Raw genomic sequence first — 45119 nt, 5'->3', positions numbered from 1 at the left:
AGATGCTTATGAAGAGGCAGTAAATTGTTAAAATAGGAGTTAAGATGTTAGAATCAGTAATTGCAAGCCCAGAGGTTGTGCATTATATATGTAAGCGCTTTGATATTAAAATGAGCAAAAAGCTAGGACAAAACTTCCTTATTAAGCGAGGTATAGTCGATGAAATTGTACATGCTGCGGAATTAACCGTGGGAGAACCTGTTCTAGAGGTCGGCCCTGGTATTGGTACGTTGACACAAGGTTTAGCTCAAAGTGGGGCAGATGTAACGGCTATCGAGCTAGATCGTCGCTTATTGGAGGTACTAGATACGACATTGGCATCTTATGACAATGTACGTATCATTCATGGTGATGTGTTAAAGCTTGATGTGCCAACGATTATGAATCATAAACCATTTAAAGTGGTTGCCAATTTGCCATACTATATTACAACACCTATTATTATGTCTTTGTTGGAAAGTAAACTACCTATTGAACGTCTAGTTGTGATGGTGCAAAAAGAGGTGGCCTTACGGATGATAGCAAAGCCCGGTACAAAGGACTATGGCGCATTATCTGTTGCTGTTCAGTATTATACGGAACCAGATATTGTTCTTGATGTACCGCCTAAATCTTTTTTGCCAGCTCCAGCGGTGACAAGTTCTGTTATCCGTTGCGTATTGCGTGATAAACCACCTGTAGATGTGATTGATGAGAAACTATTTTTTCGCGTTGTGAAAGCTGGTTTTGCGCAACGCCGTAAAACATTCTCTAATACGATGAAGACAACGGGTTTAACAAGAGATAGAATTGAAGAGTTATTAGCAAAAGCAAATATTGATGGTCAACGAAGAGGTGAGACCTTTACACTTCAAGAATTTGCTGATGTAGCCAACGCATGGGCAGCATTAATCAAATAGTATAATACATAAAGAGCTTATTGGACTGATAAAATATCATTCCAGTAAGCTCTTTTTCATGAAAAAAGGACCCGAATGGGTCCTTTTTAGTTAGTAAAGAATGCCAGCCATGGTTGTAATGAGGAAAGCATTCGCAAAGTCAATTAAGAATGCACCTACTAAGGAAACTACGAGCCAAGCACGAGGAGATGGGCCGTGTTTACTTGCTAAGGATAACATGTTAACTAATGCGTTTGGTGTAGCACCCAATCCGAAACCGATAGCTCCGGCACCAAGCATAACTGCATCGTAGTTGCGACCAAAGAGGAAGTAAATAAGGTATGCAAATACACAGATAAGTGCCATTTGTACAACTAAGATTGTAATAAGCGGTAAAGCAAGATCAATTAATTGAACTAATTTCAAGCTGTTGATAGCCATTGTTACGAATAAGGATAATGCTACATTAGATACTGCATCAAGAGCTGCATCGTTGATTTTGTATGCTTTAGTAAAGTCACCAAAGTTACGAATTACTGCTGCACAAATCATAGCGCCAATATATGCAGGTAGTGGAGTAAGAACAGACAATCCAGCACTTACGATGGTACCGATACCTAATGCAAGGCCAATCCACATACAGATTGTTAAAAGATCTTGAGAGTTAAATTGTTTGCCGCCGCTCTCAACGTGATCTTCGATCATATCGATGCCTTCATCCTCCATTAATTCAGGATTTTCATAAGGTGTTTTAACTTTATGCATTTTAATAATGCGTTCACCTACAGGCGCGCCGAGGATTGTACCAGCTACCATGCCAAATGTTGCAGCTGCAACTGCAGCGGAAGCGGTACCAGGGATACCAAGTAATTGCTCGTAATATGGACCAAAGGCACCAGCTGTACCAAGGCCGCCAATCATAGATACAGAACCTGCCATGATGCCGATAATCGGCTCAATCCCTAATGCTTTGGCAATCATAATACCTGCAGTATTTTGTACTACAATCCACACTGCACATGCTAAGAAGAAGAAAATAATAAAGATACCGCCCTTTTTGAGGACTTTTAAGGATGCCATTAAACCGATCGTGGTAAAGAAGGCAAGCATTAAAAATGTTTGTAAGGAACCTTCAAAGGTAATGTTTAAAATTTTATAATAAGACAAAATAGCAGTTAAAAATGCAAATGGAAGAGCACCTACAGCTGGTGCAGGCATACACATACGTTGTAAGAACTTGGAATGCTTATTGATCCAAGTACCGATGAATAAGGTAATTACGGCAAGACCTACAGTTTGAATCATGGACAGTTTTAAGGTCCATACATTGTTGACTAAGGCTAAGTCAATAAGTGGCATAAAATCACTCCTTTAAAATAAAAAATAAATCTGAGTTTTATGGTATCATGAATGGTCAAAAAATACTATAGAATATATAACGTATAAAAAGTTTATATTTTTATCTTTAAACACTCATAACAACACAAAAAACAATAATATTAATAAAACTAATTTTATGATTATACATATAAATATAGAAAAGTAATAATATATATTACTTATGTACATAATCATACTATATGTATTCGACTCAAATCTGTGATTTTCCTTCTTGTTATAAAAAAATAAACTGGAATATATTTTTTATATTTATAATCATATAAAATATACTCCAGTTCTAAAACTTAATATTTTTATGTTGATTTAGTAAGACTCTAAATTATATATGGCGATAAATTCGCTCTATAAATGCATGTTAAGATATAACTAAAATGTATAGACCTAGCAATAAGTTAATTAGAAGTTATAACTCATGGTGTAATTTAGGGGTCGTTAAGAATGTTACATCCGGATTACGCTCTTGAACCCAACCCATTTGCCATTCATTAGAGATAAGAACTACGGTGCGATCGCGATTATCTTTTACAATCATCGCATTATCTATACCTTTCAAGGATGCAATATCAACTTCGCCGTCAATCCAACGAGCAACACCATATGGCAAAGTATGATTTAATAAATCTACACCATATTCATTTTTGAGGCGGTACTCAAGAACTTCAAATTGAAGCATACCTACGGCACCGACCACGAAGGAATCAAGGGCACCTGGTTGTTCAAAGATTTGAACAGCCCCTTCTTGAGCCAATTGAGTCATACCCTTTTGGAATTGCTTACGTTTCATAGTATCTTTTGGGGATACACGAGCAAAAAACTCAGGAGGGAAGACAGGGAAGTCGCCAAAGGTTACTTTATGCTTTTGTGCACAAAGCGTATCTCCTACGCCCATAGTACCGGCATCAAAGACACCAATAATATCGCCAGGGTATGCATCTTCTACGATGGTACGTTCCGTAGCCAAAAATTGTTGAGGCTGAGATAGGCGGATTGTTTTATTAGATTGGCGATGTAATACAGACATACCTTTTTCGAATTTACCAGAGCAGATACGCATAAATACGATACGGTCATGATGATTAGGATCCATATTTGCTTGAATTTTGAATACTAGAGCAGAGAAGTCTTCGCTAGTAGGCTGTACCATTTCCTCTACCGCTTGTCGTGGAGCAGGGGATGGAGCTAGTTCTAAGAATTTTTCTAAGAATGGTTTTACCCCAAAGTTCGTCATAGCAGAACCGAAAAACATAGGCGTTAATTCACCAGCACGAACCTTATCAAAATCGAATGGATCGCCAGCAACATCGAGCAACTCAATATCGTCAAGCAATGCTTGGTATACATCGTCACCTAATAACTCTTTCATACGAGGATCCGTTAACGCCCCTTTTTCGGAAGCTAACTTTTCTTGACCATGTGTTTCGTCTTTTGCAAAGAGCTCTATAGTTTCGTGTTCTCTATCGTATACGCCTTTGTATTCGCCATTAATACCGATAGGCCAGTTCATAGGACACGTACGAATACCGAGAACATTTTCGATTTCTTCCATTAGATCGAATGGGCTGCGACCGAAATGGTCAATTTTGTTTACAAATGTAAAAATAGGAATACCGCGTTCTTTTGATACAGCAAATAGCTTCTTTGTTTGGGCCTCTACGCCTTTTGCTACGTCAATAAGCATGACAGCACTATCAGCAGCCATCAATGTACGGTATGTATCTTCAGAGAAGTCTTGGTGACCAGGAGTATCAAGGATGTTTACGCGACAACCATCGTAGTCAAATTGCAATACGGAACTCGTTACAGAGATACCACGTTGTTTCTCGATTTCCATCCAGTCGGATACGGCGTGTTTTGCAGTTTTACGAGACTTTACGGAGCCTGCTAAGTGAATAGCACCACCATATAATAGTAATTTTTCCGTTAATGTTGTTTTACCCGCATCCGGGTGAGATATGATTGCAAACGTACGACGACGTTGTACCTCTTCTAAAAATGTCATGATTCACCTCTATTAATATGTTGTGAAAGCAGATAAATCTTTAGGCTCTACTTTCACAGTCTATATATCGTAAAAATTATACATGATTTTTCTAGTTATGACCACTAAATTGTAGTATAATGAGATTTCATAGAACGGCTTGGGGTTAGCCGTTATCTTCAGGTTAAGGAGGGGATCCATGCGGTTATTTATTGCAGAAAAGCCATCCATGGCTCGCGAAATCAGTAAATGCTTACCAGAAAATAAGAATATCCAAAAACGGAATGGTTATTTTATCCAAGGGGATGATGTGGTGACTTGGGTAGTAGGTCATGTACTGCATCAGGCTGAGCCCGGAGATTACGATGATAAATATATCCGTTGGCGCCCTCAAGATCTTCCTATCGTGCCTGATGAGTGGAAATTGCTTGTCACAGATAGCAGCCGTCAACAGTTTGAAATTGTAAAAGACCTTATTAGTAAAGCAGATGTCATTGTCAATGCAGGTGACCCGGATCGAGAAGGTCAACTTTTAGTTGACGAAGTTTTGTACTATGTAGGTAATACAAAACCAGTGCAGCGTATTCTATTAAATGCCCTCGATGAAAAATCTATTCGTTCTGCTCTTGATGATTTGAGAGATAACAAGGACTTTCACAATCTATATCAATCTGCATTGGCAAGAGCGCGAGCAGACTGGCTCATTGGGATGAATTTATCTCGGGCCTATACATTATCTGAACGTTATAAAGGTCATAAGGTAACATTGCCAATTGGTCGTGTAAAGACGCCAACGTTAGCTCTTGTTGTACGTAGAGAACGAGAGTTAGCTGCATTTAAACCAGTAGACTATTTTACTGTAAAGGTATTATATAACCATCCTAATGGGGTGTTTTGGGCGACTTGGCAGCCTACAGACGAACAAAAGGGGCTTGACCCAGATGGACGACTCATTAATAAAGCTATTGCTGATGAATTAGTAGAATGTTTACAAGCTGGACCAGACGGTTTTATTAAAGGTGTTACAAAGTCTAAGAAAAAAGATGTACAACGATTGCCTTTATCCTTATCATCCTTACAAGTATTGGCAGGTAAAGCCTTTTCTTATGATCCACAGACTGTACTTGATACAGCGCAAAAATTATACGAAAAGAAATTAACTACCTATCCACGTTCTGATTGTGAATATTTACCACCCAATCAATATGATGATCGCAATGCAATCCTCAACAATCTACAAAATGCAGGTGATGAGAGATTAGCACAGTGGGCTGCCGATGCAGATCGTTCTATTAAGAGCCGTGCTTGGAATGAAAAGAAAATTACCGCCCATCATGCTATTATTCCTACAACGGTGGCTTGCAATATAAATAGTTTGTCCCAAGAGGAGCGAAATATTTATTTCCTCATCAGTCAAGCTTATATTGCGCAATTTTATGGGGAGCATATTTACGAGCAAACTAAAATTGTAGTAGAACAAAGTAAGGAAGAGTTTGTAGCTAATGGTCGTGTAGTTATCGAAGAAGGATGGAAATTGCTTTATAAACGACATAAGTCTAAATCTACGACGGACAATGACGAGCCCGATCTAACCGATGAGCGTGGGGCTGAATCAGACCCTAAAAAAGAGGTTATTGAAGAAACGGACCACTTGCCAGCGGTTAAAAAGAACGATACTGTTTTATATACGGATTCTTCTATAGAGTCTAAACAAACGAAACCACCATCCCGTTTTACGCCGTCCACATTACTACAAGCGATGAAGGAAATTCATAAATTCGTAAAAAATGAAGACTTGAAAAAGCAATTAAAGGCTGTATCTGGTATTGGTACAGAAGCAACTCGGGCAAACATTATTGATGAGCTTATCAGTCGAGACTTTATGAAAACGTCAGGGAAGAAGCAAGTCTTATCTCCAACGGAAACGGGCTATCTCTTAGTAGATGCTCTGCCAGAAGAGCTGCTTTATCCTGATGAAACAGCTGTTTGGGAAGAACGCTTAGCACTTATGAGCGAAGGAGAGGATACATTAGATTCCTTCTTAGCGGATCAAATTAAGTTTTTAAAATTATTAATTGATAAACTTGGTTTTGATAAAGTAGTAAGCTCTGATCAAATGATGCCCAATGTGGTGCGAACTATAACGAGTCAAAATCGTAAGCGCCCTATGGATAGTGAAAGCGTAGACTTGTCTTCCTTACCTGTATGTCCTAAATGTAAAAAAGGACGTTTGCAACAGCGGAATGGTAAATTTGGTGCCTTTTTAGGGTGCACGAATTATCCTACGTGTAAACATACTCAGCCAGTAGAAGGGGATACTTCTAGTGTTGAAGGTAATATTGAAGTATCTGATGAAGATAAACAATATAAATGCCCTAGATGTAACGTAGGTTACTTTGTGAAACAAGAGGTGAGAGGTCGAACAAACTGGATTTGTAGCAATCGATCTCAATGTAAGACCCAATGTTCTGATGTAGATGGGGTACCGAGCATTTATGCCAACAAATAAAGTAACCAATAAAAGGTAACTTATTATCGGTAAATATATATAATCGAATATAGATTATTGTAAAGTTTTTAGTTATCTAAGATTACCAAGAAACAACTATTTTTACAGTGATAATAAAAAGACGCGTACAGCTTAGCTGTGCGCGTCTTTTTTTGAAACTGTTCTTGTAGAAGAAAAATTGCTTCATTTAGTTTAGGATATTAAGCTGAATTTTATCTGCGTTTGCCACGACGACCAGTTTTGGAGGTAGAAGCACGGCGTTGGCGTGTATTGGAGCCTTTATGGCCTCGTGCTTTGTGAGCTTTAGCCTTAGTGGATTGGTAAGTGCTTGTAATCTTAGGTTTACTAGCTAATTTTGTGCGTTTTGGAGCAGTGCTAGCATTGCCCTTAGTTTTGATCTGACCATCCTTAGTATATTTTGTAAGTGTAGCTTGGATAGCTCGTTCGATGCGTCGTAACCATGATTCGTCTTGTGGTGTCGCAAAGGTTACAGCCACGCCAGAGTTACCAGCACGACCTGTACGGCCAATGCGGTGGATGTAGTAATCTACATCGCGAGGTACGTCGTAATTATATACATGTGTGATACCTTCGATGTCGATACCGCGAGCCGCAATATCGGTAGCCACTAAGATTTGTGTTTTAGCTTTTGCAAAGTCTCGCAGAATTTGTGTGCGACGACCTTGTGTCAAGTCACCGTGCATTTCTGCTATATTGAGCCCCGCTGCAGTTAATTCGTAGGATAAACGAATGGCACCTTCCCGTTTATTACAGAAAACTATAGCTAAAAACGGATTATCATCTTCAATCATTTTGATGAGCCGTTGTGTTTTTTCTTCAGGATTCATCATATACACTCGTTGATCAATTGATTCGAGAGTGATGTGTTTTCCTTCTGCCGTTACTGAAACGGGTTTAGACATATATGCCTTTGCGAGATTTCGGATTTTATCTGGAATTGTAGCGGAGAATAGTAATAGTTGTCTATTGGCATCTGTTTGGCCGATGAGATTTTCGATATCTGGTAAGAAGCCCATGTGAAGCATTTGGTCTGCTTCATCTAGTACAACACGACGAATACAGTCTAGATGGAGAGAACCGCGCTTTGCATGATCCAATAGACGACCAGGTGTACCTAAGATGACTTGAGGTCGGCGGCCTAACTGTTGTAACTGTGCCTCGATTGTTTTGCCGCCGATAAGAGGGAGGATATCTACATTTAAAATAGAACCTATTTCCTTCGCTTCATCGGAAATTTGTTTAATTAGTTCTCGTGTAGGCGCAATGATAAGCACTTGTTCTTGATGAACATCAGTATGTACACGTTGTAGAATTGGCAGTAAGAATGCTAGTGTTTTCCCCGTGCCGGTTTGAGCTTTGGCTATGACATCATTCCCTTTAAAGACGACAGGAATGGATTGTTCTTGAATTGGCGTAGGCTCCTTTATACCTTGTTTTTGTAGGGCTTGGATAAGTTCATCACAAACACCTAAAGATTTAAAAGATTTCATGAATCGTCCTTTCTATAATACATATTATATTAATTATAACGTATGCACATATTAGGGGCAAATGAATTGAACTTGGAAGATGTATAGTCTTAACATACTCTAGGCTCAATAAATATTATAGTATTTTGGGTATATTTTTTTGATAATATATGGAAAAATACTGATATAACTAAGTAAAATGAGAAATGAAAATATTAAAATAGCTACATTTAAACTGTTTATAAACTATTAATTGAGAATGTGAGAGTATTTGTAAATGATAATCTTAATAGAGTTTATTGATTACAGTATCTAAATATATAGCTATGAAATATTAAATTTCAGCTAGTATTCAGTATTTTATTAGATAATTATATAGATAATCTCATATTAAATATGATAATAAAATATAGATATGAGATAAAAAATAACCATAAAAATGATAATAATTGTTGAAATTAATGCTTGATTTGATATAATAATTTAAGATATTAATACGCATTATTATTTTGTGTGGTTAATATGAGGTTGTTAGGTACAATAATTAGGAGGTGTCGTATGGCTATCAAAAAGTTGAAAGACATGAAGCCAGGTGAGTCTGGTCTTATTGTTGCACTACATGGCAGTGGCAATGTTAAGCATCGTCTAATCGACATGGGTCTCGTACATGGTACAAAAATCCATGTTATGAAGTTTGCCCCTTTGGGTAATCCGGTGGAGATCAAAGTAAAAAACTTTGAATTAGCACTTCGTACAAGCGAAGCTGGCATGATTGATGTAGATGTTCAATAGGAGGTTCACATGGCAGAAAATGGGCAAATTCGCATTGCCTTAGCAGGTAACCCAAACTGTGGTAAGACTACAATGTTTAACAATATCACAGGGGCGAAGCAACACGTTGGTAACTATGCCGGCGTTACAGTAGAAAAAAAGGAAGGCCATACGAAATTTGATGGCCATGAGTTATTGTTTATTGACTTACCAGGTACATATAGCTTAACTGCACGTTCCTTGGATGAGTTAGTAGCGCGTAATGTTATCGTAAATGATAACCCAGATGTAATTGTTAATGTTCTTGATGCATCTAACTTGGAACGTAACTTATATTTAGCTGCACAATTATTGGAACTTGAAAAGCCAATGGTTATTGCTCTAAACATGGCTGACGTTGCTGAAGAAATGGGCATCAAATACGACCTAAAAAAAATGGCAGAAATGACAGGGGCTACCATTGTTAGTACTGTAGGTCGTACAAATATTGGTACAAAAGACTTGTTAGAAGCAACAATTAGTGTAGCTGCTTCTCAAAAAGCTCCTGGTGTAACAATTAATTATGGTGATTTGTTAGAAGGCAAAATTAGTGAGCTTGTAGAAGAACTAAAACAAGCTGGCACTGTTACATATCCACTTCGTTGGATTGCTGTTAAGTTGTTAGAAAAAGATGCTGACGTTATTGGCAAAGTTATGCGCTTTGATAATACGGAAGCTGTTATTCAAAAGGCTGAAGCTATTCGTGAAGAAATTAAGGATCAAGTTGATCTTGATATTGTATTCCAAGAATATCGTCACCGCTTTGCTGTAGAAGTATACAATGCATGTTTAACACAAGCGCCAACTCAATTGGAAACACGCTCTGACCGTTATGACAAAATCTTAACGCATCGAATTTGGGGCTTACCAATCTTCATGGTTGTTATGTACTTATTATTCGCGTTTGTTAACTTTGTAGGTGGGATACCTCAAGGTTGGATTGAAGATGGTTTCGCTGCATTACAGGCTTATGTGGTTCAGACTATTCCAGAGGGCCAATTACAGTCACTCGTATCTGATGGTATTATTGCCGGCGTAGGTGCAGTACTTTCATTCTTGCCATTAATTTTATTACTCTTCCTTGGCATTTCTTTCTTGGAAGATACAGGGTATATGGCTCGTGCAGCCTTCGTAATTGACCGTGTAATGCGCGCATGTGGCTTGCATGGTAAATCCTTTATTCCTTTGTTATTGGGATTTGGTTGTTCCGTGCCATCTGTAATGGGTGCTCGTATCCTTGATAACTATAAGGATCGAATGGTTACTATTTTGATTACACCATTCATGAGTTGTTCTGCTCGTTTACCGGTATATATCTTATTTGCAAATGCATTTTTCCCAAATGGTTGGGATAGTACATTTGTTGTATTTTCTGTATATTTCTTGGGCATTATTTTCGGTATTATCTTTGCAAAGATCTTCCGTAAGTTCTTATTTGCAGGTGAAGCTGAACCATTTGTAATGGAACTACCTCCATATCATTTACCTACATTGAAAGCTACTTGGATGCACATGTACGAACGTGCTAAATTGTACATCATTAAAGCTGGTACATTCATCATGGCCGCATCTATTTTGATTTGGTTCATTACAGCGTACCCAATGGATGTAGAATACTCTAAAGACTATGATGCAATGAAAGAACAAGTTGCTCAAGAGTATGAAGTAAAAGATGCAGCTACATTAGCTCAATTCGGTATCGCTACAGATGACCAAAAAGATGCAGTTGATAAAATTGTTGAAGATATGAAATCTACTGTACAAGATGCTACTAATGCTGCTAAGGACGCAGGAGAAGATGAACCTGAAGTAGCAGTAGAAGAAGATTCTGAAGCACCTGAATTATTCAATGATATTAAAGATGAAAATAAAGACTTGTTCCCAGCAGCATGGGCAATGTATAAAAACAGTGCTAACTTAGATGCTGAAAATGACAAACTTGATAAAGAACAAGCTTCTGAAAAAATTGAACAATCCTATGCAGCATCTTTTGGTAAAGCTATTAACCCAGTGCTAGAACCATTGGGGTTTGATTGGAAAATGGGCCTATCATTAGTAGCTGGTTTAGCGGCTAAAGAAGTAGTAATTTCTACATTGGGTACTATCTATGCTGTAGGTGGTGATGATCAAAATCCAGCACCGTTGACTGAGTACCTACAAAACGACTCTCACTTTACACCATTAATTGGTTTGACAATGATGTTGTTTATCTTAATTTACCCACCTTGTTTGGCAACATTAGCTGTTATCAAACGTGAAACAGGTTCTTGGAAATGGGTTGCTTTCATGTTCTTCTATGAAAATACATTTGCTTGGATTGCATGTTTCATCTTCTATAACATAGGTCGCGCATTAGGTTTCTAATCTAAAATCGCTAAATAGGAGAGTTTAGCCACTTTTAGATACTTTGAACAAAAATGAATTAAAACATTGCGATTTTGTTATAAGTAATTTAAAAATAATACTTGATAATTATCAATATTCGTGGTTAAATGATAATGAGAAAAGGGAAATATCCTTTAGATATTGCTTTTATCTTGTTTATCACTAAGACAGATATTGTAATTTAGTAGATATTGAGAAAGAGGCATAGTAATGGATAATCTTGTTATAGGACTCATAGTTGTATTAGCATTAGCTTATATCGGTAATAAATTTTACAAACAAATGTCTGGTAAAGGTGGCTGCGGCTGTAGTGGCGGTGGCTCCGATTCTGGCTCTAAAAAATCTTCTGGTTGTGGTGGTAGCTGCAGCTGTGATGGTTCCAATAAGGCATTAGGCATTAAACGTACCGCTAAGTAAGCTAATACGAATTCTGAATTTGAAAGAGGGGTCTCTATAATAGGCTCCTCTTTTCAAATATAGTAAGTAATTTTTATATATATTCAGTAGAAAGGAATATTATTATGTTCAACTTCAACCAAAACAATCTTAAAAACGCTAATTTATTCGCAGCAGGTCTTGCATTGGGTACTGTAGGTCTTAAAGTGTTAACTTCTAAAGACGCTAAAAAAGTATATGCTGGTATCGTAGCAGCTGGTCTTCGCGCTAAAGAAACTGTATTAGAAACAGCTGAAAAAGTACAAGCATCCGCATCTGATGTATTGGCAGAAGCTCAAGAAATCAACGAAGCACGCAACGAAGAAATCTTTGAAGAAAACAAATAATTGAGGATTTAACTATGTTACAATTTTCTGTTGTACGAAAACTCAGAAATCGCTTACACGTTAAGGTGTCTGGGCATCGCTTTACAGAAGCAGAAGCTGCTTATGTAGAGGATACATTGCTCCTTAATGATGCAATTGTAGATGTAACCTTCTACACTCGTAGCAGTCAAATCGCCATTAAACATAATGGTGATTCTGATGCTGTGCGTGATGCAGTACTTGGTCTACGCGATTTAGATTTGTCCGAAGCACCAGCTTTGAACGAATACTCTCCACGCTTGGTAAATAAAAAATACCGTGAAATGATGATTAACCGCACAGCAGTTTACTTAGGTAAAAAAGCAGTGTTACCTGCACCAATTGCGGCTGCATGGGCATGGTTTGATGGGATTAAATTTATCGGTAAAGCGATTAAAACATTGTGGCAACGTAAGTTAACTGTAGAAGTACTTGATGGTGTAGCTATTGGTGCTGCATTACTTCAAAAAGATTATCCTACAGCTGGAGCCGTTATGTACCTATTGGGTATTGGTGATATCTTAGAAGAATGGACTCACCGTAAATCCGTATTGAATCTCGCTCAAAGCATGTCCTTGAACGTAGATAAAGTATGGGTATTGGTGGATGATATTGAAGTAAGCAAACCTGTTAATGAGGTTGTAGCTGGTGATCAAATTATCATTCGTCAAGGCGAAGTTATTCCTTTGGATGGCGTTGTTATAGATGGTGTTGTTCTCGTTAATGAAAGCTCCATGACAGGGGAACCAGAAGCGGTTCGTCGCGATCAAGACAGTTCTGTATATGCAGGTACTGTTGTTGAAGACGGTAAAGCTATTGTAGAAGTACGTAGCACATCCAAAACATCTCGTTACGAAAAAATCGTTAACCTCATTGAAGAGTCTGAACAAATGAAATCCGGTATGGAACAACAAGCATACCGCATGGCTGATAAATTAGTTCCAATAAGCTTTATTGGTGCTGGTTTAACATACTTGTTGACTCGTAATGTGATGAAAGCATTGTCTTTCGTAATGGTTGACTTCTCTTGTGCTCTTAAATTATCCATTCCATTAGCAGTACTTTCCGCTATGCAAGAAGCATCTAAACGCGGTATCACTGTTAAAGGTGGTAAGTTCCTAGAACAAATTGCACAAGCAGATATGATTGTGTTCGATAAAACAGGCACTCTTACTAAAGCTGAACCTGAGTTTGAACAAATTATTCCATTTAACGGTCATGATGCAGATGAAATGTTGAAATTAGCTGCATGTATTGAGGAGCATTTCCCTCATTCCATGGCAAAAGCAATTGTACGTGCTGCTAAGGATCATGCATTACCTCATAAGGAAATGCACTCTGACGTAGAATACGTTGTGGCTCATGGTATTGCATCTAAGGTTGGTCGCTATCGTGTACGCATTGGTAGTGCTCATTATATCTTTGATGATGAAAAAACAAAGATTCCTGCTGATGAACAAGAAAAATTCAATAATTTACCAAATACATCTTCACATATTTACCTCGCTATTGGTGGTACATTAGCAGCGGTTATTTGCATTAAAGACCCTGTACGTGAAGAGGCAAAACAAGTTATAGCTGATTTGCATGCATTAGGCATTAAAAAGGTTGTCATGATGACTGGTGACTCTAAGCGTAATGCACAACGCGTAGCTGATGAACTTGGTATTGATGAAGTGCATGCAGAAGTATTGCCAGAAGATAAGGCAAGTTATGTAAAACAAGCCAAAGCTGAAGGCTATACTGTTATGATGGTAGGGGACGGTATCAATGACTCCCCAGCAATTTCTGAGGCTCATGTTGGTATCGCTATGAATGAAGGCGCTCCAATTGCTCAAAAGATTGCGAATGTTACTATTTCTTCCGATAATCTACAAGCTCTTGTAGATTTGCGCCGCATTTCTATTGCATTGATGAAACGTATCAAAGCAAATTACAATGGTATCGTTGGTTTCAATGGTGCTCTTGTTGGTGGCGGTGTACTTGGCTTTATGCCACCAAGTCAAACTGCTTGGTTGCATAATCTATTCACATTGGGGATCGGGCTTGAAAGCATGACACCATTGTTGAAAAAAGAAGAACCAAAGGAAACTGTTCCTACAATTGATGTAACAGCTGATTCTGTAGTAGCTTAATCAAAGGAACCTCCATATAGGTATTGATTTACCTATATGGAGGTTTTTCTTTTTTGATGACATTTATCTATGATTATTGTAAAATACAAGGAGATTACATATCGTAGGAGATTTATATGAACATTTTGATAGATATTTGCAGACGCTCCTTCTATTTGAATCTATTTATTGTGGTAATTCCCATTATTGCATATATGATTCATAATGGATCGAGTGCGACAGTAGCACTAGTATGGTATTTGTTGTTATCCTTGTGTATGCCTTGGGCCTATTTATCATTTAAAAGCAGTACCTTTGGTGAGGGTAAATCTATAAGTCGTATCGCTTATGTAGTGAGTTGGGTTGTCGTTCACGGTATCAGCTATAAAGGAATTTTCTTAGGTATTGATTTATCCATGTTGTGGGGATGGCCAACAGTAGGTCGTGATATAGCCTTTTTATTAGCTATGTATTTTAGTGTCACATTTAGCTTGATTATAGCTTATGGCTTAACTCGATTGGTGGGAGACCGTAATGAATAAAAGTTTTTGGTTATTTACGTTAATTTGTTCACTTTTTGTAAGTGCTATTACGACAGTACTTTCATTAAGTGGGGCACTATCATTACCCATTTTAGTGTTCCCCGTTTTGTCGCTAGTCATACCAATTATGGTGCGACGACTAAAGAATGCCAAGTTTAACGATGATTTACCGCTAAGCATGGGCTATCATGCTTATAGTTGGGCGTGGTGGGCGGTATTTTCGTTTCTTCATACACCATTTAGCTTTAATGTAGATAATGGATTAGCAAAAGTACTACTTTTATTTGTAGTATATTTTATCGTTCAAGTTCTTATTGAGCTATGTGGCTTATTAGCTACAAAGTTTTTCAATCGTACTCATCGATGGGGTATGATTGATGAAGCATTAGATATAATTGTCTATACTATACCGATTCCATTCTTGTATATTGGCTCAATCCTATATATAGATTTACAGGATCCGATGGTATATTTTATGTATGCATCATCTATGAATGTAAATATATTATTTGCTGAACTTGTATTATTACTAGTTTCTTTATTGGTCTTTGTATTCTATTTGTATCCAAGAGATTTAGCATATAAGGGTGTACGTTTGTTGCGTATCATTATTACTGCAGGTATATGGCTTGCTATGAACGCTCATATTTTGTATGGTGGTTATATTCCAGAATTTATTTTATCTTTAGTTCCCACCGTTTTTCCAACGTACCAAGGTAATCCACTAGTGTTTGTAACTCCAGCTTTATTAGAAGCTGGTGTGACAGGTGTAGCAGTGATTATAGGTGCATTGGTAGAGCGTGGTATTATTTCACGATGCCGTGAACGTATTTAATTTCTAGTTTCGACTTATATCCGTAAGGAATGAGAGCGAAGGAGGATCTATGAACAACATTGAACGTCCATTGGATGATAACTCAACTGTATCAATCCACGACAATGAAAAACTGAAGCAAGTTGAACGTAAAGAAGCCAAAAAAGAGAAGAAAAGTGGCATTACGATTCGAGAGTTGACGATTATTGGTTTACTAGCCGGTATCACTATTGCATTAGGCCTTTCTGGATATGGTATTATTCCATTAGGTCCGCTAAATGTAACAACTTTACACGTACCAACTCTAATTGGTGCTATTGTAGAAGGACCAAAAGTGGGGGCCTTTGTAGGATTTATCTTTGGTTGCTATAGTTTGTGGCAAAATATTACAGCTCCTAATATTTTATCCCCACTATTTATTAATCCAATTATTTCCGTATTACCCCGTATACTTTTCCCAGTATTAGCATATTTGGTATATCTATTATTGTGGAAAGCACCGCAAGGTCCACGTATTATTGTTTCTGCTTTTATGGGGACCGTATTCCATACAATCATGGTTATGGGATTAATCTTCTTACTCTATGCAGATATGTTTGCTCTTAAAATGAATCTTAATTCAGATCAAGTATTAGGCTCTATCGTATTCTTGTCTGTTACACATGGTATTCCAGAAGCCGTTTTTGCTGCTGTAATTGTAACACCAGTGGCAATGGCTTTACGAAAAGTATTGCGTAAGGATGCTCCTAAGAAAACTAAAGGTGAATCTATGCGAGACGCAAAAGTTACAGACCATCAATTAGGAGAAACTGAAGTGGTAGAAACCAAATAAGCTGAAGTTGTAGACGAAAATATAACGAAATAGTATTTTACAGGCTTTTTATAAATATGATAAAATAAATATCATTCGATAAGTATTGAGGAGGATAATCATGGCTAAACGTATTCGTACTATCAACACTGAATCCTTACAAAAAACTGCTAAAACTGGCGGTTGTGGGGAATGTCAAACATCTTGCCAATCCGCTTGTAAAACAAGCTGCACAGTTGGTAACCAAGTTTGCAAACAAAAATAATGAAGAGGCTCGCTTAGCGGGCCTTTTTTATTTATGTTTTAAAGACATACATTGTATAGTATATCTTTATGACTCTTTTTATAACGTTTAGTGTGGAAATGTGGTACAATTATCTAGAAAGTTCTATATACTAGAGCTTTTACCATACAAATCAATTGGAGGTACCATGTTAGAATTAAAACCAATGATCCATAAGTTTCGGATGAAGGATAACTATTACTGCTTAGACGTAAATAGCGGTATTATCCATGTTATCGACGAACTCATCGATAGAGTTCTTGACATATATGATGGCACTAATCGCGATGCTGTACATGCTGCGTTAGATGCTAAAGAAGATGCAGTAGAACTAGATGAGATTATGGACGAGTTAGATGAGCTCATCAAAGCGGAGCAATTATTTGCACCGATGAGTAAAGAGTTTAAACTTGTAGTAGGTGAGAAACCTATTGTTAAGGCATTATGCTTAAATATTGCTCATGATTGTAATTTAGCATGTAAATATTGCTTTGCTAGTCAAGGGGATTACGGCGGTGTTAAACGAGAATTGATGAGCTTTGATGTAGCAAAACGTGCTGTGGACTTTCTTATTAAAATGAGTGGACCTCGCCAACATTGCGAAATTGACTTTTTCGGTGGTGAGCCATTGTTGAATTGGGATGTTGTTAAGCAAACGGTTGAATACATTGAATCCATTCAAGAAAAGCACAATAAGATATTTAAGCTTACGTTGACTACGAATGGTATGCTTTTAACACAAGATAAAATCGACTATGTAAACAAACACAAGATGAGTTTAGTTTTGTCTTTGGATGGTCGTGAATCCGTACATAATGCAATGCGTCCAGTAGCAGGTAGTGGTGCAGAGTCTTATAAATATATTGCTAAAAATCTTATCAATGCAGTAAAACAACGTCACGGTCTTGAATATTATGTACGTGGTACATATACTCATAAAAACTTAGACTTTACTAAAGACGTTATGGCAATGTCTGATCTTGGCTTTGAGCATTTGTCCATGGAGCCTGTTGTCGGTGAAGAAGGGGATTATGTGCTTCGTGAAGAAGATTGGCCAGCTCTAGAGAAAGAATATGAAAAATTAGCAGATATTTATTTACAACGCCAGTTAGAAGGCTGGGGTGAGAAGTTTAACTTCTTCCACTTCCGCATGGATTTATATCGTGGGCCATGTATGGCGAAACGCCTTCGCGGTTGTGGGGCAGGTCATGAATATATGGCGATTGTACCAAATGGTGATATTTATCCATGCCATCAATTTGTAGGCAAAGATGGATACGTGCTTGGTAATGTGTATGATGGTTTACAAAATACAGAGATTCCTAAAGATTTCCGCAATACACATGTATTCTCTAAGCCAATTTGTGCTGAATGTTGGGCGAAATTCTTCTGTTCCGGTGGCTGTCATGCTAACAACATTACATTAGGTGGCGATCTAGAGACACCTTATGAATTTGGTTGTCGTTTACAGAAGAAACGTATTGAATGTGCTATCATGATTCAAGCCGAATTAGAACAAGCTGGTATTGATGGCAGTATTCCTGTTGCATTAGGTTAATTACATTTGATTCTCCGAGTATAGTAGGAGTTTATATGAAACAAAATAGTAATCAAACTACAGAACGCTGGGGAATTCGCTATACCGGTATAGTTCAAGGGGTCGGATTCCGACCCCTTGTTTCTATGTTGGCCCATTCTCTAGGATTAACAGGTTTTGTATATAATGATAGTCAAGGCGTGTATGTTGAAGTTCAAGGTTTTCTAGGTGAATTGCAGTTATTTTTAGATGCTGTTCAAGAGGAGCAACCTCCTTTATGTCGTATTACTAGTCAAACTGTACAGCATCTTACACTTAATATGCATGAAAGTGATTTTGTTGTGCAGGCATCCCCTTTAGGTGAATCCGTGAGTACCTTTATTAGTGCTGATACTGCGCCTTGTAATGATTGCCTTAAAGAGTTACAACAAGATAAACGTAGAAAGGAATATCCTTTCATCAATTGTACAAATTGCGGACCAAGGTATACGATAATTAAATCTTTGCCCTATGATCGAGAACGGACGACGATGAATGAGTTCCCCATGTGTGAAGATTGTAAGGCTGAATATGAAGATATAGAGGGGCGTCGTTATAGAGCTGAACCAAATGCATGCTCTTATTGTGGGCCTCGTTATACTTTATACAAGCCAAATCGCACGGCTGTAGATATGGTAAATGTATGGAATACTACGCGGGAATTGATCAATGAAGGTAATATTATCGCTATAAAAGGTGTAGGAGGGTATCATCTTGTTTGCGATGCTAGAAATGATGCTGCTGTACAACGATTACGTAAGCGGAAGAATAGACCGCATAAACCATTAGCAATAATGGTGGGATCTCTAGATATGGCGATTGAGTTAGCACATATTAACGATGTAGAACTAGATGTATTAACGGGGATGGAACGTCCTATTGTGTTATTAGAAAGAAATCATAATAGTTCTGTTCGGTTAAGTCCTCACGTTGCACCTGACAATCATATGTTGGGTGTGATGTTGCCTTATTCACCGATGCATGAGGTGTTATTGCCCTCTGATGCAGCTTGGGTTATGACCAGTGGTAACAGAAGTGGTGATTCCGTATTATATAACGACGACCAAGCGTTTAATGAACTAGGTGAGGTAGCAGACTATTTCCTCGTTCATAATCGTGAAATCTATGCTCCTCTTGATGATTCTGTGGTGGTGGTCATCAATAATAAACCTCGATTTATTCGTCGCAGTCGTGGCTATGTACCTGAGCCAATTCATTGTGACGGTTTAGAACAAACTTCGATATTAGCTATGGGCAGTGATTTGAAAAATGCGTTTGCTGTGAATAAAGGTAGTGAAGTTCTTGTAGGACCCCATATTGGAGATTTAGAGAATGCATCTACTCATAAAACCTTAGAATGGACCATTGAACGATATAAAAATTTATTTTCTATACAACCAGAAAAGATTATTATAGATAGTCATCCCCAGTTTTTCTCTTCTCGGTTAGGTGAAAGAATAGGTGAAAGTCTCCATCTTTCTGTTGTACCTGTTCAGCATCATCATGCTCATATAGCCTCTGTTATGGCAGAACACAATTTAAGGGGGCTGGTACTAGGAATTGCTATGGATGGTACTGGCTATGGACCAGATGGGACTATATGGGGGGGAGAATTCCTCCTTTGTAAAGGCAATCAATATCAGAGATTGGCACATATTCATGCGGCTCCATTGCCTGGTGGAGAAAAGGCTGTTTCTGAACCTTGGCGACAAGCCTTATGGTATATTCGTAATTATTATGGCGATGATATCCCTTTTGTATATCAAGAATGGATGAAAGAACTTCCAAAGGGATGGGAAATTTTAGATAAAGCATTACAATCTACGATGCCCATGATTCAAGCTACAAGCTGTGGGCGATTATTTGATACTGTAGGTGCTTTATTAGGTCTTGGTATGGTGCATAGTTATGATGCACAAATTGCCATTTCCTTAGAAACTCTATGTGGTGATGAAAAAGGATCACTACTTGCTTACAATTATGACGGACATATTCTTGATTTTACACCTACAATTCAATCTATTATGGATGGCGTTGTTCGTGGTGAATGTCGAGCTCATTTAGCCGCTTCATTTCATAAAACAATGGCAATCGCACTATGCGAAACGGCTGCAGACTTGATGGAGCGATATAATATTAGTGATGTGGCTATGTCTGGTGGTGTATTTCAAAATCGTAAACTATTAGAATTTATATATAAGACGTGGCATATAGGTAATTTATATATGAATGAAGCGGTTCCCTCTAATGATGGTGGACTTGCTTTAGGACAACTGTGGTTAGGAAATCAATTATAAATTGTCATATAGCTCTTATTCTTAGATAAATTTATTTAGTAATGTCCTGAATATTGTTTAATCTATGTGAGTGCCATAGCTAGTTTAAGTTCTAGTTGTTTGTGCACACTATCACTAAATAATGAGTGTAACTGTGATACAATAATATTAATTTTATTCATATATTTCGGAGCTGTTTTATTGAAGTAAATGTATATAAAACTTGTTATAAATGATATAGATAAGGAGATAATATGTGCTTAGCTGTACCAGCGCAATTGATTGCTGTGAATGATGCTATTGGTACCGTTGAATTGACAGGTGCTACCCGTGACTGCAGCTTGCTCCTCGTACCAGATGCAAAGGTCGGGGACTGGTTGTTAGTTCATGCAGGTTTTGCTGTACAAATTGTTGATGAAGAAGAGGCTCAAAAAACATTAGAGGCCTTTAAGGAGTTAGAAGAACTTGAAGAAGCTTACTTTGCAGGAAAAGCAGCACACAGCTGATGCTTTGTTAAGGCGCATCAATGCGCTTCATAATCCCGGTGAAACTGTGCGGCTTATGGAGGTCTGTGGTACGCATACAGTATCGATTTTCCGAGAAGGTCTTCGTCAATTATTGCCAAGTGGCATAGAACTTGTTAGTGGACCAGGATGTCCAGTATGTGTAACTGATCAAACCTATATGGATAAGGCTTTAGTCTATGCAGAACGTGAGGATGTTATTATTGCTACTTTTGGGGATATGTTGAAGGTCCCTGGGAGTTATAGTAGCCTCAGCGAAGCTCAAACAAAGGGCGCTCACATCCATGTTATCTATACACCTTTAGAGGTGATAGAACTAAGCAAAAAATACCCAGAAAAGAAAATCGTATTTTTAGCTATTGGCTTTGAGACGACTATAGCCGTAATTTGTGCTACTGTAAAAGTCGTTCATGCTGCGGGATTAAAGAACGTATTCTTTCTTGTATCTCATAAGTTAGTACCACCAGCATTGCGTGCATTACTAGATAAACAAGAAGGACATATCGATGGATTTATTCTACCTGGTCATGTTAGCGTTATTATTGGGGAAGAACCATACCGATTTTTGCCCAAAGAATACGGTATCCCATCTTGTATCGCTGGCTTTGATGGCTTAGAAATATTGTCTGCCATAGCTAATATTTTAGAGCAACGTAAGTCTGGTAATATTGTGGTGGGCAATACGTATCATTCTGTAGTTATGCAGAAGGGAAATCCTGTAGCCCAAGCTATGATCGAGGAAGTGTATGAAGTATGCGATGATGTATGGCGCGGTATTGGTGTTATTCCTAACTCTGGTTTAGCATTAAAGGGTGAGTATGCAGCTTACGATGTAGAACTTCTCCTACCTATTAACTTAGATAAACCATCTCTTGATCCTAAAGGCTGTCAATGTGGACGTGTTTTGCAAGGCCTTATTAAACCGAGTGAATGTCCGTTATTTGGTAAAAGCTGTACCGCAGATCATCCGGTGGGTGCCTGTATGGTATCTGTAGAGGGTAGCTGTGCTGCATGGTATAAATATGGTTATTCTAGTGGTGGATCGACGTGGGAGGATTAATATGGAACGAGTTCGCTTAGTCCATGGTAATGGTGGACGATTTAGTCATGAGTTGACGGACCGTTTTATTTTGAAATATTTTACAAATGATTTATTGGCGCCCCTACACGATGGTGCCCAGTTTCCTGTTACAGCCGGGCGCATGGCCTTCTCTACAGATTCTTATGTGGTGCAACCTGCGTTCTTTTCTGGTGGTAATATTGGCAAGTTGGCTGTTTGTGGAACTGTGAATGATTTAGCCATGAATGGCGCGATACCTCAATATTTAAGTTGTGGTCTTATTTTAGAAGAAGGTTTGGCCTTTGAAGAGCTAGATGAAATTCTTCGCACTATGTCAGAAATGGCAAAAGCCGCAAATGTTCAAATTGTTACAGGTGATACAAAGGTCGTTAAAAAGGGCGAAGTAGATAAAATCTACATTAATACTGCTGGTATTGGCATGATTCCAGATGGAATAGATATTGGTCCACATCGTGTGAAAGCAGGGCTAGATATCATTTTGTCAGGTGCTATTGGAGATCACTCCATTGCCGTTATGGGGCAACGGTTTGGGTTAGATTTATCTGACTCCTTAACAACTGACTGTGCACCACTAAATAAGATGGTTCAAGCAGTATTAGATAAAGTAGGAACTCAAGTTGCTTTGTTGAGAGATCCCACTCGTGGTGGCCTAGGTACCGTTTTAAAAGAGATCGCTGATCAGAGTCAAGTAGGCATTAAAGTTGAAGAAACGGCCATACCTATTCATGAAGAAGTGCAGTCAGTATGTAATATATTGGGGTATGACCCTTTATATTTAGCGAATGAAGGGAAAGTAGTTCTTATCGTTGAACCATCTGTTACGGACGAAGTTCTCAAGATTCTTCATAGTTTTGAAGAGGGAAGCGAAGCAGTTTTAATTGGTAAAACTTTAGATAAAAATATTGGTAAGGTTGGTCTACAAACGGCTATTGGAGGTGTTCGTTTGATTGATTTATTAGGCGAAGATCAGGTTCCACGAATTTGTTAAATTTATAATTAATAAAAGTAATTAAACTATATCATTTTGTTAATCTTTTTATTTCAATTTTTGAGCTTTCTAGATGTAGCTCGTATTAGATATTGACACGATTTATCGTTGATGATAGCATTAAATTAAGTTGCGTAAAATTCATTAAGAATTCATCGAAAATCTATATTATGTTAGTATCTTTATGTGTAAGTTCTTATACTTTCACTAGAATCTATGTATAGAATTTGTTAAAATATAAGTATCTATAGGAGGCTTATTATGAAAAAGAAGATTATTACAGCTGTTCTAGGGATTTGTTTAACTACAACTGCATTTGGTGGCATCTTGACAACTCAAGCTGGTGGACTTAGCAGCATTCTTGGTGGTGCAGCTAAAATTGGTGGTATCGGCATTGTTGTTAACAAATTTGGTCCACAAATTGACTCTTTCCTAAATAAATTATTGAAACAAAATAACTTGAGTACTGAATATACAACTAAAGTAGTTCCTATTATCAGTATTGGTACAAAAGGTTATATCGGTGCTGCTCAAGTTACTGGGCCTGCTTCTAGCATTGAAGAAGTTAAAGCTGTTGCTCAAGTAGAAGGTAGCTTTAATGGTATGGTTCGTGTAAAAGGCTTAGTTCCTGTTGATAGCACAAACCCAGTTGGTGCATCTCGTGTTCAAGGCGTAGGTGTATCTGCGATTATTGATTTGAAAATTTAATGGCCACTGAGCATATAAATTGATAGACTCAGGGAATAAGCACGGTCTTAGGCCCGTGCTTATTCTGTTGTATAACAGTTATACATTAGATACATTGTGGAGGAATTTATGAAGAAACAAGTACTTACACTTTTAATGGCATCCCTAATTTCAGGCACTGCATTTGCCGCTCCTGGTACAGTAACTGAAAAAACAAATGTTTTAGAAACTACTGTATATGGAACTGTACAAGATGGTGCTGTTGTGGACCGCATTAATCAACTTGATGAAACCGTGTATGGTACTGGTTTCAATGGTAATTCCGCAACATTGAGCAAACGTGTTGACTCCCTCTACAATTCTGTAGAAGGCAGTGGTACTAATATTTCTTTGCGCGAAGAAATGGATGCATTGGAATATACATATCAAAATAGCATTAACGCAGGATCTCTTGTAGACCGTGTAGAAAAGATGGAACGTAGCGTTAATGGTCGCATTGGTAGTGGTTCCTTACAAAAACGTATTATTTCTTTGAAGACAAAGGTATATGGTAGCAATGTGTCTCTTACTAACCAAGTAGGCACATTGTCTGGTAACCAAGTGTTCAAAGTGACTTTAAATGAAGCGGTTTCTTCTAAAACTAGTCGTGAAGGTGATACTGTATCCTTTACTGTTGCAGAAAATGTAATGGATGGCAATGTCTTATTAGTACCTGCGGGCACTGTAGGTTCCGGAACAATTACTTCTTTGAAAAAGGCTCGTTCCTTTGGTCGTAATGGTGCGTTAGATATTACATTTGATACAATCCCAGCTATTGATGGTACAGAATTTACTGCTGTACAAGGTAAAGAGGCTAAGGATAAAACTCGTAGTGAAGTTAAAGCAGCAGGTGCATCTGTGGCGGGCGCAGTTCTACTCGGTCCTGTTGGGCTTGTAGGGGGCGCTTTCATCAAAGGTAAAAATATTGAGTACCCAGCTGGTGCTACTGTATATGTACAACCTCAAGATTCCGTAACAATTCAAGGTCTTGTTATTGGTGGTGATGGTTTAGCTCATAGTGATGATGAATTAGCTGATGCTGTAACTGTACCTAATACAACAGGTGAATCTGAAGAATATGTAGAAAATAATGATACTGATGAAAATGCAGCTGTAGCTGAAGATGCTACAGCAGTTGAGGAGCCAGAAGAACCTGTAGAAAATGTTTCTCAACCTATCGTTGTTGTAAAGCGTAATCAATAATTAACAAATTCTTAAAGTAATAGGAGTTCTAGTAACCATGAGGAAACGTAAAGTACAATGGCTGGCAGCGGCATGTGTTGTTTGTTTAGCACAACCTGTATGGGCCGCTACTGAGTCAACTATTGTATATCAAGATACATTGGATAGCGTAGGTCAATCCTATGCAGGAGAAATTTCTAAAGCATCTACACCTGAATATAGTAATATCCGTGTTGTACGTCGTGGTGAAAAAGCGAAATCTGCTACTCCTGCTGAACAGTTGCCTACACGTATCGATGCTAACAAAATGTCTTATACTGGCTCTACAGGTGATGTATATGCTCAAGGCGATGTTGTGGTGTCTCAAGGTAATCAAACTTTGATGGCTCCACGTATTGAAGGTAATACTAAAACTACAGAGTATCGTACTGTTGGGGGCTATCGCTATTTGGAAGATGGCGGTAAAACAAAAGATATTACAGGTCAAAATATGACGTATCGCACTAGCGATCGTCACTTTGAGGCGGACCAAGCCATGGGATGGAGCGATCCCTATTATGTAAAAGGCAATAACGCTACTTTTGATGGACAAATAGGCCATATGGAAAAGGGCATGGTAACTACAAAACATGCAATGGCTTTTGTTCATACTCCAGATTATCGTGTGGAGGGTCAAGATATTCAGGTGTATCCTGGTGATAAAGTCGTTATTAAAAAACCATCCTTTTATATTAAAAACTTTAAAGTATTATCCTTGCCATCTTATACGACTTCATTGCGTCATGACAAAGAAGGCAAATTTAGTATTTTTTCCTTAATACCAAAACCTACGTATAGTAACGATGATGGTATTGGCTTACATGGTAGTACAGAATATCCTATCGGTAAAAACGGTGAAGCTTATATTGACTATCGTTGGTATTCTAAATCTGGTTTTAAACCTCAGGTGGGATATCGTCATTATTTACCTTGGGGGACTGCTTCTGTTGGGTATAGCAAGGAGTCTAATGAATATAATGATGAAACAGTATGGGTAGAAAAAATAGGTGAAGCTCGTTTGGATACTCATACATATCATGTAGGGGATTCTCCAATTACTGTACGTGGTGGTATTAATGCTGGTTATTGGAAAGAGGGTTCTGTAAAAGGTTCTCATAAAGAATATTATGCAGAAGTTTCTCATGATCCTATTAAGCTTGGCAAAAATGCTGATTTGCGCTTCTTAGGTGGTTACCAACGTGACTACTATGGCTATGATGGTAGTATCCGTAGCATGCCTTATTGGGGGGCTAGATTCCAATCTAAAGTTGGTGATCGTGCTAATGTATGGGTTAGCTATAATCAACGAAATATTACCTACAATAATTCACCTTATCGTTTTGATACGACAGAGCTTCCAAAAGAGCTTATTTATGGTGGTACTTATAAATTGACTCGCCTTGATGATATTTCTGTAAGTGTTAAGAATAACATGATGAGTGGGGATATTGATTCTGTCTATTATACATGGCATCGTGATTTACACTCCTTCGATATGTACTTAACATATAAAGATGGACATAAAAATAAAAATGATCAATGGAAAATTAAATTTGTAGGTAAAGACTTTTAGTTAGGAGAATACTATGCAACGCATTAGAAAAGCTGTAATTCCAGCAGCTGGTTTTGGTACACGTTTTTTACCAGCTACCAAGGCACAACCAAAAGAAATGCTTCCTATTGTCGATACACCTGCTATCCAATACATTGTAAAAGAAGCTTTAGATTCTGGGATTGAAGAAATTCTAATTATTACAGGTCGTAATAAACGTGCTATTGAGGACCATTTTGATAGTAGTGTTGAATTAGAATTGTTATTACAAAGTCAAGGTAAAAATAAACCATTGGCTATGATCAAGGATTTGGCGGACATTAAAGTTCACTTTATTCGTCAAAAAGCACCTCGTGGACTTGGTGATGCTGTATTGTGTGCAAAAGCATTTATTGGTGATGAGCCATTTGCAGTATTACTTGGTGATGATATTGTTTACAATCCAGAAAATCCATGCTTAAAACAGTTGATTGATTGCTATAATGAGCATCCTGGTATTATTTTAGGCGCTCAATTTGTACCAGAAGATAAAGTTAGTTCTTATGGTATTGTATCTGGTGAAGCATTGGCTGATAATTTATATCGCGTTGATAACTTGGTGGAAAAACCTAAGAAAGAGGATGCTCCATCTCAACTCGCTGTATTAGGTCGTTATATTTTAACACCAGATATTTTTAATATCTTAGAAGCTACTAAGCCTGGTGTAGGTAATGAAGTTCAATTAACTGATGCATTGGCAGCCTCTAAAACGGATACGTATGCATTAGCATATGAAGGTATTCGCTACGATACAGGGGATAAATTGGGCTATTTAAAAGCCACTGTTGAGTATGCATTGCGCAACGAAGAATTGGGTGAAAGCTTTAAAGCTTACCTAAAGGAATTGGATCTAAAATAGATAATCTATGAGACTTCCACGTGAAGGGCCTATGATTTGTGTCATAGGCTCTTTTTGTTTATAGTTTCAAACTCATTTGATATTTGTTAACATATGAATAATGCCTTTTGTTGACGAATGAAATAATGTTGATTATAATCAAGATATTGAATAAATAAAAGGACTGTGATTATATGAGAACATTATTTAAAGCATTATGTAATAATGATTTGAACCTACCGGGACATAGCGTTATTAAACATATGCATTATGATTCCTCAGGTAGTGATAGAACCGTATGTGAAATTGTATCGAAAGTAGCAAAAACTACCACAATTGGTATTATGGATACGTCTGGCTTCTTAATGGTCGATTTACGACCAGTGTCAAAACAATTTAACATTCGTTCTACTATAAACCAACAGGGAGCAGATGGTGCTATATCTTTCTCTAAGAAAGAGGTCATACGATTTGTAAATGATATTAATGATACGAATCCTATCCATCGTGAGAATCCTTATGTTGTTCCTGGCTGCATGATTTTAGAAACGATGTGGGATTTTTGGAATATTAGTAAATCTGCTTTGCAAATGGCGATTTATTTTCATGCACCAGTTATTGCAGATGACAAGGTAACTTTGGTGGAATATCCTGAAGATGCTCATGTAGAAGGTTACATTGGTGATACATTGGCATTTTCGGCTACGTTTTTCGGTGAAAATGAAGATTCATCATCTTTGAAACAAAGATGTATTAGTTAGAGGTAATTATGGAAACAAGACGTTTAACAAAAATGGCTTTATTAACAGCCTTATTATGTATTTCAGCATATATTTCTTTCCCATTGCCATTTAGTCCCGCTATGGTAACGGCTTTGACTTTGGTAGCCACATTAATCGGCTTATTGTTACAGCCTAAGGATGCACTTATCGTATTTATCATTTATATTTTGCTTGGTGCAGTTGGGTTACCAGTATTTGTTGGCGGTACGGCTGGTCTTGGCAAATTGTTGGGACCAACAGGTGGCTTTATTTTTTCTTGGCCAGTTGCATATACATTACTAAGTATATTTAAAGGTTCTAAAAAAAGCTTTTTCTCTTATGCCTGGCGATCTCTTGTGATTACCATTCCTGTAGTGTACCTCTTTGGTGTAGCAGGTTTTATGATTGTTACAAAAACAGAACTTTGGGCGGCCTTGCCTGTAGTCATGTTCCCATTTATTCCTGGAGATATCGTAAAATGTCTGGTTGCTTCTTGGTTAGCAACTAAAGTTAAAATTTAGAATACAATTAAAGTGGCATTCTGCGGGATGCCTCTTTTTTGCTTTTAATAGAAGGAGTATATATGTCAGTATATATTCATGGTGGGCTTAGAAGTCCTATCGGCGTTTTAAATGGACAATATAAACATATGAGACCCGAGATTTTGGGCTCTCAAGTAATTGATGAAATAATTAATCGTTATACTATTTCACATATAGATGGAATCTTCTGTGGTAATGCAGTTGGTACTGGTGGTAACCTTGGCCGTCTCATGGGTCTTATGTGTAATTTACCAAATTCTGTGCCTGCTATCACCGTTGATATGCAATGTGCCTCAGCTTTGATGAGTATTGAGATAGCATATGCACATATTGTGTCTGGTATTATGGATTCTGCTATTGCAGGCGGTATTGAAAGTTCGTCGTTACAGCCAGAGCGGGTGTATGCATCTGGGGATGACCGAGAAGGTGCCTATAAGGTAGCTCAATTTACGCCCCAAGATCAATCGCATTTAGCCATGCTCGAAGGGGCCGAGCGGACTATTCATAAACACAATGTAACAAAGGAAGATTTATATCCACATATTATTGGCAGTCATCAAAGAGCATCAGCTGCTTTAGATAACCCATATTTACAGTCATATATTATACCTATTACTATAGATGGTAAAAGATGTATAGATGAATGTATTCGACCTACGATGAACGAGAAACTCTTGTCTAGGATGAAACCTTTGTTGGGAGCTGACTCTATTACAAATGCAGGCAATGCGTGTTTAACTCATGATGGAGCGGCCTTTGTATATTTATCTAATAAAAAAGGTCCTTTTAAAATTCATAGCGTTAAACCTTGGGCAGGAAATCCTCAGTTTAGTCCGGAGGGCGCTCTTGAAAGTACAGAAGGCATTTTAAAACGTACAGGTTTAACTATGGATGATATTGATGTGGTGGAATGGAATGAAGCTTTTGCCATCATTGATGTTCTTTTTAACAAGGCGTACCCTAATCACATTAAAAAATATAACATGCTTGGAGGTGCCTTAGCTTATGGACATCCCTATGGATGTTCTGGTGCCATATTAGTGCTTCACTGTATGGCTGCTTTAGAATCTTGTGGTGGTCGCTATGGTTTATGTGCTATTGCTGGTGCAGGGGGCACAGGTACGGCTTTAATTATGGAACGCATGTAATATGACAATTATTGAACGCTTACAACAGTATAAAGATTTAGAGCCCCATAAAATGGCTTTAATCGTAGATGACATACAATATACATATGGTGAACTATATGATGCTATTCTATCGGTCGGTATTAATAATACAAGTCGCATTGTAAATCTTACTCAGTCTAAAAAGACATTAAATACTAAGATTCTTTTAATTCAGGAACTGTCGTTTGTTGAACAACTTACACAGTGGCTTGGGGCATTACATAAAGGTAATATTCCTATGGTATGTCACAATGAGATGGATACGGCTTATGTAGATGAGCTAGCTCGTGTTATAGCCTATGAAGGTGTACCGCCATTAGCTGATTTTGGGGTACTTACATCGGGGACTACGGGACAACCAAAACCTTTGTGGAGACGAGAAATATCTTGGCGCGATTTTTTGATATTCAAAATGATATTTTTCATATAAACAAAGATACTAAAATCTTTTTACAGGGAAGCTTTAGTTTCACAGGTGTTAGCAATATGGTCATTGCCTCTTTATGGGCTGGAGGGACTGTTGTTACAACGAGTTCCTTGCGTCCTAGTAGATGGATGCAGCTTATAGAGGAATACAATGTAGACCATATATATGCATTACCAACGAAACTACGATTATTGGTTCGACATTGTAAAAGTAAATTATCATCCATTAAATACATCATTGCAGGATCTCAAGTTCTGGATCGACAATTAATGGAACAGTTACAACATATATGCCCTGATATGGAGTTTATCTTGGACTATGGTGCATCAGAGCTTAACTATATAACGTATTGCACTGGTAAAGAATGGTTAGCGCGAGAAGGTACGGTAGGGAGACCATTTCCAACCGTGAAAATCGCAGAGAATGATAATGTCATTTATGTGACAACAAATTATCGTATTGAAGGGATTCCCAATACGTATACTGTAAATGATTGTGGATACATTGATAGTGACGGGTATCTTATGTTTAATGGGAGAGCAGGTGACGTAATCAATAAAGGGGGATATAAAATTTCTATCCCAGAGATGGAATTGTATTTACAATCCTTACAAGGGGTTTCCGAGGTTGCTATTATCGATATTGCTGATGAGATACGAGGGGAAGACTATGTAGTTTATATGGTGCTAGATGGTGAGGTTAGATTGAGTGAAGTTATAGAACTTATTCATAATAAAAGACCTCCTGTAGAGTGGCCAAAAGCTATAATAGAAGTTCCTATGTTACCCCTTACGGAATGCTCAAAAGTAGATAAACGAAAGCTAAAAGAGTGGTATAATAAAAGGTAAACATTTTTTGTACTACAAGGAGGCATCATGCAGATTAATAAGGCGGCGCTAGAGATTTTCGACTTTACATCCTCGTTAGCTGTATATTCTGAACATGAATTAAAGGTTGGGGATCAAGCTATACAAGATTATATAGCAAATCATGTAGTTAAGGCTTTTAAAGATCCAGGGGCTAGAACCGGAACCTTACATGATGCGAGCCCTGTGGGCAAACAATTATTAGATTATAAAAATGGAGAGCTTAAGTTTATTGATTTATGTAAGAATTTAGGTGAAAGCTTATTTTCATACATGAAACAAGCTACTGATTCTGTTGTTATTGATACAATTATCTGTGAAGCCGTTACGGATACGCCTTATGTTTGTATTCTTTTGTGTCAAGCTCATGATGCTTTTACCCATCAATTATTCAGTGAAGATGATGGTACATTGGCTACAGAACTCGTTTCTCATAAGGCTGTGTTGCCGATGCCGTCACAGAAGTTACGTGCCTTTGCATCCATTAATTTGCATGATTTTAGCGTTCGAATTTTTGAACCTAAAGGGGAATTTGATGGTGAGGTATCCTATATCCTAGCAGATAAGGTTTTGCAATTAGGGACTAATCAATCCTCGCGAGATACGGTGAGAAAGGTAAAGACTATCGTAGATAAGGTGGCTCAAGCTCATGAGTCTGATGGCGTTGTTGAGTTGACAACCGCTAAATCTATGATTGCTAAAAATGCAGAAGTATCAGATACCGTTGATCCTGTTCGTATTGTAGAAGAGGTATTTAAAGCGAATCCTATTCAACAAGAGGCGGCAAAAAAAGAATTAGCTGATGCGGATATGCTGCGTCCTTTGCCAGTCAATCGTGAGTTTGCCACGAAGGTTGGAGAGCATCATAAGATTAAAACAGATACAGGTATTGAGATTTCATTTCCTGTAGAATATATGAAAAATCGTGAGTTTATTGAGATAAAAACTAATGATGATGGTACCTTGCGTATTGAATTAAAAAATATTAATAAAATCGTAAATAAATAGTAATGAAAAATTATATTTGTCTATAGAAATATATTATGTAATGATTAAATTTATTTGCTATGCTAGTATATGGAGGTTATGATGAGTAAAGAGAAACATAAAAAAACAAACGCATTACGTATTTTAGATACTCATAAGATACTTTATAGTATTAGCGAATATGAGTGGTCTGAAGAGCGTGCTGCTGGCCTTCATGTAGTAGAAGCATTAAAACTCGATGAGAAACAAGTCTTTAAAACATTAGTTGGCAAAGGTGACAAAACTGGATATGTAGTATTCTGTATTCCTGTGGCTGAAGAGTTAGATATGAAACAGGCAGCACGTGTTAGTCATAATAAGTCTGTAGAGCTTGTTCATGTTAAGGATTTGTTAGGTATTACAGGTTATTTGCGCGGTGGATGTTCTCCAGTAGGCATGAAAAAAGCATTTCCTACCTATTTTGATGCTACTATGGAACCCCAAAAGTTTGTATATGTAAGCGCAGGTTTACGCGGTATGCAAATGAAGGTAAATCCAAAGGATTTGGCATCTGTTGTAAATGCTGAATTTGTTGAACTGACAATGGACCATTAAGGGGGGGCGTATGGCAAAAAAGTTTTATGCTGTTCGTCAGGGTCGTGTACCAGGAGTTTACACTACATGGTCTGACTGTGAAAAACAAGTAAAGGGCTATGGTGGTGCTATCTACAAATCATTTTCGACAGAAGCCGAAGCACGTGCTTTTGTAGAGGATTCAGGTTTGTCTTTAAGTGATTTTATGAGCGCTAAAAAGAGTGAACTTAAATCGCCACAAGAAGTGAAGTTTAAATCTAAAAATTCTAGGCCTATAGTTTCTAGTTCTAGTATTCAAAGTAAAGTATCAGCAAATGTTGTGAAACCAGATTTTACTACTCCAAACTATATGGTTGCGTATATCGATGGTAGTTATAATAAAGAGACCAATACTGTTGGGGCAGGTGGGGTTATCTTTTTGAATGGCAAGAGGAAAACTTTTTCTTTTTCCTCTACTGATAAACGATATACATCGTTTTGGAATGTAGCTGGCGAGTTGTTGGCTGCTATGCATGTTATGAAATACGCCGTTGATAATGGGATTTCTGAATGTTCACTTTACTATGATTATATGGGCATAGAAATGTGGGCTACTAAGGGATGGAAACGTAATAATGAGCTAACCCAAGAGTACTCAGCATTTTATGATTCTATAAAAAATCGTGTGCGAGTTTACTTTCACAAGGTGGCTGCTCATACGGGCGATACATATAATGAAATGGCTGATGCACTAGCAAAACAAGGTGCAGGTATTTAAAGATGTTAGAAGGGAGGGCGCTATGAATATATGTGTTACTGGTGGGGCCGGATTTATTGGTTCCCATTTAGTTGATAGATTAATTGAATTAGGTCATGATGTACTCGTTATAGATAATTTATCTACAGGTATGCGCTCCTTTGTACATGAAGATGCTCAATTTATTGAGATGGATGTACGAGATCCAAAATTACTATCTGTATTTGAAGAGTTTAAGCCGTCTATTGTTTTCCATGAAGCGGCGCAAACAATGGTACAATCCTCCATGGAGAACCCAAGTTATGACTGTGATGTAAATCTAATAGGGCTTATTAATGTTCTCGATGCTTGTCGTAAAGTGAATGTTGAACAATTTTTAATGCCTTCATCAGCTGCTGTATATGGCGACTTGGCAGTATTGCCATTGACTGAAGACTTGAGTGGTATGCCTTCGTCTTTTTACGGCTTAACAAAGCTTACTGCAGAAGGCTACTTGCGAATTTATCATGAAGCTTTTGGATTAAATACAGTATGCTTTAGATATGCTAATGTATATGGACCACGTCAAGGTGATGGTGGTGAAGGTGGTGTTATCAGTATTTTCAACCGCTTGATTGTCGAAGGGCAACCATTAACTGTATTTGGTGATGGTGAGCAAACTAGAGATTTCATTTATGTAGATGATGTGGTAGATGCTAACATTAAGGCTATGGGGAATGGTCAATGCACAGGTATTTATAATATATCTACCAATAAGGGAACATCTGTGAATGAGTTGATTACGCGATTCCGGACTATTAGCGGGACAGATTTTATGGTTTATTATGAAGATGAGCGTATAGGAGATATTAAACATTCGCGCTTAAGTAATGTGAAAGCTGAACGTGATTTTGGCTTTACTGCTACTACAACATTAGAGGACGGCTTACAAAAGACATTAGAATACTTTAAAGCTCATCATAAGTAAGGGGTATAAGGTTTGGGGATATGAGTGATACGCAATTTTGGGTGACCGTAGGTATATGGAATTTTATCGTATTTAGCCTGTATGGATATGATAAATTATGTGCCATTAATGGATATGATCGGATTTCAGAGTTCACATTACTATTTTTAGCGTTTGCCTTTGGTGGTGTTGGTGCTTTATTAGGTATGGTCCTATGGCGTCATAAGACATTAAAAATTAAATTTAAATTAGCCATCCCTTTTGCATTACTTTGGTCTGTATATGCAGTCGGATTCGGTTATGGCTTGTGGGTAAAATGATTGTATAAACTAATATTTTATTCATTCTTTTATGGTATAATAAAAGAATATTGTACATAAAATGTCAGTGAAGGAGATATTTGATGTTGCGATTACAATCAGGTTTTGAGTTAGATTATGCTAATATATATAATGAAAGTTGCATACAAGAACGCGATGTGAATAATTTTGAACGAGCTATACAAAATGTATGGCGTCATACAAATATTTTGCGTTCTACAGGCTTCGAAGAAGGTCATGTTTCTAAAGATGGTTTACCTGAACCTGTGTTGTTTTACCAACTTCCATATATTTCAGAAGATGGTATCAATACACCAGATATGTTAGAGCGGCTCTACGAATTACGTGACTATGCACGCCATAATATTGATACGGTTGTATCTCTAGGTATTGGGGGCTCCTATTTGGGAAGCAAAGTTATTTTTGATGTGCAATGTGGAGCATTTTGGAATAACTACAGTGCAGAGGAACGCGACGGCTATCCTAGAATGTACTTTGCAGGCTTTAATGTGGATGGTGATTACTTAGTAGGGCTAATTCGTACGTTAGAGTGTCAAGCTCAGAAAAAAGGTCCTGATTATAAGGTGATGCTCGTTATTAATTCTAAGTCTGGATCTACCATTGAACCTATGGCTAACTTCATGATTTTGGAGAAGGCTTTACAAGATCGTAATATTAACTACGAAGTGATAGCTGTTACAGATGTATCTGATGATGAACATCCTACGATTTTACGATCTATGGCGATAGAAAATAATTGGAAGACCTATAGTATTCCTTATGGCGTAGGTGGTCGTTTCTCTGTATTTACAGAAGTTGGTTTTGTAACGGCCGCTCTTGTAGGATTTGATATTGAAGGATTTTTAGCTGGTGCTGCATCTATGGATGTAGCATGTCAAGAAGAAGACATTTTTAAAAATCCAGGCCTTTTAAGTGCATTATTGAAATATATTGCATCTGAACGATATGGTCGTATTATAGAGGTGTTTATGCCTTATAGTGAAGCACTCCACTCATTATCTGATTGGTATGTACAGCTCCTATCCGAATCTCTTGGAAAAATGAGTAATACTTGTCTACCATATGGCCGTACGCCAGTAGCTGCAGTAGGTACTATGGATATGCATGCTCAAGTTCAAGAGCATCAAGAGGGGCGCCTAAATAAGGTAGTTCAATTTATTAAGGTTAAGGACTGGAAACATAATCTCATTGTTCCAGATTCTTATAGTCAATATGAACGTTTACACTCTCTATCTGATGTAGGCATTTGTGATATTTTAAACATTGCTTTAGATGCTAATAGAGAAGCCTTGTCTAGTGACAATCGTTTTAACATGACTATAACTGTACCAACATTAAACGCATTCCATTTAGGGGAAATTATGTTTATGCATTGTTGGGCCGTTTATTTTGAGTCCATTTTTGCGGGCGTTGATGCTTTTGATCAACCAGGGGTAGAGGTTTATAAGCGTCTCATTGGGCCCAAATTGGCTCGAGCAAAGGATGTACATAATTCATGAGGGGGAACTATGAATATTTTAGTAACAGGTGGTGCTGGTTATATTGGGAGTCATACTGTACGTGCTTTACAACAAGCAGGATATACACCAATCATTGTAGATAATTTATCTCGAGGGCATGTAGAATCTATTCCTGAAGGGGTAAAGTTCTACAATATGGATATTGCAGATCCTAAACTAGTAGGCATTATGAAAGAACATAACATCCTAGGTGTAATGCATTTTGCTGCTCACTCACAAGTTGGTGAATCCATGCAAAATCCAGCTATTTATTATGAAAATAATGTAGTTGGTTCCTATCACCTTATTGAGTCTGGTCGTACCGCAGGTATAAAGCATTTTGTATTTTCTAGTACGGCTGCTGTGTATGGTGAGCCAAAGGTAGTGCCTATTCGTGAGGATGCTCAACTGCAACCAACAAATGTATATGGTCGCACTAAATTGATGATAGAAGAAATGTTGTCTGATTATAGTTCTATCTATGGTTCTACATATGTTGCGTTGCGTTATTTCAATGCGGCCGGTGCAGATCCGTCTGGTATGATTGGAGAAGACCATCATCCTGAAACTCATTTGATTCCACTTGTGTTAGATGCGGCTCGCGGTAAAAGAGAGCATATAACTGTATTTGGTACTGATTATGATACGGCTGATGGCACATGTGTACGCGACTATATTCATGTCAATGATTTAGCAACTGCTCACGTATTAGCTATGGACTACTTACGTAAAGGCGGAGAATCTCAAGTATTTAATCTTGGTAGTGGCAATGGATTCTCTGTAAAGGAAATCATCGAGACTGCAAAAGAGGTTACAGGTATCGATATTCCTGTTCAATATGGTGATCGCCGTGCTGGTGATCCAGGAACATTAATTGCGTCCTCTGAAAAAATTAAAAATTTACTTGGTTGGGATCCTAAATTTAGTAATGTTGCTGATGTTATCAAAGATGCATGGCATTGGCATACATCTCATCCAGATGGGTTTAATAGTAAATAAAGAACAAATAGTTTTGATTTGTCAATATAATGAATGACTCTATTAGTCACCGTGGTGACTGGTAGAGTCATTTTTTTGTAGGATTTTAAAAGAGCCTCCTAGAATATGTCAGCAGGAGGTGGATTATGATTTTACGAGACTATATAGAACGTATGAAAATATGGATTGATAAGCAGCATTTTATTATGCGCCACTATAAGTTTGCACTTGGTATTTTCCTTATCATCACGGTGGCCCTTTTAGGTATTGGTATTTTTTATCCTCATGAGGAGGAAAATGTTCATATTAGTTTAGATCAATCTAATGGTAGAGATGGTAATCAAAATGAACGAGGCTCAGAGAAATTATCAAAAGAAACAACACATGGTAATAGAACAGGGAAAGGAAAGAACTATTTTAAAGATGAAAGTGATATAAAAAATGTAAAGGATAGAGAGGTAAAAAGCAATGTTCATGGACGATTATTATATGATATTACCGGTGTTGAACGAGCAAATCCTTGGCGAGAGGTTTTTAAAGATATTCCTATAGATGATTTACTTGGTCAGAATAAGATAACTAAAGATAGTAATGGCAATTTCGTTGATATAAATAATGATTTATATGAGTCCGATGATGAAATAAGTACTTTTGGAAAAACGGAAGATAAAAGTCGTAGAAATGGAAAATATCAACAAATAAGAAATAATAAAAAGCATAGTGGTAATTATATTGAATTAAAATCTAAAGATACTAGTGCTAGACGAGTTGAATCTAGTATACAACCTACTATAAGTAATCCTATCAAACAACATCCCATAGAGCTTATAGGTATTATTGAGGGCCAACAGAATATTGCCATTTTACGAAAAGGTACAGAGGAACAAATGGTTAGTATAGGAAGTGTGTGGAAAGAAATATCAGTATCTAAGATAACTGCAAGTGGTGTAGAAATTATTGAAGGAGGTTCATCACGGTGGCTAAGAATCGAGTAAACTTTCTAGGTCTAAAATATATAGATAAGATTATAGTGATAGTTATATTGCGAATAAGCTTATGGATGGTCGTCATGCTTGTAACTCCGTTCATGGTATTTGCTAATAGTACTGATAGGATAGGTACTAATAGAAATGATAGAATAACTGCTAGTAGTTCTGAAACTATCGTAAATAGTAGTGAAGTAGATAAAAATGAAAAAAAGGTTGGGAACGAACTCATAACGATTTCTGTACGCAATGCATCCTTAAAGGAGACCGTCTTAGGCATTTGTCGTAGTTATGGTATATCCGTAATTGGTGTAGAGTCGTTAAAAGGGAGTATTACGGCCACTGTAAAGGGAGAATCACCAGAAGCAATTATTAATGAATTAGGTAAGTTATATCATTTTTCCGTATCGAAGGAGCATAATACCCTTCTTATTGATTCTGATGATGAAACACTTGAAAAAAGAGAGCTATATGTTATATCACCTGAACATTTGCCGGCTGAGTCTTTGAAAAATGTGGTAGGCACAGTGGTAAAAAACGATAAAATGGCAGTGCTTTCAGAACAAAACGAAGTAATTATGCATTTGACGAGTGGAGAAAAGCGACGTGTAGAAACCTTAGTACGTGCTATCGACAAGGAACCAAAACAAGTGCAATTAGAAGCTACCATCATTGCTATGGAACAATCCTATGCTAAGGAACAAGGATTTAGATGGTCTTGGCTTAGCTTGACCGGCCATGGAGAAGATAAAACACATTCCTATGGTGCCGTTACCTTTGGCAAAACTCCGACTGGAGAGGCCTATAAGTTTTTTGTAAAACCAGAGCTAAGTCTTATGGAAAGCTCAGGTAAAGCCGTTCTAATTGCAAAGCCATCTATCATGGCTCTCAATGGTGAGACTGCACATATCTTGATAGGTGAAAGAATACCAGTTATAGAAGAATCGGAAGTGAATGGAGAACGAAAGCGTTCTACTCGTTATGAAGAGGTGGGCATTAAGTTGAATTATACTCCTATTATTACTGCTGATGATGGTGTAGATGCTAAAATACATGCAGAGGTGAGTACACCTATTATGGTATCTGAAATGAAAGCCTATAAAATAAGCACACGTCAAGCACATACAAGAGTACGATTACAACCAGGAGAAGTGCTGGTTATTGGTGGACTCATGGACAATCGAGATCAACATCAAATACAAAAGATACCTATTTTAGGAGATATCCCTTTGTTAGGAAAATTATTCCGTCATAGTCGAAAAACAAAAGATTCTATAGAAATGCTAATGTTAGTGAGGGCAACTGTGGTATAATGAAGAGTAAATGATTAGGAGGTTGTGAATGGAACGCATTCGAATGATAGGCCTTGGAAAATCGTTTGGAGTGCGCCAAGTATTTTCCAATGTGTCCTTTGAGTTAAAAGAAGGTGATCGACTCGCCTTGGTAGGCCCTAATGGGGCTGGAAAATCTACCTTGTTAAAGTGCATATTAGGCTATGAAGAGCTGGATGAAGGTAATGTAGTCAAGTCGCCTGTTGCTAGTATTGGCTATTTACAACAAGATGTAAATCTGGGGGATGATAGCCTTGCTACGGAAATAGAAAAGGCTTGGGCCGATGTTCATGCATTGGAAAAACAATTAAAAGAACTCACTAGTCGATTGGAATCTGAAGAGGCTAGCGAATCGGATTTACAACGCTTAGATTATTTACAGAATCGTCTAGAATGGTTAGGCGGGTATGACTACGAGCAAAAGACAAAGCGCATAGTCTATGGTCTTGGTTTTACTGACGATGACTTAGATAAGCCGGCTAATGCATTTTCAGGTGGTCAAAAAACACGTATTAACTTAGCTAAAGCATTAGTACGTAGTCCCGATTTTTTATTCTTAGACGAACCAACTAACCATTTAGATATGGATATGCTGGAGTGGTTAGAGGGGTACCTATCTGCCTATCAGGGTGGAATTCTCATTGTAAGTCATGACCGGTATTTTTTAGACCGTATTGTCACAGGTGTTGTAGAGTTAGATAATCATAAGGCTACAACCTATCGCGGTAACTATAGTCGGTATATTCAACAACGGGATGAACGCTTAAAGGCAGATATGGTGGCTTATGAAAAACAACAGGAGTACATTAAGAAAACAGAGGCTTATATAGATAAATACCGTGCTGGTATCAAGTCTAAAATGGCTCGTGGTCGTCAGTCCCAACTTAATCGATTAGAACGTCTAGAGGCACCTGTTACTTCACATCATTTACAATTTTCGTTCCCTCCTGCAGCAATGAGTGCCGATAAGGTTTTAGTACTAGATCGCTTATCTGTAGGATATGGTGAAAGTCGTATTATTAATGATATCTCTCTTGTTGTTCGACGTGGTGAATCCGTAGCACTTATCGGGCCTAATGGAGCTGGTAAGTCTACACTGGTGAAAACTATTGTAGGAGAATTATTCCCTGAAAATGGTCATGTAGATATTGGCAATCGGGTACAAGTGGGTTACTTCTCACAAGAGCACGAAGAGCTGCACGATTCTTGGCAGGTAGTAGAAGAGATTATGAATCACTTTAACTATAGTGAGGATAAGGCGCGTAATGTGCTTGGGTCGTTCTTATTTAAGGGGGATGATGTATTTAAGTTAGTAGGTGAATTATCGGGTGGTGAGCGCGCTCGTTTAGCTTTGCTTAAGTTATTTCTTCAAGGCGATAATTTCCTAATTTTAGATGAACCGACAAACCATTTAGATATTCCTACACGAGAAATCGTAGAAAGAGCATTACAACAATTTGAAGGGACTTGCTTTATTATTTCTCATGATAGATACTTCTTAGATCAAGTTTCTACAAAAACAGTAATTCTAGATGAAGGTAAATTTACAGAGTACCTCGGTAATTATTCATACTATAAGGAAAAGCTGAAAGAGAAAGAAGACTTATTAGCATTAGCTAATGAGAAAAACTCTGAGAGCAGTAAGCGTGATAGTAAAGCTACTCCTACTAATGAGTCAATGCTTTCAGCATCAGAAACTATAGAGGAAAATCAGAAGAAGCCAAATGCTTATATGGTAGAAAAACAATTAGCTGAGGTAGAAGCTGAAATTGCTCGTTTAGAGGCGACGATGAAGATGTATGAAGTGCAATTAGCGAATCCTGTAGTACAACAAGATTTAGATGAAATGTCTAAAATTTCCATACAAATTGAAGAGACTCAAACTGAGTTGGATTCATTATATGAGAAGTGGGAACGGCTATGTGAATAGCTTTTTAATGTATATATTATTAAGGAATTAAAATCATTTTCTTTTAATTGACAAAAGATTGAAATTTCTCATAATATAGGTATAGAATCAAAGTTTTATGTTTTAAAGGAAGGGTGTAACATGAATAAATCCATGTTAAAAAAAGCAGTCATTTTTGGCCTTGCTGGTGTAATGGCAGTTGCTGCTGGTTGTGGCAGTAATAAAGATGCAGGTAATGCAAATAGCAATGAAGCTAAAATCGCATTGTTGACAACAACAACTGGTGGTGCAGCCGCATATGGTGAGTCCATTAAAGCTGGTGCAGAATTGGCAGTAAGCGAAATTAACGCTGATGCAAATGCTGTAAAAATTAACTTATTAGTAGAAGATACTAAAGGTGATAAAAACGAAGCAATTAATGCAATGAATAAAGTAATTTCTAAGGATAAAGTTGTAGCTGTTATCGGCCCAATGTTATCTGGTGAAATGATGGCAGCTGGTCCTGTAGCAAACAAAAGTAAAATCGTAGCTCTTGGTACATCTACAACTGCTGAAGGTATTACAGATATCGGCGATTACATTTTCCGTAATGCTGTACCTGAATCCTTGGCAGTAGATACTGCAATTAAAGAAGCACATAAAACTTTAGGCTTCAAAACTGCAGCTATTATGTACTCCAACAATAATGACCAAATGGTATCTGTAAATAATACAGCTCGTAAAGCATTGGAAGCTGTAGGCGTACAAATCGTTGATACTGAAACATTTGCAGATAAAGATACTGATTTCTCTGCACAATTAACTAAGATTCAACAAGCAAAACCTGATGTTATCGTAGTTGCTTCTCTTTACCAAGAAGGCGCATTAATCATGAAAAAAATGCGTGAAATGGGTATGAATCAACCTGTAGTTGGTTCCAATGGCTTTAACAGCCCTGAATTCATTAAAATTGCAGGTGCTGCAGCTGATGGCGTTATCGTAGGTACACCTTGGTTCCCTAACAAAGACGATCAAAAGGTAAAAGATTTCCGTAAAGCTTATAAAGATAAATACGGTAAAGAACCAGACCAATTCGCAGCTCAAGCTTATGATGCGGTATACCTCTATGAAGCAGCTTTGAAAAAAGCAGGTTCCACTACAGATCGTGAAAAATTCCGAGAAGCTTTGAAAAATATTGCTGACTTTGTTGGTGTAACTGGTCAATTCAAGTTCAACGAAAAACGCGACCCTTCCATGGAAGTTCAAGTTTTACAAATTAAAAACGGTCAATTTGACGCATTAAAAAAATAAAAGTTGAGGTAGTATAGTGTTTTTACAACAATTAGTTAACGGGTTAACCCTCGGTAGCTTATATGCTGTACTCGCTATTGGCTTAACACTTGTGTTTGGCGTTTTAAATATCATCAACATGGCACACGGAGGCATCTTTATGATAGGTGCCTTCGTTGGTCTTTTTATGGTAACTGTTTTTGACGTTAACATTTTTGTAGCCCTTATCGTAGCTATGGCTGTCGGTGCTATCCTTGGTTATATTTTAGAATTTGTGGCGCTTCGTCCACTACGCAAGAAAAAGGTGTCTCACTTGGCACCACTTATTAGTACCATTGGTGTTTCTATTTTCCTTGAAAGTTTGGCATTATTGCTTTGGGGCCCTCAAACTAGATCATTCCCACCAGACTATATTGGTGGCCTAATCGACTTTGGAGCTTTCAAAATTTCTATGGTACAAATTATTGGTTTAGGCGTTTCTGTTGTGCTAATGCTGATTTTAAATGTAGTTATTAAGAAAACTAAGATTGGTAAGGCTATTCGCGCTGTATCCATGAGTACGGAAACAGCAGCTCTCTTGGGTATCAATCCAACAATGATTATATCTATTACTGTTATGATTGCATCTGCTTTAGGTGCAGCGGCAGGTGTATTGGTAGGCTTGTCCTTTAATGCTATTGAGCCTACTATGGGTGTTATTATAGGCTTTAAAGGTCTGGCAGTACTTATCTTAGGTGGTCTTGGTAATATTACAGGCGCCATGGTTGGCGGCTTTATTTTAGGTGTAGCAGAAATCTTCTCTGTTGCTTATGGTGCATCTACATTCCGTGATGCTGTTGCCTTTGGTCTCATTATCCTATTATTATTCTGGCGCCCACAAGGCTTGTTTGGATCTAAAGATAAAGGGGGTAGACCGTAATGGAATTATTAAACCCGTATTATCTACAGATCGTGATGTTTTTCATCATTAATGCCATCATGGGTATTTCAATTTATTTCACACTGGCAAGTGGACAGCTTTCTTTAGGGGCTGCTGGCTTTATGAGTGTTGGTGCATACGTAGGCGCTATTCTTTCTTTGAAAGCTGATTTGCCTATCGTTGTAGGCATTATTATTGGTGGCTTAGTTGCTAGTCTTGTGGCTGTTATTATCGGTTTGCCAACAACACGTCTTAAAGGTTTGTATCTTGCCATTGCTACACTTGGATTTGGCGAAGTTGTGCGTGTTATTTTCTTGAATTTGGATATTACAAATGGTGCATTAGGCCTTTCTGGTATTCCATCCATTCCTCAAGAATTGACAAATTATGCCTATGAATTTGATCTCGATGGTTTAATGGGCATTGATGCTGTTGCATGGGGCAATCTAATGGCTATTATTATTTTGTTAGCTATTTTAGTATTGATTATCGCCTTTTGTGTACGGATTAATAATAGCCGTGTGGGTCGTGCCTTTGCAGCGATTAAGGCTGATGATCATGCAGCTGAATTGATGGGAATCAACGTTGTATACTACAAGATGATGGCCTTTATTATCGGCGCTTTCATCGCTGGTATTGGTGGTGGTTTGTATGCGCATATTACAAACTTTATTAATCCTACAGATTTCAGCTACCATAAAGTAGTACAAATTTTGTTATTCCCTGTATTTGGTGGTTCCAATGTAGTATGGGGTTCCGTACTAGGTTCCTTTATTCTTACATTACTACCAGAAGTATTGCGTTTCTTATCCGACTATCGCGATATTATTTATGGTGCTTTGCTAGTAATCTTGATGGCTGTTCGTCCAGATGGTATTTTAACAGAATCCATGGTGGATAAAATTAGCCGTAAATTAGGCTTTAAGAAAGCTCCATATATTCCAGAATCACAAGTATTAACAGAACGCTTTGAAGCATATAAGCGTAAACAACAGGAAAAACAAGGATAGGAGGGAACTGAATGCTATTAGAATTAAATGAAGTAAGTAAAAGCTTTGGTGGCGTTGCAGCTCTCACAGGTGTATCCTTTGGTGTTAAACAAGGTGAGGTATTTGGTGTTATCGGCCCAAATGGTGCTGGTAAGACTACACTCTTCAACTTGATTACTGGTGTATTCCCTGCAAGTTCTGGTGAAATTGTATTTGATGGTATGTCTGTTGTAGGCATCAAGCCTCATAGAACTG

Annotated in this window: 42 protein-coding genes (1 of these 42 only partly in view); 39 read left to right on the top strand and 3 right to left on the bottom strand. The window is 37.7% G+C overall.

Annotation, left to right across the window (positions count from 1 at the left end; genetic code table 11):
* Window positions 1-44 precede the first annotated feature (44 nt).
* Window positions 45-899, top strand: coding sequence for a 16S rRNA (adenine(1518)-N(6)/adenine(1519)-N(6))-dimethyltransferase RsmA (gene rsmA / locus HMPREF1865_RS01855; protein WP_004697159.1), 855 nt, complete (start codon window positions 45-47; stop codon window positions 897-899).
* A 90-nt stretch (window positions 900-989) separates the two neighbouring features.
* Here the strand turns inward: rsmA and HMPREF1865_RS01850 are convergent, their stop codons facing one another.
* Entirely contained in the window at window positions 990-2237 is a 1248-nt protein-coding gene (locus HMPREF1865_RS01850) for a sodium/glutamate symporter (protein WP_058948409.1), read from the bottom strand.
* Between the two features lie 445 nt (window positions 2238-2682).
* Window positions 2683-4278, bottom strand: a complete 1596-nt coding sequence (locus HMPREF1865_RS01845) for a peptide chain release factor 3 (RefSeq protein WP_060918997.1) — start codon at window positions 4276-4278, stop codon at window positions 2683-2685.
* Window positions 4279-4456: 178 nt separating this feature from the next.
* Here HMPREF1865_RS01845 and HMPREF1865_RS01840 point away from each other — a divergent pair, with 178 nt between their 5' ends.
* Entirely contained in the window at window positions 4457-6766 is a 2310-nt protein-coding gene (locus HMPREF1865_RS01840; RefSeq protein ID WP_008600558.1) for a DNA topoisomerase 3, read from the top strand.
* A gap of 212 nt (window positions 6767-6978) precedes the next feature.
* Here the strand turns inward: HMPREF1865_RS01840 and HMPREF1865_RS01835 are convergent, their stop codons facing one another.
* Complete coding sequence (locus HMPREF1865_RS01835) at window positions 6979-8277, bottom strand: DEAD/DEAH box helicase (protein WP_060918996.1); 1299 nt, start codon at window positions 8275-8277, stop codon at window positions 6979-6981.
* Between the two features lie 537 nt (window positions 8278-8814).
* Here HMPREF1865_RS01835 and HMPREF1865_RS01830 point away from each other — a divergent pair.
* The 37 genes from HMPREF1865_RS01830 to HMPREF1865_RS01655 form a co-directional block, all read left to right on the top strand.
* Complete coding sequence (locus HMPREF1865_RS01830; protein WP_060918995.1) at window positions 8815-9048, top strand: FeoA family protein; 234 nt, start codon at window positions 8815-8817, stop codon at window positions 9046-9048.
* Between the two features lie 9 nt (window positions 9049-9057).
* On the top strand, window positions 9058-11430 hold the full coding sequence (gene feoB / locus HMPREF1865_RS01825; protein ID WP_060918994.1) for a ferrous iron transport protein B: 2373 nt from the start codon (window positions 9058-9060) through the stop codon (window positions 11428-11430).
* A 231-nt stretch (window positions 11431-11661) separates the two neighbouring features.
* Entirely contained in the window at window positions 11662-11868 is a 207-nt protein-coding gene (locus HMPREF1865_RS01820) for a FeoB-associated Cys-rich membrane protein (protein ID WP_060918993.1), read from the top strand.
* A 104-nt stretch (window positions 11869-11972) separates the two neighbouring features.
* Entirely contained in the window at window positions 11973-12233 is a 261-nt protein-coding gene (locus tag HMPREF1865_RS01815) for a DUF6110 family protein (RefSeq protein ID WP_005376730.1), read from the top strand.
* A 14-nt stretch (window positions 12234-12247) separates the two neighbouring features.
* Window positions 12248-14386, top strand: coding sequence for a heavy metal translocating P-type ATPase (locus HMPREF1865_RS01810; RefSeq protein ID WP_008600575.1), 2139 nt, complete (start codon window positions 12248-12250; stop codon window positions 14384-14386).
* 116 nt (window positions 14387-14502) lie between these two features.
* A complete protein-coding gene (locus HMPREF1865_RS01805) occupies window positions 14503-14907 on the top strand; it encodes a hypothetical protein (RefSeq protein WP_008600576.1) in 405 nt (134 codons plus the stop codon).
* Window positions 14900-15742, top strand: coding sequence for a hypothetical protein (locus HMPREF1865_RS01800; protein WP_060918992.1), 843 nt, complete (start codon window positions 14900-14902; stop codon window positions 15740-15742). The genes HMPREF1865_RS01805 and HMPREF1865_RS01800 overlap by 8 nt, the downstream gene beginning before the upstream one ends.
* Before the next feature lie 49 nt (window positions 15743-15791).
* Window positions 15792-16553 carry an ECF transporter S component gene (locus HMPREF1865_RS01795; RefSeq protein WP_060918991.1) on the top strand — a complete coding sequence of 254 codons (762 nt, stop codon included), beginning with the start codon at window positions 15792-15794 and terminating at the stop codon, window positions 16551-16553.
* Between the two features lie 100 nt (window positions 16554-16653).
* Window positions 16654-16797, top strand: a complete 144-nt coding sequence (gene scfA / locus HMPREF1865_RS01790) for a six-cysteine ranthipeptide SCIFF (protein WP_004693318.1) — start codon at window positions 16654-16656, stop codon at window positions 16795-16797.
* A 166-nt stretch (window positions 16798-16963) separates the two neighbouring features.
* Window positions 16964-18373, top strand: coding sequence for a thioether cross-link-forming SCIFF peptide maturase (gene scfB, locus HMPREF1865_RS01785; RefSeq protein WP_060918990.1), 1410 nt, complete (start codon window positions 16964-16966; stop codon window positions 18371-18373).
* Window positions 18374-18408: 35 nt separating this feature from the next.
* Entirely contained in the window at window positions 18409-20688 is a 2280-nt protein-coding gene (gene hypF, locus HMPREF1865_RS01780; RefSeq protein WP_060918989.1) for a carbamoyltransferase HypF, read from the top strand.
* A gap of 233 nt (window positions 20689-20921) precedes the next feature.
* On the top strand, window positions 20922-21173 hold the full coding sequence (locus HMPREF1865_RS01775) for a HypC/HybG/HupF family hydrogenase formation chaperone (protein ID WP_004693324.1): 252 nt from the start codon (window positions 20922-20924) through the stop codon (window positions 21171-21173).
* On the top strand, window positions 21133-22251 hold the full coding sequence (gene hypD, locus HMPREF1865_RS01770; protein ID WP_060918988.1) for a hydrogenase formation protein HypD: 1119 nt from the start codon (window positions 21133-21135) through the stop codon (window positions 22249-22251). Before HMPREF1865_RS01775 ends, hypD begins: the two co-directional genes overlap by 41 nt.
* A 1-nt stretch (window position 22252) precedes the next feature.
* Window positions 22253-23260 (top strand): hydrogenase expression/formation protein HypE, encoded by a 1008-nt coding sequence (hypE, locus tag HMPREF1865_RS01765; protein ID WP_060918987.1) that lies wholly within the window; start codon window positions 22253-22255, stop codon window positions 23258-23260.
* Between the two features lie 261 nt (window positions 23261-23521).
* Window positions 23522-23968, top strand: a complete 447-nt coding sequence (locus HMPREF1865_RS01760) for a hypothetical protein (protein WP_004693328.1) — start codon at window positions 23522-23524, stop codon at window positions 23966-23968.
* 108 nt (window positions 23969-24076) lie between these two features.
* Window positions 24077-25189, top strand: coding sequence for a hypothetical protein (locus HMPREF1865_RS01755; RefSeq protein ID WP_004693331.1), 1113 nt, complete (start codon window positions 24077-24079; stop codon window positions 25187-25189).
* A 37-nt stretch (window positions 25190-25226) separates the two neighbouring features.
* A complete protein-coding gene (locus HMPREF1865_RS01750) occupies window positions 25227-26780 on the top strand; it encodes an LPS-assembly protein LptD (RefSeq protein ID WP_060918986.1) in 1554 nt (517 codons plus the stop codon).
* A 13-nt stretch (window positions 26781-26793) separates the two neighbouring features.
* Window positions 26794-27657, top strand: a complete 864-nt coding sequence (gene galU, locus HMPREF1865_RS01745; protein ID WP_060918985.1) for a UTP--glucose-1-phosphate uridylyltransferase GalU — start codon at window positions 26794-26796, stop codon at window positions 27655-27657.
* 173 nt (window positions 27658-27830) lie between these two features.
* The gene (locus HMPREF1865_RS01740) at window positions 27831-28397 is read left to right on the top strand and encodes a hypothetical protein (protein WP_060918984.1); all 567 of its coding nucleotides are present in this window, start codon (window positions 27831-27833) and stop codon (window positions 28395-28397) included.
* An 8-nt stretch (window positions 28398-28405) separates the two neighbouring features.
* Window positions 28406-28918: a biotin transporter BioY gene (locus HMPREF1865_RS01735; protein WP_004693338.1), complete on the top strand. Its 513-nt coding sequence runs from the start codon at window positions 28406-28408 to the stop codon at window positions 28916-28918.
* A gap of 62 nt (window positions 28919-28980) precedes the next feature.
* Window positions 28981-30087, top strand: a complete 1107-nt coding sequence (locus tag HMPREF1865_RS01730; RefSeq protein WP_060918983.1) for an acetyl-CoA C-acyltransferase — start codon at window positions 28981-28983, stop codon at window positions 30085-30087.
* A 1-nt stretch (window position 30088) separates the two neighbouring features.
* On the top strand, window positions 30089-30538 hold the full coding sequence (locus tag HMPREF1865_RS09610) for an acyl-CoA synthetase family protein (RefSeq protein ID WP_230949590.1): 450 nt from the start codon (window positions 30089-30091) through the stop codon (window positions 30536-30538).
* The gene (locus tag HMPREF1865_RS01725) at window positions 30478-31383 is read left to right on the top strand and encodes an AMP-binding protein (protein WP_230949589.1); all 906 of its coding nucleotides are present in this window, start codon (window positions 30478-30480) and stop codon (window positions 31381-31383) included. Before HMPREF1865_RS09610 ends, HMPREF1865_RS01725 begins: the two co-directional genes overlap by 61 nt.
* 27 nt (window positions 31384-31410) lie before the next feature.
* Window positions 31411-32409: a nucleoid-associated protein gene (locus HMPREF1865_RS01720; RefSeq protein ID WP_024061215.1), complete on the top strand. Its 999-nt coding sequence runs from the start codon at window positions 31411-31413 to the stop codon at window positions 32407-32409.
* A gap of 81 nt (window positions 32410-32490) precedes the next feature.
* Window positions 32491-32982: a Cys-tRNA(Pro) deacylase gene (gene ybaK / locus HMPREF1865_RS01715; RefSeq protein WP_058948419.1), complete on the top strand. Its 492-nt coding sequence runs from the start codon at window positions 32491-32493 to the stop codon at window positions 32980-32982.
* Between the two features lie 10 nt (window positions 32983-32992).
* Entirely contained in the window at window positions 32993-33718 is a 726-nt protein-coding gene (locus HMPREF1865_RS01710; protein WP_008713648.1) for a ribonuclease H1 domain-containing protein, read from the top strand.
* Between the two features lie 22 nt (window positions 33719-33740).
* Window positions 33741-34664, top strand: a complete 924-nt coding sequence (locus tag HMPREF1865_RS01705) for an NAD-dependent epimerase/dehydratase family protein (RefSeq protein WP_004693351.1) — start codon at window positions 33741-33743, stop codon at window positions 34662-34664.
* 20 nt (window positions 34665-34684) lie between these two features.
* Window positions 34685-34963, top strand: a complete 279-nt coding sequence (locus HMPREF1865_RS01700) for a DUF1294 domain-containing protein (protein ID WP_058948421.1) — start codon at window positions 34685-34687, stop codon at window positions 34961-34963.
* A gap of 83 nt (window positions 34964-35046) precedes the next feature.
* A complete protein-coding gene (locus tag HMPREF1865_RS01695) occupies window positions 35047-36483 on the top strand; it encodes a glucose-6-phosphate isomerase (RefSeq protein ID WP_024061211.1) in 1437 nt (478 codons plus the stop codon).
* Between the two features lie 9 nt (window positions 36484-36492).
* The gene (gene galE / locus HMPREF1865_RS01690; RefSeq protein ID WP_060918982.1) at window positions 36493-37482 is read left to right on the top strand and encodes a UDP-glucose 4-epimerase GalE; all 990 of its coding nucleotides are present in this window, start codon (window positions 36493-36495) and stop codon (window positions 37480-37482) included.
* A 125-nt stretch (window positions 37483-37607) separates the two neighbouring features.
* Window positions 37608-38456, top strand: a complete 849-nt coding sequence (locus HMPREF1865_RS01685; RefSeq protein WP_060918981.1) for a hypothetical protein — start codon at window positions 37608-37610, stop codon at window positions 38454-38456.
* The gene (locus HMPREF1865_RS01680) at window positions 38438-39760 is read left to right on the top strand and encodes a type II secretion system protein GspD (RefSeq protein WP_038125307.1); all 1323 of its coding nucleotides are present in this window, start codon (window positions 38438-38440) and stop codon (window positions 39758-39760) included. Before HMPREF1865_RS01685 ends, HMPREF1865_RS01680 begins: the two co-directional genes overlap by 19 nt.
* Window positions 39761-39788: 28 nt before the next feature.
* Window positions 39789-41708 carry an ABC-F family ATP-binding cassette domain-containing protein gene (locus HMPREF1865_RS01675; protein ID WP_060918980.1) on the top strand — a complete coding sequence of 640 codons (1920 nt, stop codon included), beginning with the start codon at window positions 39789-39791 and terminating at the stop codon, window positions 41706-41708.
* 120 nt (window positions 41709-41828) lie between these two features.
* Window positions 41829-42977 carry an ABC transporter substrate-binding protein gene (locus HMPREF1865_RS01670; RefSeq protein ID WP_008713654.1) on the top strand — a complete coding sequence of 383 codons (1149 nt, stop codon included), beginning with the start codon at window positions 41829-41831 and terminating at the stop codon, window positions 42975-42977.
* 16 nt (window positions 42978-42993) lie between these two features.
* Window positions 42994-43875 (top strand): branched-chain amino acid ABC transporter permease, encoded by an 882-nt coding sequence (locus tag HMPREF1865_RS01665; RefSeq protein WP_004697158.1) that lies wholly within the window; start codon window positions 42994-42996, stop codon window positions 43873-43875.
* On the top strand, window positions 43875-44885 hold the full coding sequence (locus HMPREF1865_RS01660; protein WP_008713655.1) for a branched-chain amino acid ABC transporter permease: 1011 nt from the start codon (window positions 43875-43877) through the stop codon (window positions 44883-44885). The genes HMPREF1865_RS01665 and HMPREF1865_RS01660 overlap by 1 nt, the downstream gene beginning before the upstream one ends.
* Window positions 44886-44896: 11 nt before the next feature.
* Window positions 44897-45119 carry the 5' portion of an ABC transporter ATP-binding protein gene (locus HMPREF1865_RS01655; protein ID WP_008713656.1) on the top strand. The gene runs 539 nt beyond the window's last position, so only the first 223 of its 762 coding nucleotides appear in the window; its start codon is at window positions 44897-44899; the stop codon falls past the right edge of the window.

The sequence above is a fragment of the Veillonella parvula genome, from assembly GCF_001553335.1.
Classification (GTDB): Bacteria; Bacillota; Negativicutes; order Veillonellales; family Veillonellaceae; genus Veillonella; species Veillonella parvula_S.
Note: the sequence above shows the minus strand (reverse complement) of the source record. Positions and strands in the feature narration are given on the sequence as shown.

Excerpts from the sequence above, each read along its gene's own strand:
- HMPREF1865_RS01805 (WP_008600576.1), top strand. The coding sequence starts at position 14,503 with ATGAACATTTTGATAGATATTTGCAGACGCTCCTTCTATTTGAATCTA.
- feoB (WP_060918994.1), top strand. The coding sequence starts at position 9,058 with ATGGCAGAAAATGGGCAAATTCGCATTGCCTTAGCAGGTAACCCAAAC.
- HMPREF1865_RS01755 (WP_004693331.1), top strand. The coding sequence starts at position 24,077 with ATGAAGAAACAAGTACTTACACTTTTAATGGCATCCCTAATTTCAGGC.
- HMPREF1865_RS01810 (WP_008600575.1), top strand. The coding sequence starts at position 12,248 with ATGTTACAATTTTCTGTTGTACGAAAACTCAGAAATCGCTTACACGTT.
- galE (WP_060918982.1), top strand. The coding sequence starts at position 36,493 with ATGAATATTTTAGTAACAGGTGGTGCTGGTTATATTGGGAGTCATACT.
- HMPREF1865_RS01720 (WP_024061215.1), top strand. The coding sequence starts at position 31,411 with ATGCAGATTAATAAGGCGGCGCTAGAGATTTTCGACTTTACATCCTCG.
- HMPREF1865_RS01660 (WP_008713655.1), top strand. The coding sequence starts at position 43,875 with ATGGAATTATTAAACCCGTATTATCTACAGATCGTGATGTTTTTCATC.
- HMPREF1865_RS01750 (WP_060918986.1), top strand. The coding sequence starts at position 25,227 with ATGAGGAAACGTAAAGTACAATGGCTGGCAGCGGCATGTGTTGTTTGT.
- HMPREF1865_RS01670 (WP_008713654.1), top strand. The coding sequence starts at position 41,829 with ATGAATAAATCCATGTTAAAAAAAGCAGTCATTTTTGGCCTTGCTGGT.
- HMPREF1865_RS01800 (WP_060918992.1), top strand. The coding sequence starts at position 14,900 with ATGAATAAAAGTTTTTGGTTATTTACGTTAATTTGTTCACTTTTTGTA.
- hypE (WP_060918987.1), top strand. The coding sequence starts at position 22,253 with ATGGAACGAGTTCGCTTAGTCCATGGTAATGGTGGACGATTTAGTCAT.
- HMPREF1865_RS01835 (WP_060918996.1), bottom strand. The coding sequence starts at position 8,277 with ATGAAATCTTTTAAATCTTTAGGTGTTTGTGATGAACTTATCCAAGCC.
- hypF (WP_060918989.1), top strand. The coding sequence starts at position 18,409 with ATGAAACAAAATAGTAATCAAACTACAGAACGCTGGGGAATTCGCTAT.
- HMPREF1865_RS01710 (WP_008713648.1), top strand. The coding sequence starts at position 32,993 with ATGGCAAAAAAGTTTTATGCTGTTCGTCAGGGTCGTGTACCAGGAGTT.
- HMPREF1865_RS01845 (WP_060918997.1), bottom strand. The coding sequence starts at position 4,278 with ATGACATTTTTAGAAGAGGTACAACGTCGTCGTACGTTTGCAATCATA.
- ybaK (WP_058948419.1), top strand. The coding sequence starts at position 32,491 with ATGAGTAAAGAGAAACATAAAAAAACAAACGCATTACGTATTTTAGAT.
- HMPREF1865_RS01850 (WP_058948409.1), bottom strand. The coding sequence starts at position 2,237 with ATGCCACTTATTGACTTAGCCTTAGTCAACAATGTATGGACCTTAAAA.
- HMPREF1865_RS01830 (WP_060918995.1), top strand. The coding sequence starts at position 8,815 with ATGGCTATCAAAAAGTTGAAAGACATGAAGCCAGGTGAGTCTGGTCTT.
- HMPREF1865_RS01775 (WP_004693324.1), top strand. The coding sequence starts at position 20,922 with ATGTGCTTAGCTGTACCAGCGCAATTGATTGCTGTGAATGATGCTATT.
- HMPREF1865_RS01735 (WP_004693338.1), top strand. The coding sequence starts at position 28,406 with ATGGAAACAAGACGTTTAACAAAAATGGCTTTATTAACAGCCTTATTA.
- HMPREF1865_RS01705 (WP_004693351.1), top strand. The coding sequence starts at position 33,741 with ATGAATATATGTGTTACTGGTGGGGCCGGATTTATTGGTTCCCATTTA.
- HMPREF1865_RS09610 (WP_230949590.1), top strand. The coding sequence starts at position 30,089 with ATGACAATTATTGAACGCTTACAACAGTATAAAGATTTAGAGCCCCAT.
- HMPREF1865_RS01815 (WP_005376730.1), top strand. The coding sequence starts at position 11,973 with ATGTTCAACTTCAACCAAAACAATCTTAAAAACGCTAATTTATTCGCA.
- HMPREF1865_RS01695 (WP_024061211.1), top strand. The coding sequence starts at position 35,047 with ATGTTGCGATTACAATCAGGTTTTGAGTTAGATTATGCTAATATATAT.
- scfA (WP_004693318.1), top strand. The coding sequence starts at position 16,654 with ATGGCTAAACGTATTCGTACTATCAACACTGAATCCTTACAAAAAACT.
- rsmA (WP_004697159.1), top strand. The coding sequence starts at position 45 with ATGTTAGAATCAGTAATTGCAAGCCCAGAGGTTGTGCATTATATATGT.
- HMPREF1865_RS01840 (WP_008600558.1), top strand. The coding sequence starts at position 4,457 with ATGCGGTTATTTATTGCAGAAAAGCCATCCATGGCTCGCGAAATCAGT.
- HMPREF1865_RS01730 (WP_060918983.1), top strand. The coding sequence starts at position 28,981 with ATGTCAGTATATATTCATGGTGGGCTTAGAAGTCCTATCGGCGTTTTA.
- HMPREF1865_RS01675 (WP_060918980.1), top strand. The coding sequence starts at position 39,789 with ATGGAACGCATTCGAATGATAGGCCTTGGAAAATCGTTTGGAGTGCGC.
- HMPREF1865_RS01820 (WP_060918993.1), top strand. The coding sequence starts at position 11,662 with ATGGATAATCTTGTTATAGGACTCATAGTTGTATTAGCATTAGCTTAT.
- HMPREF1865_RS01700 (WP_058948421.1), top strand. The coding sequence starts at position 34,685 with ATGAGTGATACGCAATTTTGGGTGACCGTAGGTATATGGAATTTTATC.
- HMPREF1865_RS01685 (WP_060918981.1), top strand. The coding sequence starts at position 37,608 with ATGATTTTACGAGACTATATAGAACGTATGAAAATATGGATTGATAAG.
- HMPREF1865_RS01740 (WP_060918984.1), top strand. The coding sequence starts at position 27,831 with ATGAGAACATTATTTAAAGCATTATGTAATAATGATTTGAACCTACCG.
- galU (WP_060918985.1), top strand. The coding sequence starts at position 26,794 with ATGCAACGCATTAGAAAAGCTGTAATTCCAGCAGCTGGTTTTGGTACA.
- HMPREF1865_RS01795 (WP_060918991.1), top strand. The coding sequence starts at position 15,792 with ATGAACAACATTGAACGTCCATTGGATGATAACTCAACTGTATCAATC.
- HMPREF1865_RS01760 (WP_004693328.1), top strand. The coding sequence starts at position 23,522 with ATGAAAAAGAAGATTATTACAGCTGTTCTAGGGATTTGTTTAACTACA.
- scfB (WP_060918990.1), top strand. The coding sequence starts at position 16,964 with ATGTTAGAATTAAAACCAATGATCCATAAGTTTCGGATGAAGGATAAC.